General features: G+C 67.8%; 50 protein-coding genes (2 of these 50 running past the window's edge). 43 read left to right on the forward strand and 7 right to left on the reverse strand.

Going from position 1 to position 57,671, the window contains the following annotated elements; genetic code table 11:
• Positions 1-1,189 carry the 3' portion of a hypothetical protein gene (locus HRU76_10740; protein QOJ18032.1) on the forward strand. Its footprint begins 29 nt before the window's first position, so only the last 1,189 of its 1,218 coding nucleotides appear in the window; its start codon lies off the left edge, out of view; its stop codon occupies positions 1,187-1,189.
• 87 nt (positions 1,190-1,276) lie between these two features.
• On the opposite strand, the gene HRU76_10745 is transcribed toward HRU76_10740, so the two are convergent.
• Positions 1,277-1,798 carry an RNA-binding protein gene (locus HRU76_10745; protein ID QOJ18033.1) on the reverse strand — a complete coding sequence of 174 codons (522 nt, stop codon included), beginning with the start codon at positions 1,796-1,798 and terminating at the stop codon, positions 1,277-1,279.
• 337 nt (positions 1,799-2,135) lie between these two features.
• Between HRU76_10745 and HRU76_10750 the strand changes: the two genes are divergently transcribed.
• From HRU76_10750 to HRU76_10870, 25 genes are all read left to right on the forward strand, one after another.
• Positions 2,136-3,530 carry an AI-2E family transporter gene (locus HRU76_10750; GenBank protein ID QOJ18034.1) on the forward strand — a complete coding sequence of 465 codons (1,395 nt, stop codon included), beginning with the start codon at positions 2,136-2,138 and terminating at the stop codon, positions 3,528-3,530.
• A 119-nt stretch (positions 3,531-3,649) separates the two neighbouring features.
• The gene (locus HRU76_10755) at positions 3,650-4,171 is read left to right on the forward strand and encodes a hypothetical protein (GenBank protein ID QOJ18035.1); all 522 of its coding nucleotides are present in this window, start codon (positions 3,650-3,652) and stop codon (positions 4,169-4,171) included.
• Between the two features lie 17 nt (positions 4,172-4,188).
• Complete coding sequence (locus HRU76_10760) at positions 4,189-5,022, forward strand: hypothetical protein (protein QOJ18036.1); 834 nt, start codon at positions 4,189-4,191, stop codon at positions 5,020-5,022.
• Positions 5,023-5,169: 147 nt separating this feature from the next.
• Complete coding sequence (locus HRU76_10765) at positions 5,170-6,912, forward strand: RDD family protein (protein ID QOJ18037.1); 1,743 nt, start codon at positions 5,170-5,172, stop codon at positions 6,910-6,912.
• Between the two features lie 113 nt (positions 6,913-7,025).
• The gene (locus HRU76_10770) at positions 7,026-9,533 is read left to right on the forward strand and encodes a tetratricopeptide repeat protein (protein ID QOJ18038.1); all 2,508 of its coding nucleotides are present in this window, start codon (positions 7,026-7,028) and stop codon (positions 9,531-9,533) included.
• Positions 9,530-10,081, forward strand: coding sequence for a hypothetical protein (locus tag HRU76_10775; GenBank protein ID QOJ18039.1), 552 nt, complete (start codon positions 9,530-9,532; stop codon positions 10,079-10,081). The genes HRU76_10770 and HRU76_10775 overlap by 4 nt, the downstream gene beginning before the upstream one ends.
• Entirely contained in the window at positions 10,078-11,088 is a 1,011-nt protein-coding gene (locus tag HRU76_10780) for a hypothetical protein (GenBank protein ID QOJ18040.1), read from the forward strand. The genes HRU76_10775 and HRU76_10780 overlap by 4 nt, the downstream gene beginning before the upstream one ends.
• Entirely contained in the window at positions 11,085-12,572 is a 1,488-nt protein-coding gene (locus tag HRU76_10785) for a sigma-54-dependent Fis family transcriptional regulator (protein ID QOJ18041.1), read from the forward strand. The genes HRU76_10780 and HRU76_10785 overlap by 4 nt, the downstream gene beginning before the upstream one ends.
• Positions 12,573-12,689: 117 nt before the next feature.
• On the forward strand, positions 12,690-13,121 hold the full coding sequence (locus tag HRU76_10790) for a hypothetical protein (GenBank protein QOJ18042.1): 432 nt from the start codon (positions 12,690-12,692) through the stop codon (positions 13,119-13,121).
• 29 nt (positions 13,122-13,150) lie between these two features.
• Positions 13,151-13,552, forward strand: a complete 402-nt coding sequence (gene flgC, locus HRU76_10795) for a flagellar basal body rod protein FlgC (GenBank protein QOJ18043.1) — start codon at positions 13,151-13,153, stop codon at positions 13,550-13,552.
• A gap of 24 nt (positions 13,553-13,576) precedes the next feature.
• Positions 13,577-13,888, forward strand: coding sequence for a flagellar hook-basal body complex protein FliE (gene fliE / locus HRU76_10800; protein ID QOJ18044.1), 312 nt, complete (start codon positions 13,577-13,579; stop codon positions 13,886-13,888).
• Positions 13,889-13,978: 90 nt separating this feature from the next.
• Positions 13,979-15,643, forward strand: a complete 1,665-nt coding sequence (locus HRU76_10805) for a hypothetical protein (protein ID QOJ18045.1) — start codon at positions 13,979-13,981, stop codon at positions 15,641-15,643.
• 24 nt (positions 15,644-15,667) lie between these two features.
• The gene (gene fliG / locus HRU76_10810) at positions 15,668-16,705 is read left to right on the forward strand and encodes a flagellar motor switch protein FliG (GenBank protein ID QOJ18046.1); all 1,038 of its coding nucleotides are present in this window, start codon (positions 15,668-15,670) and stop codon (positions 16,703-16,705) included.
• A gap of 24 nt (positions 16,706-16,729) precedes the next feature.
• On the forward strand, positions 16,730-17,473 hold the full coding sequence (locus HRU76_10815) for a hypothetical protein (protein QOJ18047.1): 744 nt from the start codon (positions 16,730-16,732) through the stop codon (positions 17,471-17,473).
• Positions 17,470-18,897, forward strand: a complete 1,428-nt coding sequence (locus HRU76_10820; protein QOJ18048.1) for a FliI/YscN family ATPase — start codon at positions 17,470-17,472, stop codon at positions 18,895-18,897. Before HRU76_10815 ends, HRU76_10820 begins: the two co-directional genes overlap by 4 nt.
• Positions 18,898-18,905: 8 nt before the next feature.
• Complete coding sequence (fliJ, locus tag HRU76_10825) at positions 18,906-19,373, forward strand: flagellar export protein FliJ (GenBank protein QOJ18049.1); 468 nt, start codon at positions 18,906-18,908, stop codon at positions 19,371-19,373.
• Positions 19,370-20,095, forward strand: coding sequence for a hypothetical protein (locus HRU76_10830; protein ID QOJ18050.1), 726 nt, complete (start codon positions 19,370-19,372; stop codon positions 20,093-20,095). Before fliJ ends, HRU76_10830 begins: the two co-directional genes overlap by 4 nt.
• 601 nt (positions 20,096-20,696) lie before the next feature.
• Complete coding sequence (locus HRU76_10835) at positions 20,697-21,461, forward strand: flagellar hook-length control protein FliK (GenBank protein ID QOJ18051.1); 765 nt, start codon at positions 20,697-20,699, stop codon at positions 21,459-21,461.
• A 17-nt stretch (positions 21,462-21,478) separates the two neighbouring features.
• Positions 21,479-21,913 (forward strand): hypothetical protein, encoded by a 435-nt coding sequence (locus tag HRU76_10840; protein QOJ18052.1) that lies wholly within the window; start codon positions 21,479-21,481, stop codon positions 21,911-21,913.
• 18 nt (positions 21,914-21,931) lie between these two features.
• Complete coding sequence (locus tag HRU76_10845; protein ID QOJ18053.1) at positions 21,932-22,456, forward strand: hypothetical protein; 525 nt, start codon at positions 21,932-21,934, stop codon at positions 22,454-22,456.
• A 3-nt stretch (positions 22,457-22,459) separates the two neighbouring features.
• Positions 22,460-24,220 (forward strand): flagellar hook-basal body complex protein, encoded by a 1,761-nt coding sequence (locus tag HRU76_10850; GenBank protein ID QOJ18054.1) that lies wholly within the window; start codon positions 22,460-22,462, stop codon positions 24,218-24,220.
• A gap of 60 nt (positions 24,221-24,280) precedes the next feature.
• Entirely contained in the window at positions 24,281-26,449 is a 2,169-nt protein-coding gene (locus HRU76_10855; GenBank protein ID QOJ18055.1) for a DUF2868 domain-containing protein, read from the forward strand.
• Positions 26,446-27,858 (forward strand): GTPase/DUF3482 domain-containing protein, encoded by a 1,413-nt coding sequence (locus HRU76_10860; protein QOJ18056.1) that lies wholly within the window; start codon positions 26,446-26,448, stop codon positions 27,856-27,858. Before HRU76_10855 ends, HRU76_10860 begins: the two co-directional genes overlap by 4 nt.
• A 109-nt stretch (positions 27,859-27,967) precedes the next feature.
• The gene (locus tag HRU76_10865) at positions 27,968-30,241 is read left to right on the forward strand and encodes a S9 family peptidase (protein QOJ18057.1); all 2,274 of its coding nucleotides are present in this window, start codon (positions 27,968-27,970) and stop codon (positions 30,239-30,241) included.
• Between the two features lie 130 nt (positions 30,242-30,371).
• Positions 30,372-31,535 (forward strand): DUF2961 domain-containing protein, encoded by a 1,164-nt coding sequence (locus tag HRU76_10870; protein ID QOJ18058.1) that lies wholly within the window; start codon positions 30,372-30,374, stop codon positions 31,533-31,535.
• 149 nt (positions 31,536-31,684) lie between these two features.
• On the opposite strand, the gene HRU76_10875 is transcribed toward HRU76_10870, so the two are convergent.
• The 4 genes from HRU76_10875 to HRU76_10890 form a co-directional block, all read right to left on the reverse strand.
• Complete coding sequence (locus tag HRU76_10875) at positions 31,685-33,406, reverse strand: glycosyltransferase family 39 protein (protein QOJ18059.1); 1,722 nt, start codon at positions 33,404-33,406, stop codon at positions 31,685-31,687.
• Positions 33,403-34,509 (reverse strand): 3-dehydroquinate synthase, encoded by a 1,107-nt coding sequence (gene aroB, locus HRU76_10880; protein QOJ18060.1) that lies wholly within the window; start codon positions 34,507-34,509, stop codon positions 33,403-33,405. Before aroB ends, HRU76_10875 begins: the two co-directional genes overlap by 4 nt.
• Positions 34,506-35,348: a hypothetical protein gene (locus HRU76_10885; protein QOJ18061.1), complete on the reverse strand. Its 843-nt coding sequence runs from the start codon at positions 35,346-35,348 to the stop codon at positions 34,506-34,508. The genes aroB and HRU76_10885 overlap by 4 nt, the downstream gene beginning before the upstream one ends.
• Before the next feature lie 73 nt (positions 35,349-35,421).
• Complete coding sequence (locus HRU76_10890; GenBank protein ID QOJ18062.1) at positions 35,422-36,171, reverse strand: protein kinase; 750 nt, start codon at positions 36,169-36,171, stop codon at positions 35,422-35,424.
• 290 nt (positions 36,172-36,461) lie between these two features.
• Between HRU76_10890 and HRU76_10895 the strand changes: the two genes are divergently transcribed.
• The 5 genes from HRU76_10895 (at position 36,462) to HRU76_10915 (ending at position 42,632) form a co-directional block, all read left to right on the forward strand.
• Entirely contained in the window at positions 36,462-37,118 is a 657-nt protein-coding gene (locus HRU76_10895) for a DUF2179 domain-containing protein (protein QOJ18063.1), read from the forward strand.
• 123 nt (positions 37,119-37,241) lie between these two features.
• Entirely contained in the window at positions 37,242-38,288 is a 1,047-nt protein-coding gene (locus HRU76_10900) for a 3'(2'),5'-bisphosphate nucleotidase (GenBank protein QOJ19172.1), read from the forward strand.
• A 49-nt stretch (positions 38,289-38,337) separates the two neighbouring features.
• The gene (locus HRU76_10905) at positions 38,338-39,648 is read left to right on the forward strand and encodes a CCA tRNA nucleotidyltransferase (GenBank protein QOJ18064.1); all 1,311 of its coding nucleotides are present in this window, start codon (positions 38,338-38,340) and stop codon (positions 39,646-39,648) included.
• 192 nt (positions 39,649-39,840) lie between these two features.
• Positions 39,841-41,277, forward strand: coding sequence for a hypothetical protein (locus tag HRU76_10910; GenBank protein QOJ18065.1), 1,437 nt, complete (start codon positions 39,841-39,843; stop codon positions 41,275-41,277).
• A gap of 86 nt (positions 41,278-41,363) precedes the next feature.
• Positions 41,364-42,632, forward strand: coding sequence for a hypothetical protein (locus HRU76_10915; GenBank protein ID QOJ18066.1), 1,269 nt, complete (start codon positions 41,364-41,366; stop codon positions 42,630-42,632).
• Positions 42,633-42,765: 133 nt separating this feature from the next.
• Here the strand turns inward: HRU76_10915 and HRU76_10920 are convergent, their stop codons facing one another.
• On the reverse strand, positions 42,766-43,005 hold the full coding sequence (locus tag HRU76_10920; GenBank protein ID QOJ18067.1) for a heavy-metal-associated domain-containing protein: 240 nt from the start codon (positions 43,003-43,005) through the stop codon (positions 42,766-42,768).
• Between the two features lie 233 nt (positions 43,006-43,238).
• Here HRU76_10920 and HRU76_10925 point away from each other — a divergent pair, with 233 nt between their 5' ends.
• Positions 43,239-45,350: a PAS domain-containing sensor histidine kinase gene (locus HRU76_10925; protein QOJ18068.1), complete on the forward strand. Its 2,112-nt coding sequence runs from the start codon at positions 43,239-43,241 to the stop codon at positions 45,348-45,350.
• Between the two features lie 130 nt (positions 45,351-45,480).
• Positions 45,481-46,134 carry a response regulator transcription factor gene (locus HRU76_10930; GenBank protein ID QOJ18069.1) on the forward strand — a complete coding sequence of 218 codons (654 nt, stop codon included), beginning with the start codon at positions 45,481-45,483 and terminating at the stop codon, positions 46,132-46,134.
• A 174-nt stretch (positions 46,135-46,308) separates the two neighbouring features.
• Here the strand turns inward: HRU76_10930 and HRU76_10935 are convergent, their stop codons facing one another.
• Entirely contained in the window at positions 46,309-47,658 is a 1,350-nt protein-coding gene (locus HRU76_10935) for a hypothetical protein (protein ID QOJ18070.1), read from the reverse strand.
• A 308-nt stretch (positions 47,659-47,966) separates the two neighbouring features.
• Between HRU76_10935 and ccoN the strand changes: the two genes are divergently transcribed.
• The 10 genes from ccoN to HRU76_10985 all read left to right on the forward strand — a co-directional run.
• On the forward strand, positions 47,967-50,306 hold the full coding sequence (ccoN, locus tag HRU76_10940; GenBank protein ID QOJ18071.1) for a cytochrome-c oxidase, cbb3-type subunit I: 2,340 nt from the start codon (positions 47,967-47,969) through the stop codon (positions 50,304-50,306).
• On the forward strand, positions 50,293-50,526 hold the full coding sequence (locus HRU76_10945) for a cbb3-type cytochrome c oxidase subunit 3 (protein QOJ18072.1): 234 nt from the start codon (positions 50,293-50,295) through the stop codon (positions 50,524-50,526). Before ccoN ends, HRU76_10945 begins: the two co-directional genes overlap by 14 nt.
• The gene (locus HRU76_10950; protein QOJ18073.1) at positions 50,516-51,124 is read left to right on the forward strand and encodes a c-type cytochrome; all 609 of its coding nucleotides are present in this window, start codon (positions 50,516-50,518) and stop codon (positions 51,122-51,124) included. The genes HRU76_10945 and HRU76_10950 overlap by 11 nt, the downstream gene beginning before the upstream one ends.
• Positions 51,121-52,677 (forward strand): 4Fe-4S binding protein, encoded by a 1,557-nt coding sequence (locus HRU76_10955; GenBank protein ID QOJ18074.1) that lies wholly within the window; start codon positions 51,121-51,123, stop codon positions 52,675-52,677. The genes HRU76_10950 and HRU76_10955 overlap by 4 nt, the downstream gene beginning before the upstream one ends.
• On the forward strand, positions 52,674-52,838 hold the full coding sequence (locus tag HRU76_10960; protein QOJ18075.1) for a hypothetical protein: 165 nt from the start codon (positions 52,674-52,676) through the stop codon (positions 52,836-52,838). The genes HRU76_10955 and HRU76_10960 overlap by 4 nt, the downstream gene beginning before the upstream one ends.
• On the forward strand, positions 52,835-53,638 hold the full coding sequence (locus tag HRU76_10965; GenBank protein ID QOJ18076.1) for a sulfite exporter TauE/SafE family protein: 804 nt from the start codon (positions 52,835-52,837) through the stop codon (positions 53,636-53,638). Before HRU76_10960 ends, HRU76_10965 begins: the two co-directional genes overlap by 4 nt.
• A gap of 10 nt (positions 53,639-53,648) precedes the next feature.
• The gene (locus HRU76_10970; GenBank protein ID QOJ18077.1) at positions 53,649-56,117 is read left to right on the forward strand and encodes a heavy metal translocating P-type ATPase; all 2,469 of its coding nucleotides are present in this window, start codon (positions 53,649-53,651) and stop codon (positions 56,115-56,117) included.
• Entirely contained in the window at positions 56,108-56,248 is a 141-nt protein-coding gene (ccoS, locus tag HRU76_10975) for a cbb3-type cytochrome oxidase assembly protein CcoS (GenBank protein ID QOJ18078.1), read from the forward strand. Before HRU76_10970 ends, ccoS begins: the two co-directional genes overlap by 10 nt.
• A 159-nt stretch (positions 56,249-56,407) precedes the next feature.
• Positions 56,408-56,674: a hypothetical protein gene (locus tag HRU76_10980; GenBank protein ID QOJ18079.1), complete on the forward strand. Its 267-nt coding sequence runs from the start codon at positions 56,408-56,410 to the stop codon at positions 56,672-56,674.
• Between the two features lie 450 nt (positions 56,675-57,124).
• Positions 57,125-57,671 carry the 5' end (the start) of a beta galactosidase jelly roll domain-containing protein gene (locus HRU76_10985; protein ID QOJ18080.1) on the forward strand. Its footprint extends 599 nt past the window's final position, so 547 of the gene's 1,146 nt are visible here — the first part of the coding sequence; it begins with the start codon at positions 57,125-57,127; its stop codon lies off the right edge, out of view.

A 57,671-nucleotide genomic window follows, 5' to 3' on the forward strand; every position in this document is an offset into this window, starting at 1 on the left:
CTTCCTGCTCGACCATGTTGACATCGTGGAACTGCACGCGCCCGATCAGTCCGCCGCGCGCGTGCTCGTTTCGCCCGCGTGGCAGGGTCGGGTGATGACCGCCACGTGCGGCCCTGACGCCGCGGCGCCGTCGTTCGGCTGGGTCAACCGCGGTCACATCAAGCGGGTTTCCACGCAGGGCTTCGCGCCGCGGTTCAACGCGCTGGGCGGGTCGGATCGCTTCTGGCTCGGGCCGGAGGGAAGCCGGTACTCCATCTTCTTCGACGGCGGCTCGCCGTTCGACATCGCGCACTGGCGCACGCCCCCGTGTCTTGACACCGAGCCGTGGCTCGTCGTCGGCCGCCCTTCGCCGAGCGAGGTCGTCATGCGCCGTGATACGTCGCTCATCAACCGCGCGGGGGCGCTGTTCGATCTCCGCATCGACCGCGCGGTGCGCGCGCTGAGCGCCTCGCAGGCGCTGGCCGACCTCGGTTCCGCCCCGGTTCCCACCAGTGGCGAACCCCGTCAGACGCGATCGCTCAACCACGCCGCGGCGTCGAAGGCGCCGCTGGTCGCCTACGAGTCGATCAACACCATCACCAACATCGGGGCTCGTCCGTGGCGGCGCGAGACCGGCCTGCTCTCCATCTGGATTCTCGGCATGTACCCGCCGGGCGAGCGCTCGGTCATCATGCTGCCGTTTCGCGCGGGCAATGCGACGCGGCTCGGGCCGCTGGTCAACGATGCCTACTTCGGCCCGCCCGCGGCGGATCGGATGGCCGTGCGCGGGTCGAGTATGCTGTTTCGCGCCGATGGGCGTTCGCGCGGCAAGCTCGGGCTCAGCCCGAGACGTGCCACTGGCATTGCCGGTTCGTACGACCCGGATCGCTCCATGCTCACGATCGTCTCGTGCCCGCCGCCTGACCCGTCGCGTCCCTACGTCAACTCGATGTGGGCGGACGACGTAGACCCCTTCATCGGCGATGCAATCAACGCCTACAACGACGGTCCGGTGACGCCCGGCGGCGAGCCGCTCGGCCCGTTTCACGAACTGGAGACCTCCTCTCCCGGCGCCGAGCTGGACCCAGGCGAGTCGCTGACGCACACGCATCGCACGATCCATCTCACGGGTCCGATCGAGCAACTCGACGCCATCGCATGTCCGCTGTTCGGACTCTGCTTGCGTGACGCCAGTTTCCCCGCCCCGTGATGCGACCGTCACCGGCGGCGCGGCAAAACACCCCCGTGCGGCGGGGGTGTTGTGAAGGGAAGCCATCGCGATTCACGACGGGGCGTCCTACCAGGATCGACCGCCGCGGTCTCCACGATCGCCGCGGTCTCCTCGTCCGCCCCCGCGTCCGCCTCGATCGCCACGGTCTCCGTAGCCGCCCCCGCCGCCGTAGCCCCCGCCTCCACCCCCGCCATAGCCGCCACGACCCCCGCCTCCTCCACCGCCTCCGTAGCGCGGCTTTTCGACGCGTTCGCGCGCTTCGTTGACGGTCAGCGTGCGGCCATCGAGTTCCTTGCCGTTGAGGGCCTCGATGGCGGCGCGTCCCTGCTCGTCGTTGGCCATCTGCACGAAGCCGAAGCCGCGCGACCTGCCGGTCATGCGATCCGTGGGGATGGTGACCTCCGACACCTCGCCGTAGGCGGCGAACGCCTCCTGCAGCGCTTGCTCGGTGGTGTTGTAGCTCAGGTTTCCGACGTAGATGCGAACCATGTGCGATGCACTCCCTGCCGGGAGCCGGCGGCGGTCAGACACGACGTGGCAGGCCCAGGCAAAACAGAACCCCGGTCGAAACGCTCGACCGGATGACATCACGAGACGCCTCCTGGGGCGCCTCGACAACGAGAACAGGAAACGACAGCCGGCCGGGAGCAGTCACCGTGAGGGCGCGGACGCCAACATGCAGATGTGTCACGGACAGAGGCACGACGCAATCCGGCACTGGGCGAACGCGCGCATGATAGCACAAACCGGGTTGTCAAGGGCGAATGAGGGTTGTCGGTGCTCAACTCCGGGCCCCGACTGCTCTCCGGCGCCCCGCGGCCCATTGTTTCCGCTCCATGCCGATCGCCTCGGTTCGTCTGCATGCGGCTGACGATCCGGAGTGCATCCCTCTTGCATCCCCCATTCCACCCGATACGCTCACTCCGTGAGCAAGCGCGGCGAGAAGCCATCCACCGCCTCCGACAAGCCGGTCACGCCGGAGGGAACGCCCTTTCACCGTCTGCACATCTGGCAGATTCAGGCCTGCCGCGACGTGCTCTTCGTGGCGGCGGTGGTGGGCGTCTTCTGGCTTGGCTACGTCCTCAGCGCTGTCACCGTGCCCCTGCTGGTGGCGCTGCTGCTGGCGTACCTGTTCGAGCCGCTCATCGGCTGGATGTGCCGGCGCCCCCGGCTGGCCCACTCGCGACTTCACGCCGTCATCACGCTCATGCTGACGGCGGGAGCGGTGGTCATGCTCATCGCTTCGCTGGTGCTGCCGATCGTGGTGGGCCAGTCGATCCGCTTCGTGAACGAGGTGCGCGACGGCACCGCTCATGCCCGGCTGGCCCGCGTCGCGCCGTACATCCCTGAGGGGATTCGCGTCGAGTTCGAGAGCATTCTCAACATGCTCCCGGAGCGCCCCGCCGCGGCGGTCCCGCGTGATGAGGCAAGCGATGAATCAAGGGCCGGCGCGGCCGAGCCGGGAGAAGAAGGCGCGGCTGACGCCGACGCACCCATCTCCGACGAGCCGCCGCTGACGCGCGAGGAAGCGCGTCGAATCGCCGCCGAGGAGGCCCACCGCGCCCTGGCCGATCGAGCCAGGCGCGAGTCATCCGCCGCGGGCGGCATGATGGGCACCGGCTGGAGCGCCATCACCACCCTGTTCGGTCGGGCCGCCCAGGTGCTCCTGCTCCTCTTTCTCATTCCGTTCTACTTCTTCTTCTTCAGCGTCGGCTACCCGTCGATCATGCGCTTCGGCCACACGCTGATTCCCGTGAGGCATCGCCACCGCGTGGTCACCCTGGTGGGCAAGATGGACCGCGTGGTGGCGGGATTCGTGCGCGGGCGCATCACCATCTGCGCCATCTGCGGCGTGCTGCTGGCGATCGGCTGGTGGGCGGCGGGCGTGCCCTACGGCTTCGTGCTGGGGCTGGCGGTGGGCGTCATGTTCCTCGTTCCCTACCTCAGCGGCATCGGTCTGCCGCTGGCGATCCTGCTTCTCTTCTTCGAGCGGCTCGGCGACGCCGACCGCGCCGGCGCGTGGTGGGTGTGGGTGATTCTCTGGCCCAGCGCGGTCTATGGCTTCGTGCAACTTGTCGAAACCTACATCCTCACGCCCAAGATCGCCGGAAAGGCGACGAATCTCGATCCCGTCACCGTGATCGTGGCCGTGCTGGCCGGCGGCTCACTGCTGGGGGTGTACGGCATGCTGCTGGCGATTCCTCTGGCGGCGTGCGGCAAGATCATGCTGACCGACGTGGTGATGCCCGCCGTCAACGCCTGGCTCAAGGGCGAGCGACCCGACCCGCTGCCCATCGATCCCGGAGGGGGGACGTCGTAGAGCATCCGAGGTGAGCCGCGTGCCTCGTCCGTGCCGCCGAACTCGCGAAGCGGAACGTCGCGCCCCCTCGATGCCGGATCGATTGCTCATGCTGTCTTCCGTCGGGGCTACGATGAACCATGCTGCATTCCTCGACCTCCTTTGAGATCGCGCGGTCCTCCGGCAAGTGCGCCGCCACGGGGCGCGATCTGTCGCCGGGCGAGCCGTGCATCGCCGCGCTGTGCGAACGCGCCGCGGATGACGGGTTCGAGCGGCTGGATTTTTCCGTGGAGGCGTGGTCCGCCGGCTCACGCCCCGAGCGCTTGTTCAGCTTCTGGAAGACCACGGCCCCGCACCCCAACGAGAAGAAGCGCGTCTTCGTGGACGATGAGATGCTGCGCAACCTGTTCGAGCGGCTGGCGGACGACGATCGTCCCCAGCGTCAGGCCTTCCGCTTCGTGCTCGGACTGGTCCTGATGCGCAAGCGGTTGCTCAGGTTCATCGGACGCGACGAGAGCCGCGGGGTGGAGACCTGGACGCTGCAGTGGAAAGGCGCCGCGGAGGGCGACGTGGTCACGCTGGTCGATCCGCGGCTCTCCGACGAGGACGTTCGCGCCGTCTCCGATCAGCTCAGCGAGATTCTCAGCGGCGACCTTGAATGAGACGATCAGGACGCGCCATGTTCCGGCGGGCAGGCACGGCGTTGGCGGTCCTGGCGCTGGCGACCGGCTGCCAGCACGCCCCGGGGCCGAACGGGAGCGCTCCGCCGCCCCCGCCGCCCATCGACTACGCCGTGCTGCGCGAGCAGCACAACCAGCGCATCGCGCGTATTCCCACGGTGCGGACCTCCGGAGTCATCGAACTGCGCTGGCGCGACGAGCGGGGGGGTTCCCACTTCGAGCAGGGGGACATCCGGTTGTTTCTCCGGCTGCCTGACCGGCTTTCACTCCAGGTCCACAAGCTGGGCGAGACCTTCCTCTGGTTCGGCGCGGATCAAGGGGGGTACTGGCTCTTCGATCTGCTCAACAAGGATGATCGCGTGCTTTACCTCGGTCGGGATGCCGGCGCAGCGCCGGCGGACGTGCCCGGCGCGATCCACCCGCTGCGGCTGATCGACCTGCTTGGCATGACGGCGCTGCCGGACGAGGCCGCGGTCGGTTATCACGAGGGGCATGATGCCTGGCTGGTCGAGACGGTCGGTCAGGGAGGTGCGGTCCGGCTCTACTTCGACCGCGCCACGCTGCTTCCGAAGCGGGTCGAGGGTTTGGACGGTTCCCGGGTCATCTGCGCCGGCGAGCTGCGCGATTACGAGTCGTTGGCGGTGGATGGTCTGCCGCCGGGGCTTTTCCCGCGCATCCCCATGCGCATCCGGCTGACTGACGTGCGGCACGATGGCGAGGCCACCGTGGCGCTGGGCGAGCCGACCACGCGCATCAACGAGCGGGCCTTCCACAACGCCTTCGACGTCGAGCAATTGGTCCGCATGCTCGCGCCGCACCGACGGGTCGAGTGAGCCGCGTCGGGACGCTCACGTGCCGCAGGGGCGGTGGCGGCCGGTCTTTGGTGGGGGACAATGCCGGGTTCAGAAATCATCATGCACAGGTCAGCGGTCAGGTCCGACAGTCGCTCACCGGCCATCAGCAACCAACCGCCTTTCCCGATGACACGCTTCCTTCCCGCCATCCTGATGCTGATGCTTGCGTTCCAGGCCAGCGCGGGGGATATCGTCGGCGCGGCCTCGGAGGATCACGTCTGGTTCGCCACCGTCGAACCGGGCGCTACGGGACGCGTGCGGCTGTATCACCACGCGGTTGACATGGGCGGGGCGTACTACCGCTCGCCGATGACGCTGGTGGAGTCGCCCTCGGCCATGGCCGCCGCGGGGGATCAGGCGTGGATCATCTTCGATCCCAATCCCCGGGACGCCACGCCCCGGCGCGAGGTCTACACCATTCACGCCCGGCGCAATCCCGCCACCGGGTGGTACTTCTACGAACCGGAAGGCGCGCTGGCTCCGCTGCCGCAACTGCCGCCATCCGGCATGCTGGCCGGGGCGGCGTCCACGGACGAGGGCTTGGCCGTTCTGCTCATGCCCCGCCGCCGCGGCCCTGGAGACCACGTCGGGGGCGCGAGCGAGGACATCGGTGAGCCGCGGCTGCTCATCCTGAGGGGAACCGCGTGGGTTTCCGAGCCGCTTCCCGACATCATGCGCCAGGCCCGCCTCGCGCTGCTGACCTCGGTCGCCACCGGGACGCATGACCGCTCGCCGGCCATCGTCGCCGTTCTCAGCGTCGCGGGTGAGTCCGTCGGAGGCAACCCCGGCGAGAGGGGCCTGCCGATGGTGCTGATGATCCATGAAGGCGAAGGTCGCTGGAGGGTGGGGCGTCTGACGGATGGCGACGCGACCGACGCCGAGTTGCTCCGCGGGGCGGGAGTCGGAGGCATGGGGGTTCCCGCGGTGCTGGCGACATCGCGCGGGCGCGCCGTTCTTGGCCTGCTGACGGGCGAGGGGTCGCCCACGCGGGATGAGGTCCGCCTGGGACTGATCCGCACGCTCCGGCAGGAACCGGCATCCAGCGGCCAACTGTCGTCCGGGACGGGGGGACAGGAGTCGGCGGGCGGCTCCGGCGAACGGCGTTCGATCATCGGCGACCAACCCGCGGCTGCGGGTCTGTTCTGCGAGTGGCTTCCGCTTGTCACTCTTCCGCCGCCTCATTCCAAGCGACTTGTGGTCGGCACGCGCCAGGGGTTGCTGGCCATCGAGCGGCGAACGGGCGACCAGATCGTCCTGCGCGTGATTGACTCGCTGCTGGGGACGGTCGGCGAGCCGCGTCCGATGGCGGTGCAGCCGCTCTCCGCCGCCGGGCGCGTGTATCTGCCGATCCTGCTGACGGCGCTGACGGCGACCATGCTGGTGGTGATTCTGGTTCGTCCCGCTGCACCGGGCGAGTGCCGACTGCCGGAGGGGTCGCGCCCCGCGGACCTGACCCGCCGCGCGGCGGCCTTGGCGTTGGATACGGCGCCCTGTCTGGCGCTGGCGATGCTGCTGACCGGGTCGGGCGTGACGACGCTGGGCAACTTTCCACTGTGGGCGCCGACCGCCGCCGAGGCGTGGCCGCTGATCCTGACTGCGGCGATGCTCACGACGCACTCGGTTGTGTCCGAGGCGCTCTGGGGGCGAACCATCGGCAAGGCGCTGCTCGGCCTGCGGGTGACGCGGGTGACGGGGGAGCGGGCGGGTGCGGGGCGCCTCTTCGTTCGCAACCTGGTCAAGGCCGTGGTGCTGCTGCTGCCCCCTCTGATGATCCTGGTGCTGCTCAACGCCTACCGCCAGCAGTTAGGCGACATCGTGGCGGGCACCGTGGTGGTGGAGGACGCGCCGGAATTGCGCGAGACCGGCTGAATCTGCAGATGACAGACCACGGCTGCCGATAGCCGTAGGCCAGGCGAAGGAGTCGCCTGCGCTGATCGCACGCCCGGACCGCTGGCATGGTTCGGTCGGAAGAGAGGATCTCGTTGACGATCGGTCAGCACCAGGTTGTCGCCGCGACGGACGCGCCTTCCACGGAATCGACGGCGCGGCCATCATCCGTTCCGCCTTGGTCGATGTTGTGGCAGGTGCCGGTGGCGCTGGCGAGCGTGGCGGTGATCGTGGGCGCGGTGCTCCACGCCAGGAGCCGGGCGCCGGGACACGACTTCGACGGCGCGCTGGGTCAGGTTTCCTCGCTCGCGGCGGAAGGCCGGCTCGACATGGCGGCTCAGCAGCTGCGCGACATGGTGCTGCCCCATCTTCACGAGGCGACCGGGCCGCAGCAGGCATGGGCGAAGGCCTTGGCGGGCGATCTCATCTGGCTGGCGGCGCAGCAGCGGGGCGTGGTGTCACGCGATGATTGCCAGCTGCTTCACGAACGGTACGAAGAGGCCGAAGCCCTGAAGTGGTCGTTCACTCCGGTGCAGGTGGAACGATGGAGCGTCGCCCTCGTGACTTTGGGCGACCTCGCCGGGGCGCGGCGGAGACTGTCCTTGCTTGGTGAGGGGATCTCCTCCTCGGACCACGAGGCCGAACGTGATGGCGTGCGAGTCCGCGTGCTGCGCCTGTTGGCCAAAGCCGCGCTGGATCGACCCGGGCTGGGCCTTGAGGAGCAGATTCAGGCGCTGCATACGTATCGGGCCGGGGCGACCGGCGCCGCGGATATCGTGTGGGCGATCGTTCGCCAGGCGGAGCTGCGGCTGGAGCATGGGCTTGCCCGCCAGGCCATGGATCGCCTGCAGGTGGACCTTCGCCGGGCCGAATCGCAGATTGAGGCGGAAGCCGTTCCGTTGGGGGAGGTGTTCGCCACCCTCGCCCGCGGTTATCTTGAACTGGGCGACACGGACTTCGCGGAATCCCAGGTGGCGCAGTCGCTGGCGGTGCTGAATGCGAGCGATCCCGCGCGGATGGGCGCCCTGGTGACCTTGGGCCGCATCCGTGTCGCGCGCGGAGCGCACGAGGAAGCCCTGGAGTCGTTCACCGAGGCGGCTGAGATCGATCCCGCGGGAGACGCCTGGGCGGCGGCGATGCTCGGCCGCGCCGACATGCTCGGCGTGCTGGGCCGGCACGAAGAAGCCCAGCAGGCCTACCGGCGGCTGGCCGAGGGCATGTCGAAGCGATCGTTCGGATGGGGCATCACGGTCGACGTTGCGGCTGAGCGTCTCAACGATCGTCATGATGCGGCGCTGGCGACTCGGCAGTTTGACGTGGCGCTGGCGTACATTGAGATTGCTTCGGCGTTCTTCGCGGCGGATCGTGTGCCCGAGCCGGTGCTTCGCCGCCTCGCCTCCACCAACCGCGTGCTGGCGGATGGCTGGATGGCGAGGTCGATGGACGAAGCCGGAGAAGTGATCGACCAGTCGGCGCGGATCGAAGCGGGCAAGACGTACCGCCGGGCGGCCCAGGCTTTTCTGGCGCGGGCCAAGCATCTGCACGCCTCGCCGACTCAGGAGGCCGCCTGGGCGGAATCCATCTGGCAGGCGGCGGACTGCTTTGATCTGGCGGGGCACCATGAGGAGGCGATCCGCCAGTTCGAAACGTTTGTCCGTTCGCGGTCGGAGGAGGATCCTCGCTGGCTGGACGCAACCTGGCGTCTGGCGCGATGCCGCCAGGCCGTGGGTGATCTTCGCGGCGCGGCGGCGCTGTACGAGGAAATCATCCGGTCCAACCCGACGTCGCTGGTGGCGGCGCGCAGCCATGTGCCTCTGGCGGCGTGCTACGTGGGACTGGGCACGCCGTCGCTGGCGGAGCAGCAGTTGCTGCGCGTGATCTCCGGAGGTGAACCGCTTCGACCGGCGGCGTCGGACTATCAGGACGCACTGGCGGCTTTGGGTGCGCTGTATCACGAGACCGGCGAGTACGCGCGGGCCATTGAAATGCTGGAAAAGGCCGTGGGATACGCCGGTGAAGGCGCCCGGCTGGCGGAGGTTCGATTCCGGCTGGCCGACAGCTACCGGCTTGGGGCGCGGCGCCTGGCGGAAACCGCATCAACGGGTCAGGCGGGCGGTGAGCGGAGTGCGGATGCCGTCGCCGCGGGGGCGCTTGCCTCGCGCACCGTGATGCGGCGCGAACATCTCGCCCGGGCCGCTCAGTTGTTTGAGCAGGTGATCGAGTCATCCGAGGCGGTCGGCGCGCCCCGCCTGGGTGAGACCGGGCGCGTCCAGCTGCGACTGGCGCATCTCTACGTGGCCGACTGCGCCTACGAACTGGACGACTACCAGCGGGCCATCGAGTTGTACGACCGGGCGGCGCAGCGCTACGCGGATCACCCGTCATCGGTGACCGCGCTGATTCAGATCGTCAATGCGTACATGCGGCTGGGCGACCGGGTGAGGGCGCTCGCCGCTCACAACCGCGTGCTGCACAAACTGGAGCAGATGCCTGAGAGCGTCCTGGCTGGCGACGAGGCCGTGCTGGATGAAGCGGCGTGGCGGTCGTGGCTGGAACTGGTCCCGCCCGGCGGGGCGCGACGCGCAGGAGTCAACGAGCCATGAACGACGGCGCTTCATTCATTGAGCCCAAGCGGCCGGATCGCGAGGCGGCGTCGGCCGGAGCGCCGTCGGATGACGACTTGCTGTCCGTGCGGCTGGAGGAAGTCGCCGCCACGCTCCGACATCTGGCGGAACTGGCATCCCGTCAGCGCGACCTGGTGGAGGGCGATGAGTCCCAGCCGCTCCTTGATCTGCTGTCGGAGCGGCAGGACGCGGTGGACCGGCTGGCCGATCCCGTGCGTGGGCTTGGTTCGGTCGTCCATGCGTTTGGAGCGGTCCGCCGTCGCCCCGGCGCCGGGCAGCTCGGTGGAGCCGGCGCACCGCCGACGGAGCAGGTGGTTGGACTGATCGACGAGATTGAATCGCTGCTCGCCCGCGTCATCGAGTCGGATCAGGCCGATCAGCGCCGGCTTGAGCGGCGACTGCGCGAGATCGAGGGGGAGCTGGCCACGAATCGTACGGCGCAGGCGGCGGTGACGGCCTATGCGGGACGAGTCACGACGGGCCCGACCTCCATCGAGACGCCGAGATTCACGGATCGAAAGGGATGACGCACGCTGTGACGCGGACGCTGAACATTCCGGATCGCGGCACGTCGCTTGACGTCAGCGATATCGGCGAGCTGCTGTCGCACGTCAACGCCGTGACGCAGCGGCTGCAGCAGACGCACGAGCAGCTGCGCCGTCAGGTGGCCGATCTGCAGCGCGAGCTGGCCGAGGCCAACGAACAGCTGCGTCGATCGCGCGCGCTGGCCGCCCTGGGAGAGATGGCGGCGGGCATCGCGCACGAGATCCGCAATCCGCTGGCGTCGATCCGGCTGGACGCTCAGGTCTTGAGCGACGAGCTGCGCGATCGACCCGAGCAGGCGTCGTGCTGCCGGCGCATCGACCGCGCGGTGGATCGTCTGGATGGCATCGTGCGCGACGTTCTTTCGTTCTCGCGCGACACGCGGGTGAGGCCGCGGCCGCTGGACGCGGATGAACTGCTCGCCCGCGCCGGCGAATGCTGTCGCGGACTGCTGGCGGCCCATGGGGCGCGGTTGGACGTCGCGCCGTGCGGCGGGCTCTCGCTGGTGGCCGACGCCGGACTGCTGGAGCAGGCGCTGGGCAACCTGATCCGCAACGGCGTGGAAGCCATGGCGGAGACGCCCGTGGAGCGTCGGCGCCTGCGGCTGGAAGCCCGCCGCGAGCGACCCCGCACGCCGGATGGGCGACGGGCGGAGCGCATCGTGCTGGCGGTGGATGACAACGGGCCGGGCGTGACCCCCGACGTGATGCGGCGCATGTTCAACCCGTTCTTCACCACGCGCGCCGCGGGCACGGGACTGGGCTTGGCGATCGTGCATCGCATCGTGGATGCGCACGGCGGAGAGGTGGCGGTTTCAAACCGGCGCGAGGGCGGAGCGCGCGTCGAACTGCGGCTTCCGCCTCGACCGCCCGTCGGGGGGGCGGGCGAGCGTCGCGGCGCGGTGCGCGAGGGCACGCCGGGCATCGAAGTTGATCAGCAATCGCTCGACGCGGTCATTCGGCGTCGAATCAACACGGAGCGGATCTCATGAGTCGCATTCTCATCGTGGACGACAAGGAACTGATGCGCGACAGCGTGGCGTCGATCCTGGCGCGCAAGGGCCACTCCGTGGTCGTGGCGCCGGGCGCCAGGGCCGCCCTGGCGAAGATCGCCGAGAAGTCGCCCGACGTGGTCGTGACCGATCTGCAGATGCCGGAGATGAACGGGCTCGATCTGCTGGAGCAGATCCGCGCCCAGGACGAGCATCTGCCGGTGGTGTTCATGACCGCCTACGGCACGGTGGAGACGGCGGTGCAGGCCATGAAGCGCGGGGCGTTCGACTACCTCACCAAGCCCTTCAGCGGGGATGAACTGGTGGTGGCGGTGGACCGGGCCGTGGAGCACGGCCGTCTGGTCCGTGAAAACCAGATCCTGCGCGTCGCCGCCAGGGGATCGGGGCGCGATGAACCGTCGTCGGCGGTGATGATCGGCAGCGGCGCCCGCATGGCCGCCCTGCGCGAGCGGCTGGCGATGATCGCCGACAGCCACGGCACGGTGCTGATCACGGGCGAGTCGGGCACCGGCAAGGAAGTGGCGGCCAACTGGATTCACCAGCACAGCCCGCGTGCGGATCAGCCGTTCCTGGCGATCAACTGCGCCGCGCTCTCGACTTCGCTGCTGGAATCCGAACTGTTCGGCCATGAGAAGGGGGCCTTCACGGGCGCGGACAAGCTGCGCAAAGGCCGCTTCGAGCTGGCGGACGGCGGCACCCTGCTGCTCGATGAAATCAGCGAAATCTCGCCATCAATCCAGGCCAAGCTGCTGCGCGTGCTGCAGGAACGGTCCTTCGAGCGCGTCGGCTCCAGCACGAGCAAGAGCGTGGACGTGCGGCTGATCGCCACCTCCAACCGGTGTCTGCCTGAGGAGGTCCGCCGAGGCGGCTTCCGTGACGACCTGTTCTTCCGGCTCAACGTGCTGCCCGTGGAGATGCCGGCGCTGCGCGACCGGCTGGAGGACGTGCCCGAGCTGGCGGCGCACTTCCTGGGCCTGGTGGCGACGCGCGAGGGAAGGCGCCCCAAGCGCGTGCCCGACTCGGTGATTCACCTGTTCCAGCAGTACGACTGGCCCGGCAACGTGCGCGAGCTTCAGAACATCTGTGAGCGGGCCGCCGTGCTGACATCGGGCGACACGATTGCGCCCGAACTCGTCATGCCCTGGCTGGCGGGTCCGAGACGCGATGGTGCCGGCACGGGCGTGACCCCGATGGCGGCGCCGCTGTCACGGAGCGCCATCGAGGCCAAGCCGCTGCCCGGCGACGGCGGCGGAACCAGCCGCATCGAGTCGCTGGCGCATCAGCTCGTGTGCGACGGCGAGCTGACGCTGGAGCGCATCGAGCGCGAGGTGATCGTGGCCACGCTGGAGCAGAACGAAGGCCATCGTCAGCGCAGCGCCAAGGCGCTGGGCATCGGCGTCCGTACCCTGGGGCTGAAACTGAAGCGGTGGAAGGAGCTGAACCTGGTTTCGGAAGCGCTGTAGCGCGGACATTGCGCGAGACGAGGACGCAGAGCAGACGAGATTCGATTTCCAGGGGCCTGCCGTCCGACTCCGGTGTCCGCCGACCACGCTGGCCCGCCGTTTGCTGGAGGTTATCCGATGATCAATGGAGTCACCAATGCCGGGTCGCTGCCGACGCTGGAGCGTCTGATGCAGTTCGCCGGGGCGCGGCACCGGGTGATCGCCAACAACATCGCCAATCTCTCCACGCCGGGGTTCCGCCCCGCGGATGTGTCGGTGGCCGATTTTCAGGCGTCGCTGCGACAGGCGGCGGATGAGCGCCGGGCGGCTCGAGGCGGTTGCGGCGATCTGTCTCCCGCCGACACCGATCAGGTGCAGTTTCTGCGCGACCGCATCGAGTTGAGCCCCACGCCCAGCGGAGAAGGCGTGCTCTTTCACGACGGCAATGATCGCGATGTGGAGCGGATGATGCAGGACATGGTTGAGAACTTCATGGTCTTCCGGCAGGCGGCGCAACTTCTGCGCAGCCGGGTGGGTGTCCTGAACGCGGCCATCCGCGAGCGGCTGTGAGAAACGGTGGGCTGACAGGAGCATGAGGCATGTACGGCTCGCTTGACATCTCCACTTCCGCGCTGGTGGCGCAGCGGACGCGGTTGAACGTCATCTCCGCCAACATCGCCAACCGCGAGGTGCTGGTCAACGCCCAGGGCCAGTACGCGCCGTATCAGCGGCGCATCGCGCTGCTCGCGTCAGGCGACCCGGCGTCGGGCCGGGCGGAGGGCGTCCACGTGGCCGACATCGTCACGGATGACACGCTGCTCTTCCGCTACGAGCCGGACTCGCGGTTCGCCAATGCCGACGGCTACGTGGGGTATCCGAACGTCGATCCCGTCAAGGAGATGGTGAACGCCATGGAGGCCTCGCGATCCTACGAGGCGAACATTGCGGCGATCGAGGCCACCAAGTCGATGATCAACGCAGCGCTGGAGGTCATCGCGTAAGCGCGATGATCGTGGAGATTCATCGTGACCGATCCGCTGGGAATCATCAGTCATGCTGGGCATACCGGGCTGCCGCGCGGCCTGGGGGCGCCGGGGCGCAGCGCCGCGGAGCAGGGGCCGAACTTCAAGGACGCCCTGCTGGACGAACTCCGCCGGGTGGATGAGATGCAGAAGACGGCGGATCAGGCCATCGATGACCTCGTGACGGGGCGGCGCGACGATCTTGAAAGCGTGCTCATCGCCACCCAGAAGGCCGATGTGGCCTTCCGCATGCTGCTGCAGGTGCGCAACAAGGTGATGGACGCCTACGAGGAAGTGAAGCAGATCCGGGTGTGATGTCAAAGCACTCCACGGTCTTGCGGTCAGGAGGACCCGGGCCGGGGGTGAGCGAATCAGGACCAACAGGCAGGGCATGGAGGCCGGCCGATGCAGGCGATTGAGCGGGCGATCACGCAGATTCGGCAGCACCTGGGGCGTCTCTCCGTCAATGCGCGGCTGCTCATCGGTTCGATGATGGTCATTCTCGTGATGGCCCTGCTGCTGGTGTCGCAGTACGCCGGTCGCAGCGACATGATGCCGCTGGGGCTGCCCAGCACGGCCGACGTGCGGGCGGCGGCCATCCGGTATCTCGAGTCATCGGCGATTCCTCACGAGGATCGCGGCAACGACATCTACGTGCCGGCAGGAAAGCAGTACGAGGTGGTGGGGCGGCTCAATGAGCGCGGCATCGTGGGGGCGGGCGAGATCGACTTCAACGCACTCATCGACAAGCAGTCCAACCCCTTCCTCAGCCGCGACCAGGCGCGCCAGATGTGGCTGACCGCCAAGCAGAACGTATTGGCGGCGATGATCAGCGCCAGGCAGGACGTGGCGGGGGCCACGGTGGTCATCGGCGAACCGGCGGGAGCCCCCGGCATCGGGCGGGCCAGCATCCAGCCCACCGCGTCGGTCAGTGTGCGCATGAAGAGCGGCGCCCTGACGCAGGAGCAGGCCGACGCCATCGGACGCATGGTGGCGGCGTCGCACGCCGGGCTCAAGCCCGAGAGCGTGACGGTGGTGGATACGGGAGCGGCGCGGGCCTTCAAGCCGCGGCCCGATGACGTGGCCGCCGGCGGGCAGTACCTCGAGCAGAAGAACCGCATTGAGCAGCACTTCCAGCGCACCATCGAGTCGGCGCTGAGCCGCGTGCCCGGCTCGGTGGTGACGGTCAACGCGGTGGTCAAGAACACGCGCGAGACGCGCAACGTGCGCACCGTGGATGAGCCCCGCGTCGGCGTGGTGTCATCCGAAACGCGCGACTTCACCTCGATTGGCGCTTCGCCGTCCGGTGAGGCCGGCATGGCGCCCAACACGGGCGCGAGCATCCGGGGCATGTCGCGCGGCTCGCAGACCACCGAGTCGGTGTCCAAGGAACGGACCGACCCGCAGTTCGGCGGCGCGCACGAGATCATCCAGGACGCCACTGGCTACCCGCTGCTCGTCAATGCCCTGGTGGGCATCCCCAAGTCGTACTTCGTGAAGATCTGGCAGGATGGCCAGGCGACCCCAGACGCCGCGCCCGACGCGGCGGCTCTGGCCCAGGTAGTCGATGATCAGACGAAGCGCTGGGAGGAAGATCTGTCGCTCCTCATTCGTACGGACGGGCTGACGGGAGCCATCGCCGGCACGGTGCGCGTGAGCATGATTCACGACTTCGACATCACGCTGACCGGCGGCGTCCCCACGCCGCTGGGGGTGGCCACGGTGTCCAACCTGCTCGAGGGCGGCGGAGGCATGGTCAAGAACCTCGTGCTCGGCGCCCTGGCGGTGCTCAGCGTCATCATGATGTTCCTGATGGTCCGTCGCGCCAACGTGCGCGAGCCGCTGCCCAGTCCGGCGGAGACGGCGGGCATCCTGCCGTCGCTGGGCGGCGAAGGCGTGGACGTGGTCGGCGAGGCGGAGGAGGGCGAGGCGGTGCTCGAAGGGCTTGAACTCGACGAGGCCACCCTTCGCATGCAGGAACTGCTCAAGCAGATCAACGAGGCGGTGAAGGCGAGGCCCGAGGAGGCCGCCGCCATGTTCCAGCGGTGGGCCACGTCGGAAGTGGGCTGAGCGAAGGAAGAGGACGCCCAGGACATGTCGGCATCGGCATCAGCATCCATCAAGAGCGCCAAGGATCTCGACGGCATCGTCAAGGCGGCGATCCTGCTCGTCAACCTCGACCCGGACGTGGCCAGTTCGATGCTGCGCAACCTGCCCACGCCGTTCGTCGAGGACGTCACGCGCGCCCTGGCCTCGCTGGGCGAGGTTCCCGCCCAGGTCTGCTCCGAGGTCGTGGAGGAGTTCTATTCGATCCGGCTGGCACAGCAGCACGCGCAGATGGGCGGGTTGGAATACGCCAAGTCGCTGCTGCAGAAGTCGCTCGACCCCAAGACCGCCGAAAAGGTCATCTCGCAGATTCAGCGCCAGGTGCAGAAGACGCCCTTCTCGTTTCTCCAGAAGGCGGAAAGCGAGAACCTGCTCACGTTCATCCAGGACGAACACCCTCAGACCATCGCGCTCATCGTGAGCTACCTGCCGCATCACCGGGCGGCGGAGATCCTCGGCGGGCTTCCGTCGCAGAAGCAGATCGAGGTGGTGCGCCGCATCGCCAACATGGAGCGGGCCAACCCCGAGATCATCCGCGAGGTGGAAGGCGGGCTGGAGTCGCGGCTCGCCAGCATGCTGGGCCAGGCCTCGGACAAGGTGGGGGGCATCCCCACCGTGGCCGAGGTGCTCAACCTCTGCGACCGCGCCACCGAGAAGTCCATCATGGAGGGCATCGAAACGGAGGATCCGGAACTGGTGGAGGAGATCCGCCGCCTGATGTTCGTCTTCGAGGACATCCTGATGGTCAACGACAAGGGCATCCAGACCGTCCTCAAGGAGGTGGACAACGACGAACTGGCCCTGGCCCTCAAGACGGCGAGCGAGGAGCTCAGGCAGAAGGTGTTCGCCAACATGTCATCCCGCGCGGCGGACCTGATCCGCGAGGAAATGGAGTACATGGGCCCCGTCCGCGTGAGCGACGTGGAGGCGGCGCAGCAGCGCATCGTGGACATCGTGCGCCGGCTCGAGGATTCCGGCGACATCATCATCGCCGGGCGCGGCGGCGAGAAGGATCTGATCGTGTAACCCGATGCGGTGAGCGCCGAACCCATGACTGTCGTCAAGAGCATACAGACGGATGACCTGCTGCGCAGCGCGGTGGTGCTCGATCTGGGCGATCTGCGCCGACAGGGGGAGCGCATCCTGGCGCAGGCGCGAAGCGAGGCGGATCAGATCCTGGCCATGGCCCGGGCCGAGGCGGATCGGATCAAACGCGAGGCCGCCGGCAAGGGACACGCCGAGGGGCTGGCCCGCGGGTTGCACGAGGGACACGCCACGGGTGAAGCAGCAGGCCGCGAGCGGGCCTACGCGGAGCAGCGAGAGCAGCTGGCCGCCCTGCTCGAACGCTGGGGCGCCGCCGTCGAGCGCTGGGAGGCGGAGCGCGGCCGCTGGATGCTCGAGGCCCGCGAGGATGTTCTGCGGTTCGCCTGCCGCTTTGCCGAGCGCGTGGTGCATCGGACCGTGAAGCTTGACCCGACGATCGTTGTCGATCAGGTGGCGACCACGCTTGACCTGCTGATGCAGCCCTCGCGCGTCCGGATCACGGTGCATCCCGACGATCGACCCCTGGTCGAGGCCGCGCTGCCTGGGCTGCAGAGGCGAATCGGTGAAACGGTCCACCTGAACCTGGAGACGGATCAGGCCATGGAACGAGGCGGATGCGTGCTGGGCACCGATCGGGGCCGGGTGGACGCCACCATTGAACGCCAGATCGAGCGGATCATCGACGCGCTCCTGCCGCGCGGCGCGGATGACCCGGACGGCGCGTCGGGCGAAGCGGAGTCGTCCGAATGACCCTGTTGTCCGCGGCCATCGACACGCTGGACTCCATCCAGCCGCGTGAGCTGTGCGGCACGGTGGCTGCGGTGCGGGGGTTGACGATCCTGGTGGACGATCTTCCCCTGCCGGTGGGCGCGCTGGTGCGTTTCGAGTCGCCGGGCAGGTGCATGCACGAGGCGGCTCACGAAGCCCTTCGTGGTGAGGTGGTGGGGTTCGACGGTGCTCGATGCATCGTCATGCTGTTCGGACACAGCACCGGCATCGCGCCGGGCATGCGCGTGATCGGCGAGCAGTCCGCCCAGACGGTGGGGGTGGGCGACGCCATGCTGGGGCGTGTTCTCGACGGGTTCGCGCGGCCCATCGACCACGGGCCGCCCCTGCTGGACCTGATGCTCCGTCCCCTGCAGCCGCGCGCCACGCAGGCGATGCGTCGATCAAGAATCCGCGATCCGCTGCCCACGGGGCTTCGGGCCGTGGATGGATTCCTCACCATCGGTCGCGGCCAGCGCATGGGCATCTTCTCGGCGGCGGGTGTGGGCAAATCAACCCTGATGGGGCAGATCGCCCGCGGATCGACCGCCGACGTGAACGTGATCGCCCTGATCGGCGAGCGCGGGCGCGAGGTGCGCGAGTTCATCGAGGAATCGCTGGGACCGCGGGGGCTGATCCGTTCGGTGGTGGTGGTGGCGACGGGGGACGAGTCCCCTCTCATGCGCGTGCGGGCCGCCTTGACCGCCTCCACGATCGCCGAGCACTTCCGCGACGAGGGGCGTCACGTGCTCCTGATGATGGACTCGGTGACGCGCTTTGCGCAGGCGCAGCGCCAGATCGGGTTGACCGTGGGTGAGCCGCCCGCGACGCGCGGGTTCACTCCGTCCGTCTTCGCCTCGCTGCCGGTTCTGCTGGAGCGGGCCGGGGCGGTGGAGGGCGGCGGGTCGATCACCGGCTTCTACGCCGTCCTGGTGGAAGGCGATGATCTCGACGAACCGGTCTCGGACACGGTGCGGGGCGTGCTGGACGGGCACATGGTGCTGTCGAGGCGGCTCGCCTCGCAGGGGCACTTTCCCCCGATCGATCTGCTCTCGTCCATCTCCCGTCTGGCGACGGACGTGTGCGACCGGCATCACGTCGAATCACGGCGCACCCTGCTTCGCCTGCTGTCGGCCTACGCCGAGAACGAGGAGCTCATCACCATCGGCGCCTATGCGCGGGGATCGAACGCTGAATGCGACGCGGCGATCGCCCTGCGCCCCCGGTTGCTGCAATTCCTGCGGCAGGGGGTGGAGGAGCGGGCGGACTACCCCGCCACCTGCCGAACCATGATCGAACTGTGCGGCGCCGCCGAGCAGTTGCTGTCGAGGCCCGCGACCGGTGCGTCCGGAGTCGCCGCATCGGCCCAGCCCGCTTCGGTCAACGGAGCCGCCCGACGTGGACGATGAGGTAGATCATGGTCAGGCGATTCAGGTTTCCGCTCGATCCCCTGCTGCGGCTTCGGCGCCGCGACGAGGAGACCGCGCAGCGCGCCGTGGCGGACCTTGAGCGACAGCGGCGGGATCTGGAGTCCGCCCTGCGCGACCATCAGCAGCGGATGGAGTCAGGCCGCCAGTCCGCCCGCGACCTGCTGATCGGCCCGGTGGATCTGCGGACGGTTCGAGGTCAGGCGCAGCACTCACTGCACCTGATGAAAAGGACGAATCAGATCGTTCTGCAACTGGCGGGCGTGCATCGTCGGCTCGAGCAGGCACGCACCGTGCTGACGGAACGACGGCGCGACCGCCGGGCCATCGAACTCCTCCGTGAAAAGCGGCTGGCCGAGTGGCGGGCCGAGCACCGGTGGAGCGAGCAGGTGGTGCTGGATGACCTGGCGGCCTGCCCCGAGCGGTCCTCCGCGGTCGGCAAGGAGCGTGAACCATGAAGTCGCTGATGAGAGCGCTGGGGATTCTGTGCGTGGTGAATATGCTGGCGCTCCTGCTGCTGGCCGGGTGGCTCCTGGGGACCGATCGCCTGACGCCCCAGCGGCTGCTGGCGATTCGGGCCATGTTGTCCACCACCGCCGCGCAGGAGCGGGCGCGTCTGGACGCGGAGCAGGCGGAGCAGAAGCGTCTGGAGGCCGAGCAGGTTCGGCGCGAGCGCGAGCAGAACCCCGATCCGCCCGCGGACGCGCTGGTGCAGCGTCAGGCGCGCGCCGCTCTGGCGGAGCGCGATCGTCAGCAGGGGCTGGCGGCGGAGATCGAGCACCTTCGGGCCCAGATCCGGGACGCCCAGCAGGCGCTTGCCTCCGAGCGGGTCGCCTTCGAACAGGAGCGCGCCGCGTGGGAGCGATCGCGCAAGATTGAGCAATCGAAGGGTCAGGATGAGCAGTTTCAGCGCGTGGTGCGGCTGCTGGAGACCATTCCCGCCACCCAGGCGCGCGACACGCTGGTGGAGCTGATGCGCGGCGGGCAAATCGACGACGCCGTGGCGTATCTCAACGCCATGAAGCCCTTCGCCGCATCCAAGGTCCTGCGCGCCTTCAAGGGCGACGAGCAGCCGCTGGCAACGGAATTGCTCCAGCGCATCCGGACGCTCGGCGGAACTCCTCCCGCCGACGCCTCGGGACGCGCGACCGATGCTGACGCTGCTGCCACCTCCGGTTGACCCCTCCTTCGGAGCATCGCGCCGATCACCCATCGAGCCGACGCGATCCGCCCGAGACAATCGACCGGGAGCGTCGCCCGAGGAATCAACGTTCGCCGAAGCCCTTCGCGCCGCCGGCGAGCCGGACGCGTCTGATCAGACGGCATGGTCGCGCCCTCCTGATTCCGCGTCCGCGCCGCGGGCGCCTGAGCAGGCCTCTGAATTGAACGTCCAGATCGAGGCGTCGGGATCCCCGACCATCGCGGCAGATCGAGGGGCGGATGCCGATCAGGTCGCGGCCACGGTCGGACGTGAGCCGGCGTCGGTTCCGCGCGGCACGGTCGCGTCAGTCCAGTCGGGCCTTTCGATCACGCATGTCGGCACATCCGAACACGCGGTGACTGCGACCCCAGCCGTCTCGACGACTCCGGTGGAGGAACCGACACCGACGCCATCAGGGCCGCGGGCGGAAACCGGCTCGGCGCCGGATCGGGTCAGTCAGAATCAGGTTCCCTTGGCGATGATGGTCCAGCCGTCGGCGCCGCGGGCCGGTGGTGAGCAGGCAGGTTCGGGCGACCAGGTTCACGCTCGTGCCGCGATGGTTATGCACGCGACGGATGTCATGCCGACGAACGCGAGTTCGTCGGCGGACGCCCAGTCAGGAGATGGTGAGGCCGACACGACCGGGCATCGCGAGGCGAGCCCCCGGCCGGGGGCGGCGACGGGGGGCGTCATCGCGGGTTCCGAGCCCGCCCGTGATGCCGCCGCCGTGACCCGGGCTGTGCTGGTCAACGCGGCCATTGATCTGGCGCGGGGCGACGGTTCGCCGAACACCGCCTTGTCGAGCGGCGCGACGGAGGCGGCGTCCGCCGGGATGCTGCGTGCCGTGGGCGGGTTGACCCCGGCGCTCACTCCGGCCGCCGTGGAAGGCGCGAATGCCGACGGTCGCGTGGTCGCCGCCGATCCCTTCGCCTCGCCGGTCGTACGGGGACTTCAGACCATGGTGCATCATCGCGGCGGCGTGATGACCATGCGGCTTGATCCGCCGGAGCTCGGGGCCTTGCGCGTGCAGGTGTCGATCGTCGGCGGATCGGTCAGCGCGCGGTTCGACGCCCAGTCGCTCGCGGCCCAGCAGCTGCTCCACAGGCACATGCCGACCCTTCGCAGCGCACTGGAGAGCCAGGGGCTGAACGTCGAGCGTCTGACCGTCACCGGCCCGACCGCGCCAGGCATGAGCGAGGCGTCGCATCGGTCGGGCGGCGATCCCGCGCGATCCGATGACGGACGATCGCCGCGACACGACGCCTCGCAGGGCGAAAGCCGCGGACGGCGCGACCAGAGGCAGCCATCCGCCGACAATCATCAGCCATCGGCCAGGAACCAGTAAGCCAAGAGTCAATCGCCATGAGTCAACTGTCGTTCAATCCGTCGCTCGATTCGGTCGCCCGCACGCCCGGGGCCAGCCGGTTCCAGGATCTGACGTCCGAGGACTTCGTGAAGATCATCTTCACCGAGTTGTCCAACCAGGATCCCTTCGCGCCAAACGATTCCAGCGCGCTGCTGCAGCAGCTGAGCTCCATCCGTTCAATCGAGAGCGATCTGAAACTCACCCAGCGGCTGGAGACGCTGGTGGCGCAGAATCAGCTCAGTTCGGCGGGGGCCATGGTGGGCAAGTTCATCGGCGGACTGAACGAGGCGCTCCAGCGTGTGTCCGGCTTCGTACAGGGGGTGAGCCGCGAGGGGGACCGGATTCTGCTCGAGCTTGACAGCGGACACGCGGTGCCGATGGACCACGTGGAGATCATTCTCGACCCGGATCTCGTGGGCGAGGGCCGTTGACGAAGGAGTCGTCACGGAATGAAGGCCGCATCAACCAACCTGCTGCGTCGTCTCGATCCGCCCGTGCGGCCGTCGTCATCGGAACGCGCGGCGCGACCGGCGGCGACCGCGCCGAACGGGTTTGAGGATCTGCTCGTGCTGGCGTCGCGCGGCGAACTGCGCTCCGGGATGCCGGTGACCGCTCCGCCGTCCGGAGCCCCGCTGAACGAAGATGACCAGGAGCGCCTGGGCGAGGCGGCTGACACCGCGGCGGCGGCGGGGTTCGAGCAGGCGCTGATTGTTCTCGACGGCAGGCACCTCGTGATTGACGTGCCAACGCGGCGCGTGCTTGAGGAGGCCTCGCCCCGGCAGTCCACGCGCACGATTCGCGTGGATGGCGCGGTGATTGCGCCGAGCCGCGAGGAGCCACTGGCGCCCGTTCGCGGGCCCGCATGTCTGCCGCCCGATTCGATCCGTCAGCAGATCGAGTCGGCACACCATTCGCTCTGTGAAGAACCACAACCCGACGCGCCGTCCCGCGCCGCGTCGGATGGGAGCATCTGACTCATGGCATCCACCACCGCGCTCTTCACCGGTCTGTCGGGGCTGTCGGCCAATGCCCGCCGCCTCGACGTGATCGGCAACAACATCGCCAACGTCAACACCACCGCGTTCAAGGCGAACCGGATGATGTTCGCGCCGACCTTCAGTCGAACGTTCTCGATGGGCACCGCCCCGGCGGAAACCACGGGCGGCGCCAACCCGGGGCAGGTCGGGCTGGGGGCCAGCATCGCCGGCACGCAGCGCAACTTCAACAACGGGGCGATTTCCGCTACCGGCGTCGCCAGCGACGTGGCCATCGAGGGCGACGGCTTCTTCATCGTGCGCAACGGAACCGAACGGTTCTACACCCGCGCCGGGGCCTTTCAGCGCAACGCCGCCAACGACCTGGTCACGGTCAACGGGTCCAACGTCATGGGTTACGGCGTGGATGACCAGTTCCGCGTGGTCACCAGCGACCTGGTCAATCTCAACATTCCCATCGGCACGCTCACCGTGGCGGAGCCGACGCGGAACGTGGTGTTCAACGGCAATCTGAACGCCTCGGGCGCGACCGCCACCACCGGCTCGATCCACACCACCCGCGCCTTCTACACCGACGCCGGACTCACCACGCTGCTCAACACGGCCAACTTCGACCTCACCGTGCCCGGCAACGACCTGTACATCGATGACGGCGCCGGCGGATCGTTCCTCGCGCTCGAGGGCGGCGCCGGAACCGTCATCACGGTCCGCGGCGTGGAGAAGGGCGGCAAGGATCTGGGGACGCGGTCGTTCGCCTTCTCCGCCACCGCCGTAAGCGGCGTGGACGACTACGGCGCCACCCTGCAGGACTTCATGGACTTCCTCGACGGCGTCTTCGGCCTCAACAGCACCGGGGTGAACGGACAGGACCTGGGCGGCTCCATTTCCTTCTCCAACGGGCAGATCGTTGTCACCGGCAACGAGGGCACCGCGCAGGATCTGAACATCGAAACCGCCGACCTGGTCGCCACCAATGCCGGCAACGGCATCAGCCAGCCGTTCGTCATGTCGCGCACGGGCAGTGCGGACGGCGAATCGGTCCGCACCAGCTTCGTCGTGTACGACTCGCTCGGCACGCCGCTCACCGTGGACCTGACGCTGGTTCTGCAGCAGTCCACCCCCGGAGAGGGAACGACGTGGATGTTCCTGGCGGAGTCGACGGACAACAACGCCATCGACCGCGTGCTCGGCATCGGCCTGGTGACGTTCGACGCCAGCGGCCGTCTGGTTTCCACCAGCAACGACGCGTTCTCGCTGATCCGCACCAACGGCGCGGTCAGTCCGCTGACGGTGACGATGCAGTTCGACGACGGGGCCAACGCCATCAGCGCGCTGACTGATCAGAGCAGTCAGCTGGCGGCGGTCTTCCAGGACGGCTCGCCCATCGGCACGCTCAGCAACTTCTCCATCGGTGAGAACGGCGTCATCTCCGGCGCGTTCACCAACGGGCTGGTCCGCACCCTGGGTCAGATCGCCCTGGCGAAGTTCACGAATCCCGAGGGGCTGGTGGACGTGGGGAACAGTCTGTTCGCCATCGGACCCAACTCGGGGTCGCCGATCGTCGCCACGCCCCAGCAGTTCGGGACGGGGCGGCTGGTGTCGGGCGCGCTGGAGCTTTCCAATGTGGATCTGTCGCTTGAGTTCATCAACATGATTCTCACGTCGACGGGGTATTCCGCCGCCAGCCGGGTCATCACGACGACGGATGAACTGATGCAGCAGTTGCTGCGCCTGGGCGCGTGACGCGCGATGAGAGAAGCGTCCGTCGCCGTCACCGGGGCGCGCGACCGCTACGATCCACGCATGACTGGCCCGGCCGCCGACGCTTCGCATCGTGTGAATGACGGGTTGAACGCGCGCCTGCTGGCGGAGTCGCTGCGAGGGCTGGAGTCATCGCGTCCGGGATCGGAGCGCCCCGGGTGGCCGATCGGCGCGGTCGAACCGGCGTCGGATGATCCCGAGCGGGCCCTCATCAGTCGAGCGGTGGTTCATGCCGAGGCCCCGCGACTGGCCGCTTCGCTCCGGCGTTTCATCCGTAGGTCGGTGATGCTGGTTCTTCTGATGATGCTGATCCCGCTGGTCGCGGGCGGCGTGGCGGCCCGCGCGGCCGTCACGGGAACCACCGCCAACGTCTTCGGGCTTCTGGGGGGATTGCTCGGGGTGCAGACGGTCTTCCTGCTGCTGTGGGCGGCGGTCATGGCGTCCTCACGCCGCGCCGGGGGAGGCGTGGTCGGTCGAACCCTCATCGAGTTCGCCATGAGCGTGATGCGACGGGTGCTCCGATCGGATGTGGACGCCGCCTCGGCGCAGGCCCTCGGCTCGGTCCTGGCGTTTCCGCGCGTCGGTCGATGGATGATCTCCCTGCTGACGCACGCGGCGTGGGCCTGCTTCAACCTGGGAGCGATGGCGGCTCTGGCGTTCATGTTTCTCGGCGAGGGTTATCAATTCCGCTGGGATTCCACGTGGCTTTCAGCGGAGTCCTACGCGAGGGTCATCCATTGGGTGGGCGCGGGCCCGGACGCCCTGGGCTTTCCAACGCCCGATGCGTCGCAGATCGCCGCTTCGAGAACGGCTTCGGGCGGCCCGGCGGCGCAGGATGAGCCCACCCGCGCCGCGTGGTCGTGGCTGTTCTTCGGGTCGGTCGTGGTGTACGGCCTGGCGCCGCGGCTGTTGCTGGCGCTGTCGTCGGGAGTTCTGCTGCGACGATCGCTGCGGCGGTATCGGCTCGATCTGGATCACCCGTACTACATGTCGCTGCTGCGCGCCAGGCATGCGCCCGTCGCCGCCCCGGCGCCGCGGGGCGATGAAACCACGACGCCATCCGTCGCGGGCCGGATGAGTTCGTCCCGCAACGCACCGCCGGGTTGCGCCGTCGGCCTGTTGGGATACGAGATCACCTCGGACAACTGGCCTCCCCTTCGTGAGGGCCTCGACCTGGGCCGCATCGACGATCGGGCGCAGCTCACCGGCGCGCTGAACCGGGCGAAGGCCCAATCGGGTGAAGTGGGGCGAGTGCTGGTGTTCGTCGAGCTGCGCACGTCACCCGATCGCGGTGTGCGCGGCGTCCTGGAGCACGTCGCCACGTCGCTGCCTCGTTGGGAAATCTGGGTGGTGCTGAGCGGCGGCCGGGCGTTCAACAGTCGCGCCGGCGCCGAGGCGACGGAGCGCCGCGTCGCCGGCTGGCGCCGCATCGTGCGCGATGCGGGACTGGACGCGGATCGCGTGGTCGAACTCGACCTCGATCATCTCACCGACGTGACGCGTTCCCGGCTGCGGGCGATGGCGCGGGGTGAGTCGATCAACGAAGTCGCCGGACGTTGCCTCGAAGGCGCCTTCGGGCTGATTCAGGAAGCAGCCGAGCAGTGGACGCCGTGCGTGCCGTGGAAGGCGCAGGTCGAGTTGCTTCAGCGCCTCGACGCGCTGTACGGTCGTGGCGCGGGGAGAGCCGGTCCATCCGTCTGGCAGGCCTCCGTGGATCGCCTGTCGCGCGTGCGCTCGGTCGCCGAAGCGTCCGAGGCGTTGACCGGCGCCGCACGGCAGTTCGCCGAGCGGCTGCCGCCATCGCTTCGCCTGCGGCCAGCATGGATGGCGGCTGGCGCGGTGGCCGGCGCGGTGGGGTGTCTGGCCGCGGCGCTCACGCTGGCGCCGGCGGCGGTGGGGGCGTTGCCGCTCTGGTCCGGGCTTGGCGCGGCGGTGGCGGGCGCGATGTCCTCGCTCGGCAGGAGCGGCGGCGCCGAGGCGACAGCATGCGATGACCACGGGGCGTCCCGGGGGTCGGCGGTTCGCGCCGCGGCGCTGTACGCCATGACCCTGGAGTCGCAGGGGCGGCCGGAGTCACGGATCAGTCAGGTGCTGGAGCGTGCAATCCCGGCGGATGAACCCGAGCTGGAGGATGTCGATTCCATCCGCCGCTGGCTGGATGACGTGCGCCACCGCTTCGATCTGGCTCTGGTTTCGGAGGGCGTCGCGTGAGCGGGCGGCTTCTGCGCATTGCGGTGATCGGTCATGCCAACACCGGCAAGACGTCGCTGCTTCGCACGCTGCTGCGCGATGTCGGCTTCGGGGAAGTATCCGATGAGCCGGGGACGACGCGCGAGGTGGCGGCGGGCGTGCTCACCGTCGCCGGGCGTCCCGCCGTCGAACTGTTCGACACCCCGGGGCTGGAGGATTCCAGCACGTTGCTGGAAGTGCTGGAGCAGGGGCGGACCTCGCTCCGGGTCGACGGGCCGGCGATGATCGAAGCGTTTCTGTCGTCGCCGCGGGCCTCTGATGGTCTGGCTCAGGAGGCCAAGGCCATCCGTCAGGTGCTGGCGTGCGACGTGGCGCTGTACGTGATCGACGCGCGCGACCCGGTGCTGGGGCGGCATCGCGACGAGCTGCGCATCCTCACGTTCTGCGCCCGCCCGGTGGTGCCGGTGCTGAACTTCATCGCCTCGCCGGATGCCCGGACCGCGACGTGGCGATCGGAGCTGGCCCGCGTCAACATGCACGCCGCCGCCGAGTTCGACACCGTGGTGCTGGAAGCGGATGGAGAGGTCCGGCTTTTTGAGAAGATCCGCTCCCTCGCCGACGCCCATCGGGCCACGCTGGACGCGCTGATTGATGAGCGTCGCCAAGAGCGGCGGCGGCTGATCCACGCTTCCGCCCGGTTGATCGCGGACATGCTCGTGGACGCGGCGGCCTTCGCCATCGAGACGCCGCTCCATGATGCCGGCTCGACCGAGCAGGCCACCGATGACATGCGGAATGCGATCCGTCGGCGCGAGCAGCAGTGCGTCGATGATCTGCTGCGATTGCACCGATTCCGTCCCGATGACGCCGTCGCCTCGCCGTTGCCCGTGGACGGCGGAACGTGGGGGCAGGATCTCTTCTCGATCGAGGCCCTGGAGGAGTATGGCGTCCGCGGGGGGAAGGGCGCCGCCGCCGGAGCCATGGTCGGACTGGCTCTGGACGTGATGTTCGGCGGGATGAGTCTGGGCGCCGCCGCCGCGCTCGGTGCGAGCATCGGCGCGGCCATCAACGCCGGCCGCCTGCCTGGCCGACAACTGATGCGGCGTCTGCGCGGGCGGGCGGAGCTGCGCGCCAACGAGCAGACCCTGATGCTCATGGCCTCGCGTGAGACACACCTGGCCCGCGCCCTGCTGCATCGCGGTCACGCGGCCATCTCTCCCGCCCGGACCACCGACGGGCTCTCGCCCTCAGAGGACGCATCCCCCATCCTGCGTCCCTTCCGTCGGGCCGCTCGACACCATGCCTGGTCGCGCCTGAATGCCGGGAACCCCGCCTTGACCGCCCTGAGTGATCGCGGCCGCATCGACACGGTGGAAGAGGTCGCTTCGCTGCTCATTCGATGGATCGACGCTTCCATCGAACGTTGTTGACGCGATGAGAATGGCCCCGGATTCCGCGTCTGGACGCTCGACTTGGTGTATGGGCTGGACTTCATGCTCGCCCGCCGCCCGCGCGGCGCATCCCGGTATCATCTCCACCATGAGGATCAACCGCTTTGGCGTCGCGGGATGGTGTTGTCTTGTTCTGGCGGCGGCGTGCCTGGCGCGCGGGGCGAGAGCGGGCGATCAGCCCATCGTCACCAGCGACCTGCTGCGCCTCCGCGCCATCACATCGATCGACGTGGCCAACGACGGCTCGAAGGCGGTCTTCGCGCTGCGCTCCATCGCCCAGGTGGAGGAGGACGAAGGACCGACCATCGACCGCGACGGCAAACCCAGGCCGCCGAAATACGAGTATCGCTCGCACCTGTACGTGATCGATCTCACCATCGCCGACGCCTCGGCCGTGCAGCTGACGCACGGGCGTCGGAACGATCACTCGCCGCGCCTGGCGCCGGATGGCCGATCGGTGGCGTTCGTGCGAGCGGGAACCGAGGAGGGCAAGGGCGACAAGCCGCAGGTGTGGCTGATGCCGCTCGGGGGTTCGGGGGGCGAGGCGCGGGCCATTACGGATTTCAAGCACGGGGCGGCCAATCCCGTCTGGTCGCCGCTGGGCACGGGGCTGGTGGTCTCGTCCTCGCTGCCGATGGAGGAGATCGAGGGTGTGCCGCCCTATCCGATGGAGCGTCCGCGGCGAACCTGGAAGGACGCCGAGTCGAAGCCCGAGCGGCCCATCGAACCGCGCCCGGACGGCACGCGCGAGCAGATTCGCGCCTGGTTGGAGCAGAATGCGCAGCGTGACAACCCGACCGTCATCACCCGGCTGGACTTCCACGACGAGTTGAATCTCAAGCCGCCCATGCGCTTCGCGCATCTGTTCCTGGTGCCGGCGCAACCTGCCGAGCCGACAGGACAGTCCGCCGCCGTTCAGCTCACCCGGGGCTTCTTCGATCACATGGACGCCTGTTTTCTTCCCGCGGGGGAGAAGGTCGTCTACGCCGCGAAAAAGCCGACGGATCGTCACCCGGATCGGGTGCTGGACACCGCCCTGTGGATGGTCAACATCGACGGCACGGGCGACCGCACAGTCCTGTCGCGCCAGGGCTGGTCATTTGATTCGCCCCGTCCCAGCATGGACGGGTCGATCATCGCCTTCCGCGCCGAACAGACGGATGAGCCGAACTATCGGCAGACCCTGCTGGGTATGACGCCGACGGCCGGAGATGGTTCTGCCGACCCGATCTGGCTGACCGACACGCTGGATCGGTCAGTCGGCTCGTTCGAGTGGATGACCTCGCGTGGGGCGATTCTGTTCACCTGCGCGGACCGCGGCGCCTTCCCGTTGTACTCGATCAGCCCATCCGTGCTTCAGCCGACCCCGATCGTGGAAGGCGCCAGGGGCGTTCACGCCTTCGACGTGGGTGGCGGCGCGATCGTCTACGCCCTGACCACGCCCGCCGACCCCTGCGCGCTGGTGGTCAGCACCCCCCGTCACGGCGAGCGGATCGCCTTCCGCCCCAACGCCTGGGTCTACGACAAGGCGCTGTCGGTGATGCAGGAAGGGTGGATTGACCGGCCCGACGGCACGCGCGTGCAGTACTGGATCATGCCGCCCACGAATGTGAAGGATGGCGAGAAGTACCCGCTCGTGCTCAACATTCACGGCGGCCCCAGCGCCATGTGGGGCCCCGGCGAGATGACCATGTGGCACGAGTTCCAGTTGATGTGCTCGTGGGGCTACGGGGTGGTCTTCTGCAACCCGCGAGGCAGCGGGGGATACGGGTACGCCTTCCAGAAGGCCAATCACCAGAACTGGGGGACCGGCCCCGGCGGCGACGTGCTGGCCGCCGTCGATCGCGCGCTGAATCTGCCGTGGGTGGACGCGGATCGACTCGTCGTCACCGGCGGCAGTTACGCGGGATATCTCACCGCGTGGCTGATCGCGCACGATCAACGGTTCAAGGCGGCGGTGGCGCAGCGCGGCGTGTATGACCTGACCACCTTCTTCGGCGAGGGCAACGCCTGGCGGCTGGTGCCGTGGGCGATGGGGGGATACCCGTGGGAGTCCACCATCCGACCCATCCTGTCGCGCGAAAGCCCCTTCACCCACGTGCTGCGCATCCGTACACCGCTGCTCATCACGCACGCCAGCAACGACCTGCGAACCGGTGTGTCGCAGAGTGAGATGCTCTATCGCGCCCTGAAGGTGCTGGAACGGCCCGTGGAGTACGTCCGCTACCCCAACGCCGGGCATGACCTGTCACGCACCGGCGACCCGCTGCAGAGAATGGATCGGCTCAACCGCATCATCGAGTTCTTCGAGCGGCACGTTCAGAATCCCCGAGCAGCGCCGGTGGTTCCGTCCGGAAGGTGAGGCAGGTCACCACGGCGCAGCGCGGCGGCGCCCGGAACTGGCGCGAATGGACCATCCGCCCTCACCGTGGCCTTATCATCCATTCCCGCCTTTCCTGTCTCTGGCGACGCCCGCCGTCCTGGGAGCCACCATGTTCGACCTGTCCACGATCGCCACGATCCGATCCGGGGTTGAGACGCGTTCGATCTCCGCCGAGAACCCCACCGGCGAGCCGGGCAACGGCGCGCGGGCCCGCGTGGGCGATGACCCGCACACCACGCAGGCGGCGAGGGAGTTTCCCGGTCGAGGACTGGGCTGGAAGGTTCGTCCCTGCCTGCGCCTGCGCCCGGGTGATTCCGCCACGCTGTGCGACATTGAAGGCCCGGGTGTGGTGCGGCACATCTGGATCACGCTCGACTCCATGCGATCGCGGCTCTTCACCCTGCGCGTGTACTACGACGGGGTGGACTCGCCGTCGATCGAGTTGCCCGTGTGCGATTTCTTCGCCAACGGCGTCAACGGGCGGGCGCGGATCGCCTCGCTGCCCATCGCCGTCAACCCGACGGGGGGCATGAACTCGTACTGGCCCATGCCGTTTCACCGGCGGCTGCGGATCACCGTCAGCAACGACTGGCCCACGCCCCACCCGACGCCTCACCCCACGCTGGTCGGCGCGGCCGTGTCACCGGACAACCGCGCTACTTGGCCGGTGGAGGAGTTCTTCTACCAGATCACCTGGACCCGCGAGCCGGTGGCGGACAACGCCGGATACCTGCACGCGCAGTGGCGGCGCACGGTGACGGAACGCGAGAGGCCCGAGTTCACCATCCTCGATGCCGCCCGCGGGCCGGGGCAATTCGTGGGCACGTACCTCATCTGGCAGCAGCTCTCCAATGGCTGGTGGGGCGAGGGAGAGGTCAAGTTCTTTGTGGATGGCGACGGCGGACAGGCCACCCACCCCACCATCTGCGGCACGGGCACGGAGGATTACTTCGGCGGGGCGTGGGGATTCGCCGAGCCGGACGAGCGAGGCGTCCAGCGGCCGATCCCGTACACCACCGCGTTCCTCGGGTATCCGCAGGCGATCATCGACCGACAGACCATCCCCATCCACGGGCTGTACCGCTGGCATGTGCCGGACCCGATCCACTTCCGGTCATCGCTGCGCGTCACATGCCAGGCGCTGGGCTGGTGGCCCACGCGAACGTACCAGCCGCTGGCGGATGACATCATCGCCGTGGGTCTGTTCTACGCCCGCGAGGCGCAGCCCGTGCCGGCATCGCTGCCGGGTGTGTACGAGCGACTGCTTCGTTGAACGGCGTGCGATTGCGGTCCGGTGGTGTTTGACAGGAAGGTCAACCGGATTCCGTCCTGGCGGACTCCGCCGAGCGCCGATCAAGATCGTCGATTGGCGCGATCGGTCGCGCTGTTCACCGCGTGCGTTGATCGGGATTCACCAGCGGATCAATTCCCCGGGTTTCGATCCACCCGCCAGAGTGTGAAGCCGCCGGGCCAGTCGGGGGTGCGGGGCAGTTCGGTCGAGCGCCGCACGAGCGTGGCCCTGGCGCCGCGGCGGGAGGCGTACGAGGGCACGTCGAATCCCTCGCGCTGAGCGGTGCGCGGTCGATCGCCGGCGATCAGCCAGAACCTCTCGTGCCGGTGAAACGCGGCATGCAGCGACTCCGCGGTCTCGGGCGCGGACGAACCGAGAAACGCCTGCACATGGCTGCCGCCTGTGCTGGTGAAGACGAGCGGCAGCGGCTGGGCGTCAAGGGTTTCCTTCGCGTCGCGGATGAACGACTCATACGCGCGGCCTGCGCCCTTGACGGGCGCGCCCCATTCCAGGCCGCCGCCGAGGACCAGCAGCGCCATCGCCCCCGCCGCGGTGATCGAGGGAATGACGCGACGGATTCGATCGCTCGGTCCCGTGACCTGCATCCATCCCCACGCCGCCAGCAGCATGGCGGGTGGATACGCGGCGGCGATGTAGTCCGCCCGCTTGCCGGCGGAGAGCGAAAAGAGGACGACGATCAGGACCACCCAGGTCGCCGCGGCGTGAAGCCAGGCGCCGTGTTCTCCATGCGCGCGCCAAGCGCGGATGGCGGATCGTCCGCGATCATTCCCATGGCCGCCGTCTCCGCCGCCCCCCTTGGCGCGCCGCCACAGGAGAACGACCGCGAGAATCGTCAGAACGGACCACGGTGCGGCTCGCAGCAGAAAGTACGCAGGCATGTGGAGCGAGGTGGTGATCCACGCCAGCGGGCCCGCCTCCGGCGCCTCCCCCTGCGTGCCCATGACGCGCCCGTAGAGTTCATCCTCCCACAGCGTGCGCACCAGGTGATCGGGATGAGTGACGTACACCGCGACCACCCAGGCGGCAAAGGGCAGGAGCGACAGCGGCACGCCCCACCACCAGCGCAGGCAATGGACCGCGCCGAGCCGACCAGCGAGAGGGCGCGCGATGAGAAATGGAAAGAGCATGGCCGCCAGCGCGGGCGGCCCCTTGGTCAGCCACGCGAGGGCCACCGCGAGCCAGAAGAGAACTGCAAGAGTTCCGAGTTTCGGGTTCCGAGTTCCCGGCGCTTCACTCCCGGCTCCCAATGCATCATCCCAGACGCTCGGCGCCTGACGCCTGACGCCTTCTCTCTCACGGCTGACCGCCGATGGCTGATGGCATCCCACCAGGACTCGAGTCGCCGCCAGCCACGCGATCGTCAGCCACAGCGTCAGCAGCATGTCGGGTCGGGCGAGATAACCCAGTTTGTACATCGCGTAGGTGGCGACCAGCATGGTGGCGGCGAGGAAGCCGACGCCGCGCCCCAGCACGCGCTCGCCCAGACAGACGACCACCGCGGCGCAGGCGATGAGCGACAGCACGCTGGGCATTTTGTGCGCGAGCGTGGAGTCGAAGCCCATCACGCGCACGAACGGCGCCGCGACCCAGTTGTAGAGTGGCGGCTTGGTGGCTGGCAGCATGCCGCGCTCCAGCGGCAGCACCCAGCGTCCATGCACCAGCATGTCGGTGGTGTACGAGATGGTCTTGGGCTGCGTCTGGTGGTGAACGTCGCTGGGTCCGAGCACTCGGGCGACGAGCACGACCGCGAGCGCCGCGCCGAGCATGATCGCCCACCAGCGCACGCCGGTTGCGCCGCGGTCTGCATCGCTCGCCGCGACGATGCCGTTCACGCCGCCCCCAGCCCGCGCCAGGCGTCCGCCACGACCTTCACCGGCACGTCGTCGGCGATTGCGGGTCGTCCAATGGCTTGAAGCAGAATCAGCCGAACACGTCCGCCTGACACCTTCTTGTCGAAGCGCATGGCGTGGAGCAGCGGTTCGACCTTCGCGCCGCGGTGGAGCGTGCGCGGCAGCCCCGCGCGGTCGAGCAGGGTTCCCACGCGGGCGTGCACGTCGGGCGCCAGCCGATCGGTCGCCGCCGACACGGCGCAGGCGCCCATCAGACCGATGGCCACCGCCTCGCCATGCTTGAAGGGGCAGCGCGGCAGCGACTCGATGGCGTGAGCGAAGGTGTGCCCGAGGTTGAGAAACGCGCGTTCGCCGCTCTCACGCTCGTCGCGCTCGACGATCGCCGCCTTGATGTCCACGCTGGCGGTGATGAGCCGCTCCAGCGGCTCGCGCTTCAGCCGCAGGAGCGGCGCGAGATCGCGCTCGATCTGATCGAGGTGATGGGCGTCGGCGATGAGTGCGTGCTTGATGCATTCGGCCAGCCCGCAGCGGAGCTCGCGCGGCGGCAGCGTCCTCAATACGGCGGGATCGCACAGCACAAGGCGGGGCGGCCAGAAAGCGCCCACCAGGTTCTTCCCAAGCCCGCCCGGCGGCGGGAGATTGATGTTGACGCCCGTCTTGCCCCCGATGGAGGCGTCCACCATGGCCAGCAGCGAGGTGGGCGCGTGGATGAGCGGTACGCCGCGCAGGTACGTGGCCGCGGCGAATCCTGCCGCGTCGCCCACGATGCCGCCGCCCAGGGCGATGACCGGGCTGCCGCGCTCCATGCGATGGGTGAGCAGCGCGTCGTAGATCGCCCGCACCGTGCGAAGCGACTTGGAGCGCTCGGTCGCGGCCACGTCGATCATGGCGACGTGGCAGCCGGCCTTTCTGAGCGACTGCATGGCCTTGACGCCGTGTGTAGCCGCAACGTTGGCGTCGGCGACGATCAGGGCGCGCGGGTTGGACGCGACCTGGCGGACGCGCGGGCCGAGCGAGGCGAGTCCTCCCCATTCGACGACCACGTCGTACGCGCCCGAGGCGGAGTGGACGGTGCGGGTGGTCATGCGGGGTGCTCCCGTCCCGCGGGCGTGCCGCCTGGGCGACCGGGGATGAGGTGCGCCGGCGGGACGCCCGCGCCACGGACGCCCGCGCCACTGTGGCGGCGCAGGACCGCCAGGGCGTCCGCCGGGTCGGTCGGCAGGTCGAGCGGTTCGTCGATGTCATCCGACTCGACGATCGCCCGGCGACCCCGCTCACGGTCACGCCTCGCCGCGCGGCGTGCAAACGCCATCAGCAACACCACCACGACGCCGGCCAGTCCCACCGCGCCGGCCATCACGGGCAGCACCCAGCCGGACGTGCTCGCGGATGACGACATCAGTCGCTGGGGATGCGCGCCCACGAAGGCCGCGTACGCCCGGAGGTCACCCGCCTGTCCCGGGCCGTCGAGGATGGCCTCGAATCGCTTGAGGAACCGTGCCGTCAGCCGCACACGCTGTCCGGGTTGGAAGGGTCGCGCATCGGTGCCGGCTGGTCGATGCACGTACACCAGCGCTGGTTCGCCTGATTCCCCGCGGACGAACCACGCTTCGAACATCTCCCACGGGGCGCGAAGCCGCTCGGTCAGCTCGATGCGGCCTTCGAGCCGGCACAGGTCTCCGCGGTACGCGGCGGGATGTTCTCGCATGGCGATGAGATCCGGCGTCAGACGGATCGGCGCATCGCCCACCTCGCCTGTCCACGCCGCCACGTGGGCGGCCAGCGCCGCGAAGGCCGGCTCCTGGTGGTCGTACGCACCGTCGCGCGCGGTGTCGAGCAGGCCGCGCTCCTCCGCCGTGAGCGGGGGAATGCTCAGAACCAGCAGCAACACGGTCAGCAGGTGCATCGACACAGGATACGCCACGGCGCGTCGATCCGATCTCCGGTCCGGCGTCGCTCGAGAGAACCGCGACCGCGAGGAAGCGGTGATCCCACGTTCACTCCGTCCAGAGGTACGAATCGAGAAACTCGCGCAGATGACGCGCGGTGGGAAACTCGGCGCCGATGAGATCACTGCGCAGGCCGCGGCAGATGTGCTTCACGATGGCCGGTTGTCCGGCGTAGGTCTCGCGGCCGCCCAGGATGTCGTAGAGCATGCGCACCAGAAAGATGACGTCGTCGCGGTAGTGGGCCGCGGTGGTGCGCCCCCAGTTGTAGAAGTCCACGAGCTTCACATCCCAGAAGATGCCCTGTCGCTTGACCAGTACGTTGCCGTCGTGGATGTCGCCGTGATACTCGCGCGCCGCGTGGATCTCCTCCAGTCCGCGCGCGACGGCGTAGATCAGATGCAGCGCCTCGTACGGATGCAGCCGGCGGCGCGGCTGGCGGCGCACGTAGTCCACGAGCAGTTCACCTTCGACGAAGTCGCTGATGAGTGCGGTGACGTTGACGCCGCGGCATCGAATCACCTCGGAGTGGTGATACTGGATGACGATGGGGCTCTTGCGCACGCGCTCCATGCGTTGCGCGTAGACGGTGACGGCGCGGTCGGCCTCGTTGCGATGCGGGAAGAACAGTTTGGCGGCGCGGGTGATGCCGGTGCGCCGCTCGACCACCTTGTAGACCTCGCCTTCCTGGCCTGAGCCGAGTTTCTGCTCGACGAGATATTTGCCGCCGATCTGTCGGCCGGGCGGCAGATTGAACGACGTGACGCGCGTCGTTTTCGGACTGGCGAGAAGGGGAGCCATCAGCCGCATTGATAGCACGTCTGCGGCGCATCGGGTAGCGGCTCGGACGGGATTTGATGATCGTTTTCGTTGGATGCCCAACCCCCCGGTCCGGGCTTCGCGCGGGGCGAAAGAACGGTCATGTCATGCTGGGGATGGCCCGTGGATGGTTTCGGGATAACCCGGCCCCTGAGCCGGGCCGGACGATCGATGACCCCGAGGGCTCCCCCCTGTTCATCCGGAAGTTTCGGGCAACAATAGGGTTCGCCTTGGGCTGCTCCCGTCCGCCCAGTTCGCCGTCGTCGCCACCCATGCCCGATCTCACCTCAATCCTTCCCCTCCTGACCTTGGTCAGCAGCGCCATCGTTCCGGTGGAGCCGCCCGTCGCCGCGGCCGTGGCGGCGTCTGCCATGGCGTGGTACGTGCCGATCCTGATCTTCCTGGCCCGCATCTGCGACGTATCGATCGGGACGGTTCGCTCCATGCTGGTGGTGGCGGGGTACCAGATTGTTCCGGCCATCATGGGCTTCTTCGAGGTGCTGATCTGGGTGCTGGCGGTGGGGAGCGCCATCCGCTACCTGGACAACCCCTGGGCCCTGATGGGATACGCGGGGGGCTACGCCACCGGCGTCATCCTTGGCGTCAAGTGCGAAGAACGCCTGGCCCTGGGGTATCGCATCCTGCGGATCATCTCCATCGACAAGAACATCGAGCTGGCCACCGCGCTGCGGACGGCGGGGTATCGCGTCACCCGCGTCGAGGGCGAGGGACGCGACGGAAAGGTGGAAGTGGATTTCCTCGTGGTCAAGCGGCGGCAGGTAAGCGAGATCCGGGCGCTGGTGCGCCAGATCGCCCCACGGGCGTTCATCACCGTCGAGCGGGTGGACCATGCCTCGGGAGGCGGCTTCACGCGGGAAGCGTCGCTTGGGAAGCGAATGGTGGATCGGTTCTTCCCATTGCGGAAGTGAGGGAGCGGGAGTCGTCACGAACCGGTTTCTCAACGCGGGCACGCCTGTCCCGTCAGCCATCCGCCCTCCGCGTATGATCCGCCCCGACCGCTACTCATCAAGAAGGAGCGTCATGTGTCCGAGGTGACTGCCGCGTCGTCGCTGGAACGCCGCAAACAGCTGGCCATCGAAGCCGTGGCGGCGGCGTGTGCCGTTACCCGCACGGTGCAGCGTGAGTTGGCGTCCATCCAGGGTGTTTCCAAGGATGACAAGAGTCCGGTGACCGTGGCGGACTTCGCGGCCCAGGCGGTGGTGAACCACGTGCTGTCGCAATCCACGCAATCGGGCGGCCCGGGGCTGCTCATGGTCGGCGAGGAAAGCGCTGCGATTCTGCGCGACCCCTCGAACCGCGCCCTGCTCGACCAGGTGGTGCAGGCGGTCCGCCTGACGTGGCCGAACGCCGCCCCATCGGATGTTCTGCACGCGATTGATCTGGGGGGCCATGACGCCACCGCCTCGGCGTACTGGACGCTCGACCCGGTGGACGGCACCAAGGGATTCCTGCGCAACGGGCAGTACGCGCTCGCCCTGGCGTGGATCGAGGGGGGCGTGGTCAAGGTCGGCGTCATGGGTTGCCCCAATCTCTCGCTGGACTTCAGGCGGGACTTCAACGATCCTGATCCCCACGGAGTCATCTTCGCCGCGGTGAAAGGCGGCGGCGCGACCATGATGTCGGCCAGTCAACCAGAGGGCGGCGCGGCGGCAATTCGCGCTTCGGGCGCCAAAGGGGCTTCCGGGAATCAAGGCCCCATCCGCGTGTGCGAGTCGGTCGAGTCGGGCCACACCAGGCATGACGACACCGCCCGCATCGTGGAGCGGCTGGGAGGGGCGGGTACTCCGGCGCGGCTGGACAGTCAGGCCAAGTACGGCGTGGTGGCGCGGGGCCAGGCCGATGCCTACCTGCGGCTTCCCACCAAGCCCGGTTACGTGGAGAAGATCTGGGACCACGCTGCGGGATCGCTGGTGGCGACCGAGGCGGGCGCTGTCGTGACCGACATCGACGGCAAGCCGCTGGACTTCTCGCGCGGCGCAGGGCTGAGCGCCAACCGGGGCGTGGTCTGCGCGGGGCCCGGGTTCCATGGTCGGATCATCGAGGCGATTGCGGCCCTGGGGCTGCATCCGCAGCGGTGAAACCGCCCGGGACATCGTGCTGGTCGTGGCGGCTCGTCTATCGTTGACCATGTCCACTCCAGGCGAGCATGGGGAGACCCGGTTCTCACCGCGTGAGGCGGCGGAAGCGGTCGCCCTGCGGCTGCGACAGGCGGGCTACCAGGCCCTCTTCGCGGGCGGGTGCGTGCGGGACGAACTGCTCGGACTCACCCCCAAGGACTACGACGTCGCCACCAACGCCACCCCGCCGGAGATTCAGCGGCTCTTTCCCCGCGCCCATGGCGTGGGAGCGGCCTTCGGCGTCGTGCTGGTGCGGATCGGGGGGCAGTCCGTCGAAGTCACCACCTTCCGGGCCGATGGCGCCTATTCCGACAGCCGACGACCGGACCAGGTGTCCTACGCCGACGCGCCGCAGGACGCCCGGCGACGTGATTTCACCATCAACGGGTTGTACGAAGACCCGGAGACAGGGGAGATCATCGACTACGTGGAAGGCCTGGCCGACCTGGAGGCCGGTGTCATCCGGGCGATAGGCGATCCAGCGGCCCGCCTGCGCGAGGATCATCTGCGGGCGCTGCGAGCGGTGCGATTCGCCGCCCGGTTCCGGTTCCGGCTCGACCCGAGGACGGCGGAAGCGATCCGGAGGGCGGCGAGCGACCTGAGGGGTGTGAGCCGCGAGCGGATCGGACAGGAAGTGACATGGATGATGGCGTTACCCGCACGGGCTGAGGCGGCGACGCTGGTCCAGTCACTGGAACTGGACGCGGCGGTGCTGGAGGAGCCCCACTGGGAGGGGCCGCTTCCACGGCTGGCGGGACTCCGAGGGACGGCGGGCACGGATGAGTCGGTGCCATTGCCGACCGCCTTGGCCGCCTGGTGGCTGGATCGCCGGTCGGGTGGCGCCGCAATCGCGTCCGATGCGGAGGGATGGCGCAAGGCCCTGATGCTCTCGAACGATGACTGGCACGGGATGCAGGACGCCCTGCGAGGCGTGGAGGCGATTGGGGCGTCGTGGATGGCGCTCCCCGTCGCGGCCCGCAAACGACTGGCGTCCAGCCCGGCCTACGCGTTGGGATTGCCCATTGTGAAGGCGACCGAGCCGCAGCGGGCGGCCTCGGTGGAGCAGGACGTGGCGGAACTGGCTCGGACCGGACTGGCGCCACCTCCCTTGGTGACCGGTGACGACCTGATTGCGGCGGGCTTCCAGCCCGGTCCCGCCTTCCGGCACGTCCTGTGGAATGTGTACGACGCCCAGTTGGAAGGACGGGTCATCGACCGGCCTGGCGGCCTGGCGATGGCGAGGCAGCTTCTTGAGCAGTACGACAGCCAGCGGGAAGGGAAGAGGCGTGCCCGTCCGGAGAAACGGTCTCATCCCGGCTGAGGGCGGTCGCAGGCCGGAAATGGGGGGGCGAAAGGGGGAAAACCGGAACTTTGCAGGATTCCGTGCGTCGATTATGCTGTACAAACGCCGCCGGGCCTGATCGAGACCCGGCCTGTCCGTGGCTGAATCGGTCCTTCTTGAAGCACCGCAGGGGAAGCATGGCAGCCCCGAAGGTGTCGGAGATACTGAGCGATGAATCGAATCCTCTCAAGCGGTCGGTGGTCGGCGGTGGTCGGGCTTGGCGTGCTGTGCGGCGTGCTCGGGGCGACCGAAACGCAGGCGCGACTGGCGTGGGTGCAGCAGGACGTGACCGAGGACGTGCTGTACCTGACCGACGGTCGCGTCCTTCGCGGGAAGATCCTCAGCGAGTCACGCACAGATGTGCGCTTCGAGATTCACGACCGTCGCACCGGCCTCAAGAGCGCGATGACGATCTTCCGCGACCAGATCCGCGAGATCAAGCGCGGCGTTCCGGTCGAAGGGGCGGAATCCAAGCCCGCTGACGCCGGCGCCCCTGCCGCCGGGTCGCCCGCCGCGCCGGAGCAGACGTTCGATCCGAGCATTCCGAGCATCTACGTGGTGCCCTTCAAGGGCGAGATGGCGACGGACATCTTCATCGATGTCTACCGCCCGATCATCGAGGACATCAAGAAGCACAACCCCACGTGCATCGTGTTCCGGCTCGATTCCGATTCGAGCGAGCACAAGCTCAACCCCAACCCACGGGCCATCGAGGACTACCTGAACTTCGAGGAGTACCGGCGGCTGGTTCACATGTTCAAGGACAGTTTCCGCGACACGCGGCAGGTGATGTGGATCGCCAAGTCCAAGGGCGTCAGTTCGATCATGGCGCTGGCGTGGAACGAGATCTACATGGAGCCGAACGGGGTTCTCGACGGTCTGAACATCGTTCACCAGGTGACGGCGGCCTGGCAGGATCCTGACGTGCGCGCCAAGATGCAGGCCGCCTGGGCCGGCATCGCCAAGGGCTTCGTCGAGCACGGGCGGCACGATCTGAACCTGGCCCACGCCATGATGTTCCCCAACGCCAAGCTGAGCGCGGACTTCAAGGGACGCAACGTGGTGTGGAAGCTGGATGACACCGGCGAGGTGGTGGTGGACAGCCGCGAGGACTGGACGCCCACGTTCCTGGCCGAGGACGCCCGCAACCTGCGCATCAGCCAGGAGACGGTGGAGCCCACGGGCAAGGACAACCTGGCCGACCTGGCGTTCATCCTGGGCTACCGGGAGTACCGCAAGTGCGAGGGAATCGGCGAGTCGTCGATCGAAACCTACATCACCAAGTGGCGTGATCGTTTCGCCCAGACCGAGAAGCTCATGCTCGACATCCAGGACTACCGCCGCTGGGCCACCGGTGACGACGAGGTGAAGTACCTGGGTTCCGAGCTGTCGGCGCTGGAGAAGATCATCGCCGCGATGAACCAGTACAAGGCCATCGAGCGCGAGTGGGAGCGTCGCGGCGTGAGCAAGCTGGACCTGGAGCTTCGCATCCGCCAGATTCGCGAGCGCATCAAGGAGATCAACAACCAGAACCGCGATCGCGGTCGGGGCACCGGCGGCGGCGGCGGGGGTGGTCGCGGGCCGGGGCTGCCCGGCGGAGGCGGGTGATCCGTCTCTGAGGCGACGAGGGTGAAGCATTGATCGAGGGTCACGAGCAACGAGCATTCCGAACTGCTGATCAGGAGTTGACGTTCATGAAGGGCTTGAGAAACGGCATCATCGCGATGGGTCTGGCGCTGGGCATGGCGCTGCAGGGCTACGCCGCCGATCGCGTCACCATGAAGGACGGCCGCGTCTTCGTGGGCGACATCATCGAGACCACCGAGAACTACGTGCGCGTCAAGGTCACCACCGGCGCGCTCGTGAAGGAACTGGTCTTCTGGATGAACGAGGTCGCCACCATCGAGCGCGACGTGAAGGTCGAATCAAAGGATTCCGGCCAGCCGGCGGGCCCGACGCCAGTGGGCGTGACCAACGTGGAGACCGTTCGCGGCACGCGCGGCTCGACCATCGACACCTCGAAGCACGGGGTGATCGTCCTGCCGCTCTCCGGCATGGTGGGCGTCGAGTTCCGTCACCAGGAGATCGAAGCCGTCGGCAAGGAGGCGGATCGCATCAAGGAGCAGACAGGCGTCTCCCCCATCATCGTGCTGGACATCGAGTCCGGCGGCGGCCTGGTGCTTGAGATGGAGAAGATCCACACCACGATGGTCGAGATTCGCAAGCGTCACCGCGTGGTGGCGTGGATCCGAGAGGCCATTTCCGCCGCCTGCGCCACCGCGCTGCACTGCCATGAAATCTACTTCCGCACCGAGGGGAACGCCGGGGCCATGACCATGTTCGCCGGCACCCGGGCCGTGCAGGGCGAGGATCTGCAGCGATGGCTGCGGACCGCGGGCGACTGGGCGGAGTACGGCGGGCGCTCTCGCTACATCGCCGAGGCCATGATCCACGAGCCCAAGCTCCTCTCCTACGACAAGGATCCCGTCACCGGCGAAGTCACCTGGTACAACGATCTCACCGGGCAGTACGTCCTGTCCCGCGCCGGTGAGAACCTGTCGTTCACCGTCTCCACGGCCCTGCACAGCGGGTTCGCCGACGGCAAGGCCGACACCGAGGCGGAACTGGCCGCGCTGCTCGACCTGCCCGCGTGGCACGAGGTGAGCGACTTTGGCAAGCGCATCCACAAGGAGTGGAACGCCACCGTCGAACGCGCCCGCGTGGAGATTCCCCGGCTGTTCGGCGAATACCAGATCATCCAGGGTTCCGCCGCCGCCAGCAACGCACAGAAGATTCGTCAGGCCATCACGCTGGTCGAGGAGCTGATCAAGTGGTGGGGTCGCTGCCCCAACGTGTGCGAGTACGAGATCGGTCTCCCGCCCAAGGATGTCCTGGAGCGTCAGTTGCGTGAACTCAAGAAGCAGCTGGCCGACCTGCTGGCTCAGGAGCGGCGCGGGCGCTGACCTTCGCTCGCCTCGTCCTGCTCCATCCATCGCGCCCGCGAGTCGCTCTGGCCGAGCGTTCGCGGGCGCGATGTTCATTCGGCCCGATACGCGATGGCGAATCCGTACGACGCGGAGCGCCGTGGCGGCCGGCCTACCTGGGATTCCGGCTCTTGCCGTTGATACTGGCGTTGTATCCCGCTTCCTCGATCACGCGCCGCAGCGCCTCGCCGGTGCAGCTGGCGTCATGCGAGACGATCGCCCGCCCCCGGTAGAGACTGACTTCGACGTGGTGGACGCCCCGCACCCGCTCCAGCGCCTCGGTGAGCCGTTCGCGGCAGCGGTTGTCGCGCATGCCGCCGATCAGAATGCTGGTCTGAGTATCACGGGACATTGGCGTCGAACCAGGTACGGGAACCCCGCGGAACACTCCGCCAGGGCGAATCGATGCGGACCTTGTGGGGATGGATGAGTCGCGAAGCGGCATGTGGCGACAACGGGGGCGGGCAGCGAGATCCCCATGCCGTGAATCTTGGCTCATCGTCTGGCTGGCACCATGCGGAAACTTACCCGATTCGCCGCGTGATCGAGTTCCGCCGGCATGTGGACGTGGCCATACGATCAGCCATGACGGAACGACCAGCCCCATCCTCGCGTTCTCGATCGCGGGCGAAGTCTCGGACCGAATCATCGTCGATATCGCTGGAGCGGGCGGTGCTGGCCGCCACGCTCGATCCCGTGGTGGTGATCGACGCCTGGGGGGTGATTCAATCGGCCAGCGACTCGATCGAGCGGGTGTTCGGGTGGAAGCCGAGTGATCTGACCGGCCGCAACGTCAGCATGCTGATGCCTCAGCCGCACCGTGGGGCGCACAACGGGTACCTGGAGCGCTATCGACGCACGGGTCAGACCACCATCCTGAACCGGGCGCGTCAGTTCGAGGCGGTGCGCCGAGACGGGGAGCTGTTCCCCATCGAACTCTGCGTGTCACGGGCCGACGTGCCGGGGCGGGATTCGCCTCTCTTCGTCGGCATCATCCGCGACCTTGGAGAACGCAAGCGCTTCGAGCAGGAACTGGGACTGGTGCAGACCCTGACGCGGTTGATCGGTGAAGCCCGCACGTTGTCCGAGGCGATGCATGAAACGCTCCGGGAGATCATCCAGGCCACCGGATGGGACTACGGCGAGGTGTGGCTGCACGCGGGCGCCGCCGATGGCGGCACGGACACCGCCGTGGTGCGCGGCGCGTGCTGGCCTCGGACGGGCCGCCGCTTCGCCGCCATGCGGGCCGGCGCGTCGCGTCTGACGGCCCGCACGCACTCGGGGCTGGTGGGTCGATCATGGAGCGCCGCGGAGAGCGTGTGGTTCGATGATCTTCCGAAACTGAGCCCGCGGGTGTTCCTGCGTCATCATGAGGCCACGGCGGCGGGACTGAAGGCGGCGGCGGCGATTCCCATCCGGTGTGAGGATCAGACCGAGGCGCTGCTGCTGTTCTTCCTGCGCCGAAGCCGAAGGGATGACCACCGCCTGCTCTCGCTGGTGACGGCGGCGGTCGCCCCGCTGGGGCAGCTCATCCGCCGGCGCAACGCCGAGGACGCGCTGGCGCGACATCACGATCAGCTCGAGCAGCTGGTCGAGGAGCGAACCGCTCAGCTCGAGAAGAGCCGCGCCCAGCTGCACATGGCTGACCGCATGGCGTCCATCGGCACACTGGCCGCCGGCCTGGGCCACGACATGAACAACGTGCTGCTGCCGGTGCGGGCGCGGTTGAACGCGCTGCGTCATTCCGATCCGGCGCTTCCGGCGGCAGCTCGACACCACCTGGAGGGCATCCAGCGGAGCATCGCCTATCTGCAGCAGCTGGCCGATGGCCTGCACTACCTGGCGCTCGACCCGGAGCGGGAAGACGCCACCGAATCAGCCACCGATCTGGCCGACTGGTGGCGCGACGTGGGGGTGCTGATCGGCAAGGCCGCTCCGAAGCAGGTGCGGTTGACGGCGGCGCTGCGCGGCGACCTGCCCGAAGTCGGCGTGCCCGCCCACGGGCTCACGCAGGCGGTGCTCAACCTGGTGGTGAACGCGGGCGAGGCGATCGCCTCCATGCCGCAGAGGCGTATCGGACGCATCCGTCTCGAGGCGGAGCCGGTCGAGCGCGACGGTCGATCCTGGGTGCGTCTCTCGGTCATTGACAACGGCCCGGGCATGAGTGAGGAGGTCCGACGTCGCGCGTTCGAGATGTTCTTCACCACCAAGCCGCGTGGGTTGGGCACGGGACTGGGGCTTTCCCTTGTGCGCAAGGTGGTGGACGCCGCCGGAGGGGTGGTGGAAATCGAATCGGAGAAAGGGCGCGGCACGAAGGTCTCGATGCTCCTGCCGATCGCAGCGCGGGCGTCCAGCGCGAACGGAGATGCGGGCGGCGGAAGAACCGCGTTCGTGGAGTTGACCGACGGCCGGGCGGCCTCGCTGGTGCGTCACTTCATCGAGTCGTCCGGGATGACGGTCGTCGAACCTCATGCCTGCGGCGGGGCGGATTGCTGGTTGATCGAACCGCTTCCAGGTGCTCTGAATCGCGTCCGTTCGTGGCGATCCGCCCGTCCCCGGGGGCGCGTGGTGCTGTGGGGCGCACCGTCCCCGCGGGAGCGGAGTGGGTGGAAGTCGCTCGGCGCGATTACCATCACCAGGCCCGATGACCTCGACGACGTGCGTGCCGCGCTCGCCGAGGCGGCGTCGGATCGCTGACAAGGAGTCGTGCAAGGCCATGACAGAGTCCACGACCAGAGCCGCCGCCACTCGCGCTCGACGTGTTTCCACGGGAGGAGCTTCCGGTACTCCGACCGCTCCGGAGGGCGACGGCGTCCGCGTCCTGTGCGTGGACGACCACGCCGTGCTGGTGGAGGGGCTGAAGGCGCAGTTCGCCGTGGATGGCCGAGTGCGCGTGGTGGGGCGCCTGGCGACCGCGGAGAAACTGCTCGACGAGGTGGAACGCCTCCATCCGCGGGTGGTGCTGCTGGACATCGAGATGCCCGGGCCGGACGCCTTCGAGATGGCCGATCGTCTGCGGCACCTGCACCCTCAGGCGCGGGTGATCTTTCTGTCCGCGCACATCCGCGATCGGTATCTGAACGCGGCGTACAAGTGCGGCGCGTGGGGATACTTCGCCAAGGGCGATGAGCTGGAGGACATCGTCGCGGGTGTGAAGCAGGTGGCGGCGCAGACCAGCAGCGCGTTCGTCATGGGGCCGAAGGTGAAGGCGCACTGCGCCCTGCCGCGCGCCGGGAGTCACGGTCGTTCATCGTCCGCCGAAGCCGCGCCGCGCACCGCGCTGGATGCGCTCACCCCCCGCGAGATTGAGGTGCTGCGGCTGATCGGGAAGGGGTTGTCGCGCACGCAGATCGCCAAGGAGCTCTGCCGCAGCGCCAAGACGATCGACGGTCACCAGGAGCGCATTCTCAAGAAGCTGGGAGTCGAGTCACGGGCGGAACTGATGCGTCTGGCGATCCGCGAGGGGTTCGCCGAGGCGTGAACGCCTGTCAACCCGACCCGTCAGCGCATGAAAAAGGGGCGGGCAAGGCGTGTCCTGCTTGCTCGCCCCATGCGGTTGGCTCCGCGTGGTTCGGCCATTCCTGTCGTGGTGGAGCGGCCGACGATGTGGGTGATGGGTGCCTGCGGTGCGTGTGTGTTTGGGGGTGGAGGGGGGTCAGAACTTCAGTTGCAGCTGGGTGCGGAAGACGATCTGTCCGTCGTTGTCCGAGGCGTCGGTTCGCCACCCCGCGCCGGCGCCGCCGGTGCCGAGCAGTCCATCGCCCCAGGTGGCGCTGACCTCGTTGAGTCCGTAGCCCACGTCGCAGCTCCAGCGAAGCTGCTGGCGTGAGAAGTACTTGTTGAAGCCGACGGTGACGATGCTCAGATCCTCCGAGGAGATGTCGTCGTCGCCCCATTCGTAGCGGGCGAAGAGTTCGACATCATCGGTGACGAAGAAGCCGCCCTGGATGACGAAGCCGTACTGGTCGAGGTCGATCGTGGTGGAGTCGAGGTGCCGTCCGACCACGTACGCCAGCAGGTTGGCGCCGCCGAACTCGAGCGAGGCGTCCACCGTCCATTGCAGGGCCTCGATCTCGTCGGCCGCGGTGCCGTACTCGCCGTCCTGGTAATGGATGCCGCCGCCCAGCATGAAGCCGAACTCCTCGCCCTTCCACGAGGTGAGATCGGCGAACTGATCCCACGAGCCGGCCAGCAGCACCTCGGCCCGTGCGGTGAGCGAGTATTCGGTGTCGTAGGCCAGCGCCGGAGCGTTGGTGCCGCCGGTGGCGGTGTGTCCGTCGGTGTAGCCGAACGTGAAATGCAGCCAGTCGCCGCGGTAGTCGATGGCTGCGCCCTGGGTGCGTCCGGCGTTGAACTCGGCATCGACGAGCGAGCGCTCGACGGGAAGCTGGTCGTAGTTCTCCACGAGGAACTCGCGCTGCATCGGCACCTTGACCTGTCCGGCGAGGAATGTCCAGCCGTTGCCGAGGGCCTTGCCGATGAAGGCGTCCTCCAGCACGAACCCGCCGCCCATCGATGAGAAGTTGCCCTGAACCTTGTAGATCCACGACGGATCGACGACGTGGCCGGTGAAGATGAGCTTGGTGCGCCGGCTCTCGAATCCGCCCCGGGATGAATCCTCGGCGTCATCATCCTGGTGGTTGAAGACGTACCGGACCTGCACCAGCCCCTTGAGGTTGAGCCGGAAGTTGCCGTCCGCGCTGGCCAGGAAGAATCCGTTGTCCCACCCGGCCGTCCCGCCGCCCTGCAGCAGCGACGCGCGGGTGTCAGCGTCGGCCAGTACGTCCTGCACGAGGGCGCGGATGTCGGCGGCGCGCTGCTCGGTGAGCCAGTGATGCGTGCTCGTCTGCTTCAGTTCCGCCAGACGCGCTTCCAGTTCCGCGACGCGCTGACGCAGGGAGGCGTCGTCCTCGCCCAGTGCTGACGCCGCGGGTGCGCTCGCCAGCATGACCGTTGCGGCGGCGGCCAGACCCAGGGCGGCGCCTCCGACCCGTGGTGTACGCATGAGTCCATCCTTTCCTCATTCGGATCAGCGCTGGCGGGAAGGCACGAGCCGGGTCCGCCGTCGCCGAATATCGGATAAAAGCATCCCGTATTCGGAAAAAGGCCGCCATCGGGAAGATTCCCTGATCGGGCGAACCCGTGGCGTTCGGGTGGACAAGGTGTCCGCGCTCCCCGGGGACGTGAGGGGTGCAAACAGGGACGCTTCCCTGTAGTCGCCCGGCATGGCGGGAGCGATTGTTTCCTCGCGACAGGGCGACAGACCGCCGCGGGGCGGTTGCCCATTCGGCTCACGACAGGAACCACGACGCGATGACCGCAACAGAAGCCGCCTCGCCCGCCAGCGCCGACGGGCCGTTGGAATCGTTCTCCTACGACGACGACATTGTGCGCAAGTTCTCCGCCGCCACCATGTTGTGGGGACTGGTCGGCATGTTGGTCGGGCTGATCATCGCCCTGCAGCTGGTCATGCCCGCCATTGAGCCGGGTTCGTGGTACGAGCCGATCGTCGCCCCGCTGGCGCGCCTGCTGGACCACGAGTGGCTGACCTTCGGCCGGCTGCGTCCGCTGCACACCAACGCGGTCATCTTCGCCTTCGCGGGCAATGCCATCTTCGCGGCGGTGTATTACAGCACCCAGCGGCTGTGCAAGGCGCGCATGTGGTCCGACCGGCTCAGCCGATTCCACTTCTGGGGCTGGCAGGCCATCATCGTGTCGGCGGCGATCACCCTGCCGCTGGGAATCACGCAGAGCAAGGAGTACGCGGAACTGGAGTGGCCCATCGACGTGGCCATCGCGGTGGTGTGGCTGGTCTTCGCGTTCAACTTTTTCGCCACGCTGAAGGTCCGCCGCGAGCGGCACCTGTACGTCGCCATCTGGTTCTATATCGCCACCATTGTGGCGATCACCGTGCTGCACGTGTTCAACAACCTGGTGGTGCCCGCCGGGTGGCTCAACAGCTACCCGATCTACGCCGGCGTGCAGGACGCCTTCATGCAGTGGTGGTACGGTCACAACGCGGTGGCCTTTTTCCTGACCACGCCGTTCCTGGGGCTGATGTACTACTTCCTGCCCAAGGCGGCGGATCGTCCGGTCTTCTCGTACCGGCTGTCGATCGTTCACTTCTGGTCGCTGGTGTTCATCTACATCTGGGCGGGGCCGCACCACCTGCATTACACCGCGCTGCCGGCGTGGGCGAGCACGCTGGGCATGCTCTTTTCGCTGATGCTGTGGATGCCCTCGTGGGGCGGCGGCATCAACGGCCTGCTCACGCTCCGCGGCGCGTGGAGCAAACTCACGGACGACCCCATCATCAAGTTCTACGTCGTGGGCATCACCTTCTACATGATGTCCACGTTCGAGGGCCCGATGCTCTCGATCAAGAGCGTCAACGCCCTGTCCCACTACACCGACTGGACCATCGCCCACGTACATGCCGGGGCGCTGGGGTGGGTGGGGTTCATGACCTTTGGCATGATCTACTGGCTGGCGCCGCGGCTGTACCAGGCGCCGCTGTACTCGCGCGCGCTGATGAGCACCCACTTCTGGGTCGCCACCATCGGCATCCTGCTGTACGTGATCCCGATCTATACCGCGGGCATCACCCAGGGTCTGATGTGGCTGGCCTTCAACGAAGAGGGAATGCTCAAGTACAACTTCGTCGAGACGGTGATGCGGCTGATGCCGTTCTACTGGGTGCGCGTGCTGGGCGGCACGCTCTACATTGCGGGCGCGTGCCTGTGCGCGTACAACCTGATCCGCACATGGATGGCTCGCCCGGCGACGTACGAGGAGCCGGTCCACCAGGCGCCGGCGCTCAACCCGGTGTACGTCGATCCGCCCCTCGAGCCCTCCACGCTGATCGGCGTCACCGAGAGCGCCAAGAAGCTGGATGTCTTCCTGAAGTGGCAGTGGCACCGCCGCTGGGAGCACTTGCCGCTCAAGTTCACGTTCTGGACCGTGATCGCCGTGCTGAGCGCTTCGGCATTTGAGATCGTGCCGACGTTCGTCATCAAATCCAACGTGCCCACGATCGAGACGGTGACGCCCTACACGCCGCTGGAGCTGGCGGGACGCGACATCTACATCTCCGAGGGCTGCTACAACTGCCACTCACAGATGATCCGTCCGCTGCACGCCGAAACCGAGCGCTACGGTCAGTACAGCAAGGCGGGCGAGTTCGTCTATGACCACCCGTTCCAATGGGGCAGCCGGCGCATCGGCCCGGACCTGCACCGCGTGGGCGGCACCAAGAGCCACGGCTGGCACGTGCGTCACATGATCGAGCCCAAGTCGGTCACGCCCGGCTCGATCATGCCCAACTATCCGCACCTGGTGGACCGGGAGCTCGACTACCTCGCCATCGAGCGCATGGTGAGCGCCATGGTGAAACTGGGCGTGCCGTACTCGGAGGACGAGGTGCGGAATGCCGCGGCGCTGGCCCGCGAACAGGGGCGGCAGATCGTCGCCACCATCATCGAGCAGGATGGCCCCGACGCCGCCGATCCCGCGTGGGAGACGCGCCAGATCGTGGCTCTCGTCGCCTACCTGCAGCGACTGGGGACGGATCTCTTCAGAACGCCCGCCGCGGAGGACTCCGCCGCCCTGGCCGATGCCGCCAGCGAGAAGGGAGCGGGCCATGTGGGCAACTGACGCAAGGTTCGTGCTGCTGGCCGCAGGCGTGACCTGGGTGGAGGCGGCGCTGGTTCTGTTCTTCGTGATGTTTCTGGCGGTGGTGATCTGGACGGTCGTCGCGAAGCGGGATCGTTTTCACGCGGTCTCCCGCATTCCGCTGCAGGATGATCGGCCTGTCGAGCCGCGCCTGCCGGCTGGCGGCGATCGCACCGGAAAGGAGTCGGCCCATGTCAGGTAAACCGACGGGCGGATTGCTCGACCACGAGTACGACGGGATCAAGGAGTTCGACAACCCGCTGCCCGGATGGTGGCGATGGCTCTTTGCGCTGTCGATCTTCTTCTCCATCGGGTACTGGATGTGGTACCACATCGGCATCGGGGCGAGCATCCACGACACCTATCAGCAGCAGGTCGCGTCGTACTGGGAGGAGAACCTGGCGCGGCTGGGCTGGACGAAGCCCACCAACGAAGCCATCGTGATGCTCAGCCGCAACGAGAGCGTCATGGCCGCTATGGCCGGAATGTTCGAGAGCAACTGCGCCCAGTGTCATCGGGCGGATTTGGGCGGCAACATCGGCCCGAACCTGACGGACGACGAGTGGAAGAACGTCACCAAGCCGGAGGACATCGTCCGCGTGATCCGCGACGGGGTGAAGGGCACCGGCATGACCGCGTGGGGTACGCGCTTCCGTGAGCCGCAGATGATGCTGCTGGCGGCCTACATCGTGGCTCAACGGGGCTCCAACCCACCTAATCCGAAAGCGCCGGAGGGCATGGCGATTGCGCCGTGGGATTCCTTCCTGCCTGCCGATGGCGGAGGCGCCGCGGGGAAATGACCACCGCCGCACCATCCGAGGCCCCGGAGCGCGTACTTTCGACGCTCAACCGCGACGGCACGCGCCGGTGGCTTGACCCCCGGCTCTCCAAGGGTCGTTTTCTGGCGCGCCGGCGTGTCGTGGCCTACGTGCTGCTGGTGCTCTACAACGCGCTGCCGTGGATTGAGATCAACGGCAAGCCGGCGATGCTGCTGGACGTGGCGCGGCGCGAGTTCACGTTCTTCGGAACCACGTTCCTCTCCACCGACACCCTGCTGCTGATGCTGTTCATCGCGGGTGTGTTCGTGCTGGTGTTTCTGCTCACCGCGCTCTTCGGGCGCGTGTGGTGCGGCTGGGGCTGCCCGCAGACGGTGTACATGGAATTCGTGTTCCGTCCGCTGGAGCGGCTCTGCCTCGGCGCCTCGCCTGCGGCCCGCAGGCAGAACGCCGGCGCCATGCCGCTGCGCCGGGCGCTGATGTACCTGGCGTACTTCGTCGTTGCGTTCCACCTTGCCAACACGTTTCTGTCGTATTTCGTGGGAGCAAGGACGGTGTTCCAGTGGTCGCTCGGTTCGCCGCTCAATCATCCTGCGGCGTTTCTGCTGGTGCTGGCGGTGACGGGGCTGATCCTCTTCGATTTTGCGTACTTCCGCGAGCAGGTGTGCATCGTGGCCTGCCCGTATGGGCGGCTCCAGTCGGTGATGCTCGACCGCTCCTCGCTCATCATTTCGTATGACGAGAAGCGCGGCGAGCCGCGGGGGAAGAAGGGATCGAAGGATCGAGGGAACAAGGGAACGGGGCATCAAGGGATCGAGGGATCGAGGGGCCAAGGGAGCGAGCCGGGGGCTGGCGACTCCCACCTGTCCTCGCGCTCGGCCCTCCACGCCTCGATGCCTCTTGCCTTGATGCCCGCTCCAACCGGCGATTGCATCGACTGCCGCCTGTGCGTTACGACCTGTCCCACCGGCATCGACATCCGCGATGGCTTGCAGATGGAGTGCATCGGCTGTGCCCAGTGCATCGACGCCTGCGATGCGGTGATGGAGAAGATCGGTCGCCCGCGGGGGCTGATCCGCTACTCATCGCGGGAGGCGATGGAGGCGGGGCGCAAGCACCTGCTGCGCCCGCGCGTGATTCTGTATCCGGGGCTGCTGCTGGTCATCGCATCTCTCTTCGTGCTGGTGCTGGTCAACCGCGCCCCGGCGGACATCACGCTGCTGCGCGCCAGTACGCGGCCGTATGTGACGCTGACCGACGGTCGCGTCGTCAACGAAGTGACAGTCAAGATCGTCAACCGCACCGACGAGTTGCGACGGTATGATTTTTCCATCGAAGACATGGCGGGCGGCGCGATGGAAACAATCACGCCCGTGATCGAGGTTGCGCCGGGGGAGACCGGTCAGGTCGTGCTCTCGATCACGTCGCCGCGCGGTGTGTTTCAGCGCGGCATGGCGACGGCGACCATCATCATCCGCGATGATGCGGGGTACGAGAAGCGGATGCCTCACCGGCTGCAGGGGCCGTTCGGCGGGGGAACCAGAGGCGGGTCAGCCGTTTCGGAGAGCGACGAATGAAACGCCGCACGCTGGCCATCCTGTTGCTGGTGCTCATGGTGCTGGTCTTCTTCGCCGTGGACGCGGCGATGATCGCGATCTCCTCGCGCACAGTGACTGTTTCATCTCCACCCGCGGACGCGGCGCAGATCCGCGTCGTACCGAAGGGGAACACGCGATGATCACACTCATCGCAGCCGTCTTCGCGGCGAGCATCGTCGGTTCGCTCCACTGCGCGGGCATGTGCGGCGGCGTGCTGGCCCTGGCCATCGGCGTGGCCGGGGGTGACGCCACGCCGCGATGGCGATTACAGACCGCCTATCACGCGGGGCGACTGACGACCTATTCAGGACTCGGACTTCTGGCGGGTGCGATTGGGTCAACGATGGACCGGGCCACGATCGCCGGCATCGAGCGCCCAGCCGCGATCGTGGCCGGCGCGGTCATGATCGCCTTCGGCGCGATGGCTCTGGCCCGCGTGTGCGGCCTGCGCGGCTTGCGCGTGCGTTCGGTGTCGGGATGGCCCGCACTGCAACGTGTCATCCGGTACGGCTACGACTTCGCCTTCTCCCGCTCCGGCCTGCTGCGGGCGGCGACGCTCGGGCTGCTCACCGGTCTGCTGCCCTGCGGCTGGCTCTGGGTGTTCGTCGCGGCGGCGGCGGCTACGGGAGATGCGGCGACCGGCGCCATCACCATGGCGGTTTTCTGGTCGGGCACGCTGCCGATCCTGGCCGCGGCGGGGGCAGGCATGCAAGCGCTCGCCGGGCCGTTGCAACGGCATCTGCCGAAGCTCACGGCGATCGTGCTGATCGCGGTCGGCGCGTGGACGGTGAGCGCCCGGGCGTTCGGACCTTCGATGCTGACGCGCCTGCCCGGCGATGCTCGTGAGCACGGCATCCATGCGGCGCTGAACCACATCGACTCCATCGACGAATCGGACCTTCCCTGTTGCACCCATGACGACGTTGACGATTCCAACTGAGCGGGGCTGCTTGGTCGCACCGCCCTGTGCGGCCAGGACCGCCTGCACCCACTGTGGTCTGCCCGTCCCCGCCGGGCTGATCGAGTCCGGCGCGGCGGAACAGTTCTGCTGCGCCGGCTGCCGCACGGTGCATGACATCCTTCACCGAAGTGGCCTGGGGCGTTTCTACGCCGTGCGCCATCGCACGGGCGCCGCCCCTCGACCGGCGCGACCTTCGAATGGGTCCTTCGCGGGCTTTGATGACCCGGCGTACTTTGCGGCGTCGTGCCGCGCGATCTCACCCGCGCGGTGCGAGACGGAGTTCTATCTTGAGGGCGTCCACTGCGCCGCCTGTGTGTGGCTGGTGGAGAAACTGCCACGATTGACCCCGGGCGTGATCGAAGCGCGGCTGGACCTGGGCCGCGGCATGGTCCATCTGGCGTGGGATCCGCGCGTGATCGCGTTGTCGGAGATCGCACGTCGGCTGGACCGGCTCGGCTACGTGCCGCACCCGGCGCGCGGGCACGCGGCGCGTGAGCGCCATCGCGCCGAGGACCGCCGTCGCATGGTGCGCATCGCCGTGGCGGGAGCCATTGCGGGCAACGTGATGGTGATCTCCTTCGCGATGTACGGAGCGATGTTCCACGCCATGGAGCAGGAGTTTCTTTCGCTCTTCCGCTGGTCCACGCTGGGTCTGGCGACGGTGAGCGTGGCGTGGCCCGGGCGCGAGTTCTTCCGCGGCGCGTGGAAAGCCCTGCACGCCCGTACCGTCAACATGGACCTTCCCATCGCCATCGGCCTTTCCGCGGGTCTGATCGCGGGGGCGGTCAACACCGTGCGCGGCGGCGGCGAGGTCTACTTCGACTCCATCACCGTACTCATTCTGCTGCTGCTTTCCGGGCGATTCCTGCAGACCCGCCGCCAGCGCGCCGGGTACGAGGCAGTTGAAGCCATGCTGGCGCTCACGCCGTCGACCGCGCGGCGGATTGAGGGCGATGGTCTACGGGAGGTTCCCATCACTTCCATCGCGCGCGGCGATCGGCTGGAAGTTCGCGCGGGCGATTCCTTCCCGGCGGACGCCGTGGTGCGCGAAGGCGCCTCGAACATCGATCGCGCGATTCTGACCGGTGAGTCGCGCCCCGTGCCGGCAGGGGTCGGCGACGTGGTTCACGCGGGCACGACCAACCTTGGCGCGCGCCTCGTGGTGGAGGTGACGGAGACGGGCGAATCCACCCGCATCGGGCGATTGATGCGACTGGTGTCGGAGAGCGCCCATGCGCGGCCGCGCCTGGTGCGGCTGGCGGATCGGGTTGCGTCGGTGTTCGTGATCGTGGTGCTCACCATCGCGGCGGGCACGGCGGGTGCGTGGATGCTCGTCGATCCCTCACGCGCCCTGGAATGCTCGATGGCGCTGCTCATTGTCACCTGTCCGTGCGCGCTGGGCATGGCCACACCGCTGGCGGTGGTGGCGTCGCTGGGCCAGGCGGCGCGGCGGGGGATTCTCATCAAGGGCGGCGACGTGATCGAGCGGCTTGCCTCGCCCGGGCTGGCCGTGCTGGACAAGACCGGAACCGTCACCGCGGGTGAGATGTCTCTTGTGTCGTGGCACGGTGACGATTCGCTCAAGCCCATCGCCGCGGCGGTCGAGCGGCACTCGGCACACCCGATCGCCAGAGCGATGGTGATGGGGCTGAGGGCGGAGACGTCCGAACCGGACGACTCGGTTGAAGTGCTCGCCGTGACTGAAACGACCGGTCGAGGCATGACAGCGATGGTTCGAACCGCGGCCGGAGAGCAGGCCATCCGGATCGGCAGCCGCGCGTTCGTGACAGATCAGGGCGCACAACCGCCTGCGTTGATCGATCGGGTCGAGCATGACCTGACGATTCGCGCCGTATCGCCGGTGTTCATCGCGGTGGACGGCGTGGTGCGCGCTGTGGCGGGCGTTGGCGACCCCATCAAGCCGGACGCCGCGGCCGTGGTCGCTGAGCTGCGCCGGCGCGGCTGGCGCGTGGCGATTCTCTCGGGCGATCACCCGGACGTGGTGAGGGTGGTGGGGGCGTCGATCGGCGTCGAGCCGGGCGACTGTCACGGCGGCGTGTCGCCGGAAGACAAGGCCGAATGGATCCGCGAGGCCGCGGCGCAGGGACCGGTGATGATGATCGGCGACGGGGTGAACGACGCCGCCGCGCTCGCCGCCGCCACGGTGGGCGTGGCGGTGAAGGGCGGCGCGGAAGCCGCGCTTCAGGCGGCTGACGTGTTCATCGCGTCACGTGGGCTGGCCCCGGTGGTGGAGATGCTCGACGGCGCCAAGCGCGCGCTGCGAGTCATCCGGCGCAACGTGGCGGCGTCGCTGGGATACAACGCCATCGCCACCGCGCTGGCGGTGACAGGCGTCATCAACCCGCTCATCGCCGCGATCATGATGCCGATCAGTTCGCTGACGGTTGTGACGCTCTCATTCCGCTCGCGCACGTTTGGAGGGCCGCCATGTCAGTGATCTACGTGGTCTTCGGACTCGGTCTGCTAGTGGTGGCTGCGGCGATCGCCGCGTTCATCTGGGCGGCCAAGTCGGGTCAGTATGACGACCTCGATACGCCGTCGGTGCGGATGATCGTGGATGATGAGTGATGCAAGCCCCGCTGGGAGAGAGAGGGGTTACGCTGTCTCATACCTTGACGGCATGGAGGAACGCAGCCATCCTTCTGGCCGTGCCGATGATCCGCACATCCGGGTTGACGAAACGCGACGGTCTTCGCGTCGGCATCGTCCGAGTTGACCTGACGGTGGATGTTAACCGGATCGACGTTCGGCCGCGCCATGGCCGCAGTGTTCGGCGTGGCGGCGGCGTCGTTCCTGCTCAACTTCATCGCCGGTCTGTGGGAGCCGGCCAGGCAGTTCCGGTTCCTGGGATTGATGGAGTACTACCGCCCGGCGATCATCATCCGCGACGGGGCGTTCCCAGTGCGGGACATGGCGGTGCTGACCGCTTGGGGTCTGATTTGCTGGATCGTCGGGCTGCAGATCACACAATCGCGGAGCGTTTGTACGACGTGAGCGGCTCGAATCGTCGCAAGTCGTTGGCTGAATGGGGTTTGCGATATTCTTGAGAAAGCACCAGTCAGAACTTGACACGGGGGAGCGGGGGGAGGTAGATTGATCCTGAGGGGAGAGCTACCGTGACGACCAAACTGATTCTTGGACTCTTGACCTTCGCTCTGGGGTTCCTGGCGACGGCCGTTGTCGCAACGCCTGCCAACCATTCCTCGCTTGATCCATCCTGTCCTGAGTGGTGTTGCTACTGTTTGCAGAACGAGGGCGGAACGACGTGCAAGAATTCCAACTTGCAGAAGTGCGTCACCTGCTGTGCCCGGTTGGCCGCATGCAATCCCTACATGTCAGCGTGTCAGGCGTTGTGCTTTGACGATTGGACATGTGCGCCAGCCCCCGCCGGTTGCGGATGTACATTCATGTGATCGAGAGGAAGCGATCATGCGAAGCCACTTCGTGACCATCACCATCGCACTCGCTGCGATGGCTTCTGGAATTGCAGCCGCGTCACTTCTACGGGCAAGTCCCGATCCGCCCGCAACCGGGACGGAGATTGACTATCGTTCGTACTTCCCACCGGGGCTCGAACCTGACGTCTCGACCCAGGTGAACGCCCGTCTCAACATCCAGATGGACTTGCTGGAGAACGTCGACGGAGTTGATCGAGGTCGAGCCATTGAGGCGCTGCGCGACACGGTGTTGGATGACGCAAACCATGAGCAGTTGCGGCTATATACGCTCACAATCATCGGGACGCTCATTAGTGATGGCGATCTTAGCGCCGACGAGATCAAGCCGTTGGCCCAGACCTTTCTTGATGTTGTGCATCAAACAGAGATGCCATCCACGCCCTCGATGCGAGCGGCTGCGCGGGCGAGCATGATTGGGACCGAACTGTTCGTGTTTCAGGAGTTCCTGGCGGCAATTGATAGAGTCGAATCGGACCCTGAGGTGCTCGCCTACTTCCTGCAGTTCGACATTGTCCCATCATGGCTCAAGTCGG

It is taken from the genome of Phycisphaeraceae bacterium, from assembly GCA_015709595.1.
Classification (GTDB): Bacteria; Planctomycetota; Phycisphaerae; order Phycisphaerales; family SM1A02; genus CAADGA01.

Coding starts and splice junctions, on each gene's coding strand:
- HRU76_10745 (QOJ18033.1), bottom strand. CDS start 1,798: ATGTCATCCGGTCGAGCGTTTCGACCGGGGTTCTGTTTTGCCTGGGCC.
- HRU76_10755 (QOJ18035.1), top strand. CDS start 3,650: ATGCTGCATTCCTCGACCTCCTTTGAGATCGCGCGGTCCTCCGGCAAG.
- HRU76_10760 (QOJ18036.1), top strand. CDS start 4,189: ATGTTCCGGCGGGCAGGCACGGCGTTGGCGGTCCTGGCGCTGGCGACC.
- HRU76_10765 (QOJ18037.1), top strand. CDS start 5,170: ATGACACGCTTCCTTCCCGCCATCCTGATGCTGATGCTTGCGTTCCAG.
- HRU76_10775 (QOJ18039.1), top strand. CDS start 9,530: ATGAACGACGGCGCTTCATTCATTGAGCCCAAGCGGCCGGATCGCGAG.
- HRU76_10780 (QOJ18040.1), top strand. CDS start 10,078: ATGACGCACGCTGTGACGCGGACGCTGAACATTCCGGATCGCGGCACG.
- HRU76_10785 (QOJ18041.1), top strand. CDS start 11,085: ATGAGTCGCATTCTCATCGTGGACGACAAGGAACTGATGCGCGACAGC.
- HRU76_10790 (QOJ18042.1), top strand. CDS start 12,690: ATGATCAATGGAGTCACCAATGCCGGGTCGCTGCCGACGCTGGAGCGT.
- flgC (QOJ18043.1), top strand. CDS start 13,151: ATGTACGGCTCGCTTGACATCTCCACTTCCGCGCTGGTGGCGCAGCGG.
- HRU76_10805 (QOJ18045.1), top strand. CDS start 13,979: ATGCAGGCGATTGAGCGGGCGATCACGCAGATTCGGCAGCACCTGGGG.
- fliG (QOJ18046.1), top strand. CDS start 15,668: ATGTCGGCATCGGCATCAGCATCCATCAAGAGCGCCAAGGATCTCGAC.
- HRU76_10815 (QOJ18047.1), top strand. CDS start 16,730: ATGACTGTCGTCAAGAGCATACAGACGGATGACCTGCTGCGCAGCGCG.
- HRU76_10820 (QOJ18048.1), top strand. CDS start 17,470: ATGACCCTGTTGTCCGCGGCCATCGACACGCTGGACTCCATCCAGCCG.
- fliJ (QOJ18049.1), top strand. CDS start 18,906: ATGGTCAGGCGATTCAGGTTTCCGCTCGATCCCCTGCTGCGGCTTCGG.
- HRU76_10830 (QOJ18050.1), top strand. CDS start 19,370: ATGAAGTCGCTGATGAGAGCGCTGGGGATTCTGTGCGTGGTGAATATG.
- HRU76_10835 (QOJ18051.1), top strand. CDS start 20,697: ATGCCGACGAACGCGAGTTCGTCGGCGGACGCCCAGTCAGGAGATGGT.
- HRU76_10840 (QOJ18052.1), top strand. CDS start 21,479: ATGAGTCAACTGTCGTTCAATCCGTCGCTCGATTCGGTCGCCCGCACG.
- HRU76_10845 (QOJ18053.1), top strand. CDS start 21,932: ATGAAGGCCGCATCAACCAACCTGCTGCGTCGTCTCGATCCGCCCGTG.
- HRU76_10850 (QOJ18054.1), top strand. CDS start 22,460: ATGGCATCCACCACCGCGCTCTTCACCGGTCTGTCGGGGCTGTCGGCC.
- HRU76_10855 (QOJ18055.1), top strand. CDS start 24,281: ATGACTGGCCCGGCCGCCGACGCTTCGCATCGTGTGAATGACGGGTTG.
- HRU76_10865 (QOJ18057.1), top strand. CDS start 27,968: ATGAGGATCAACCGCTTTGGCGTCGCGGGATGGTGTTGTCTTGTTCTG.
- HRU76_10870 (QOJ18058.1), top strand. CDS start 30,372: ATGTTCGACCTGTCCACGATCGCCACGATCCGATCCGGGGTTGAGACG.
- aroB (QOJ18060.1), bottom strand. CDS start 34,509: ATGACCACCCGCACCGTCCACTCCGCCTCGGGCGCGTACGACGTGGTC.
- HRU76_10890 (QOJ18062.1), bottom strand. CDS start 36,171: ATGGCTCCCCTTCTCGCCAGTCCGAAAACGACGCGCGTCACGTCGTTC.
- HRU76_10895 (QOJ18063.1), top strand. CDS start 36,462: ATGCCCGATCTCACCTCAATCCTTCCCCTCCTGACCTTGGTCAGCAGC.
- HRU76_10905 (QOJ18064.1), top strand. CDS start 38,338: ATGTCCACTCCAGGCGAGCATGGGGAGACCCGGTTCTCACCGCGTGAG.
- HRU76_10910 (QOJ18065.1), top strand. CDS start 39,841: ATGAATCGAATCCTCTCAAGCGGTCGGTGGTCGGCGGTGGTCGGGCTT.
- HRU76_10915 (QOJ18066.1), top strand. CDS start 41,364: ATGAAGGGCTTGAGAAACGGCATCATCGCGATGGGTCTGGCGCTGGGC.
- HRU76_10920 (QOJ18067.1), bottom strand. CDS start 43,005: ATGTCCCGTGATACTCAGACCAGCATTCTGATCGGCGGCATGCGCGAC.
- HRU76_10925 (QOJ18068.1), top strand. CDS start 43,239: ATGACGGAACGACCAGCCCCATCCTCGCGTTCTCGATCGCGGGCGAAG.
- HRU76_10935 (QOJ18070.1), bottom strand. CDS start 47,658: ATGCGTACACCACGGGTCGGAGGCGCCGCCCTGGGTCTGGCCGCCGCC.
- ccoN (QOJ18071.1), top strand. CDS start 47,967: ATGACCGCAACAGAAGCCGCCTCGCCCGCCAGCGCCGACGGGCCGTTG.
- HRU76_10945 (QOJ18072.1), top strand. CDS start 50,293: ATGTGGGCAACTGACGCAAGGTTCGTGCTGCTGGCCGCAGGCGTGACC.
- HRU76_10950 (QOJ18073.1), top strand. CDS start 50,516: ATGTCAGGTAAACCGACGGGCGGATTGCTCGACCACGAGTACGACGGG.
- HRU76_10955 (QOJ18074.1), top strand. CDS start 51,121: ATGACCACCGCCGCACCATCCGAGGCCCCGGAGCGCGTACTTTCGACG.
- HRU76_10960 (QOJ18075.1), top strand. CDS start 52,674: ATGAAACGCCGCACGCTGGCCATCCTGTTGCTGGTGCTCATGGTGCTG.
- HRU76_10965 (QOJ18076.1), top strand. CDS start 52,835: ATGATCACACTCATCGCAGCCGTCTTCGCGGCGAGCATCGTCGGTTCG.
- ccoS (QOJ18078.1), top strand. CDS start 56,108: ATGTCAGTGATCTACGTGGTCTTCGGACTCGGTCTGCTAGTGGTGGCT.
- HRU76_10980 (QOJ18079.1), top strand. CDS start 56,408: ATGTTAACCGGATCGACGTTCGGCCGCGCCATGGCCGCAGTGTTCGGC.